This window comes from Candidatus Scalindua japonica (assembly GCF_002443295.1).
GTDB lineage: Bacteria > Planctomycetota > Brocadiia > Brocadiales > Scalinduaceae > Scalindua > Scalindua japonica.
This window is the reverse complement of record NZ_BAOS01000003.1, coordinates 1-57671: the sequence shown is the minus strand read 5'-3', so window position 1 is coordinate 57671 and position 57671 is coordinate 1. Positions and strand designations below refer to the sequence as shown.

57 protein-coding genes and 1 pseudogene (1 of these 58 running past the window's edge) are annotated in these 57671 nt (G+C 38.8%); 17 read left to right on the top strand and 41 right to left on the bottom strand.

What is annotated here, in order from left to right; translation table 11 throughout:
• The 17 genes and pseudogenes from nuoL to hpt all read right to left on the bottom strand — a co-directional run.
• On the bottom strand, positions 1-335 hold the 5' end (the start) of the coding sequence (nuoL, locus tag SCALIN_RS01670) for an NADH-quinone oxidoreductase subunit L (protein ID WP_096892530.1). The gene continues 1609 nt to the left of window position 1, outside the view; only the first 335 of its 1944 coding nucleotides appear in the window; it begins with the start codon at positions 333-335; its stop codon lies beyond the left edge, outside the window.
• 15 nt (positions 336-350) lie between these two features.
• Positions 351-656 carry an NADH-quinone oxidoreductase subunit NuoK gene (gene nuoK / locus SCALIN_RS01665; RefSeq protein ID WP_096892529.1) on the bottom strand — a complete coding sequence of 102 codons (306 nt, stop codon included), beginning with the start codon at positions 654-656 and terminating at the stop codon, positions 351-353.
• Positions 653-1162, bottom strand: coding sequence for an NADH-quinone oxidoreductase subunit J (locus SCALIN_RS01660; RefSeq protein ID WP_162532103.1), 510 nt, complete (start codon positions 1160-1162; stop codon positions 653-655). The genes nuoK and SCALIN_RS01660 overlap by 4 nt, the downstream gene beginning before the upstream one ends.
• 19 nt (positions 1163-1181) lie before the next feature.
• Positions 1182-1667, bottom strand: a pseudogene (gene nuoI, locus SCALIN_RS01655) (NADH-quinone oxidoreductase subunit NuoI); the annotation flags it as partial.
• A gap of 231 nt (positions 1668-1898) precedes the next feature.
• Positions 1899-2888 (bottom strand): NADH-quinone oxidoreductase subunit NuoH, encoded by a 990-nt coding sequence (nuoH, locus tag SCALIN_RS01650; protein ID WP_096892526.1) that lies wholly within the window; start codon positions 2886-2888, stop codon positions 1899-1901.
• A gap of 156 nt (positions 2889-3044) precedes the next feature.
• Complete coding sequence (gene nuoG, locus SCALIN_RS01645; protein ID WP_096892525.1) at positions 3045-5693, bottom strand: NADH-quinone oxidoreductase subunit NuoG; 2649 nt, start codon at positions 5691-5693, stop codon at positions 3045-3047.
• Between the two features lie 2 nt (positions 5694-5695).
• Positions 5696-7543, bottom strand: coding sequence for an NADH-quinone oxidoreductase subunit NuoF (locus SCALIN_RS01640; RefSeq protein WP_304518428.1), 1848 nt, complete (start codon positions 7541-7543; stop codon positions 5696-5698).
• Positions 7544-7545: 2 nt separating this feature from the next.
• Positions 7546-8055 carry an NADH-quinone oxidoreductase subunit NuoE gene (gene nuoE / locus SCALIN_RS01635; protein ID WP_096892524.1) on the bottom strand — a complete coding sequence of 170 codons (510 nt, stop codon included), beginning with the start codon at positions 8053-8055 and terminating at the stop codon, positions 7546-7548.
• 21 nt (positions 8056-8076) lie between these two features.
• On the bottom strand, positions 8077-9258 hold the full coding sequence (nuoD, locus tag SCALIN_RS01630; protein ID WP_096892523.1) for an NADH dehydrogenase (quinone) subunit D: 1182 nt from the start codon (positions 9256-9258) through the stop codon (positions 8077-8079).
• Entirely contained in the window at positions 9258-9794 is a 537-nt protein-coding gene (locus SCALIN_RS01625; protein ID WP_304518427.1) for an NADH-quinone oxidoreductase subunit C, read from the bottom strand. The genes nuoD and SCALIN_RS01625 overlap by 1 nt, the downstream gene beginning before the upstream one ends.
• A 70-nt stretch (positions 9795-9864) precedes the next feature.
• A complete protein-coding gene (locus SCALIN_RS01620; protein WP_096892521.1) occupies positions 9865-10350 on the bottom strand; it encodes an NADH-quinone oxidoreductase subunit B in 486 nt (161 codons plus the stop codon).
• The gene (locus SCALIN_RS01615; protein ID WP_096892520.1) at positions 10341-10697 is read right to left on the bottom strand and encodes an NADH-quinone oxidoreductase subunit A; all 357 of its coding nucleotides are present in this window, start codon (positions 10695-10697) and stop codon (positions 10341-10343) included. Before SCALIN_RS01615 ends, SCALIN_RS01620 begins: the two co-directional genes overlap by 10 nt.
• A gap of 193 nt (positions 10698-10890) precedes the next feature.
• Complete coding sequence (locus SCALIN_RS01610; protein WP_203415300.1) at positions 10891-11463, bottom strand: threonine aldolase family protein; 573 nt, start codon at positions 11461-11463, stop codon at positions 10891-10893.
• Complete coding sequence (locus SCALIN_RS01605; protein WP_096892518.1) at positions 11448-12314, bottom strand: ParA family protein; 867 nt, start codon at positions 12312-12314, stop codon at positions 11448-11450. Before SCALIN_RS01605 ends, SCALIN_RS01610 begins: the two co-directional genes overlap by 16 nt.
• A 14-nt stretch (positions 12315-12328) precedes the next feature.
• Positions 12329-13021: a potassium channel family protein gene (locus SCALIN_RS01600; RefSeq protein WP_096892517.1), complete on the bottom strand. Its 693-nt coding sequence runs from the start codon at positions 13019-13021 to the stop codon at positions 12329-12331.
• Between the two features lie 9 nt (positions 13022-13030).
• Positions 13031-14377, bottom strand: a complete 1347-nt coding sequence (locus SCALIN_RS01595) for a TrkH family potassium uptake protein (RefSeq protein WP_096892516.1) — start codon at positions 14375-14377, stop codon at positions 13031-13033.
• An 11-nt stretch (positions 14378-14388) separates the two neighbouring features.
• Positions 14389-14937 carry a hypoxanthine phosphoribosyltransferase gene (gene hpt, locus SCALIN_RS01590; protein WP_096892515.1) on the bottom strand — a complete coding sequence of 183 codons (549 nt, stop codon included), beginning with the start codon at positions 14935-14937 and terminating at the stop codon, positions 14389-14391.
• A gap of 283 nt (positions 14938-15220) precedes the next feature.
• Between hpt and SCALIN_RS01585 the strand changes: the two genes are divergently transcribed.
• The 3 genes from SCALIN_RS01585 to SCALIN_RS01575 are packed head-to-tail and all read left to right on the top strand — an operon-like array spanning position 15221 to position 17687.
• Positions 15221-15733, top strand: a complete 513-nt coding sequence (locus tag SCALIN_RS01585) for a ferritin-like domain-containing protein (protein ID WP_096892514.1) — start codon at positions 15221-15223, stop codon at positions 15731-15733.
• A 54-nt stretch (positions 15734-15787) separates the two neighbouring features.
• Positions 15788-16720: a cysteine synthase A gene (cysK, locus tag SCALIN_RS01580; RefSeq protein ID WP_096892513.1), complete on the top strand. Its 933-nt coding sequence runs from the start codon at positions 15788-15790 to the stop codon at positions 16718-16720.
• Between the two features lies 1 nt (position 16721).
• Positions 16722-17687 carry a serine O-acetyltransferase gene (locus SCALIN_RS01575; protein ID WP_096892512.1) on the top strand — a complete coding sequence of 322 codons (966 nt, stop codon included), beginning with the start codon at positions 16722-16724 and terminating at the stop codon, positions 17685-17687.
• A gap of 208 nt (positions 17688-17895) precedes the next feature.
• Here the strand turns inward: SCALIN_RS01575 and SCALIN_RS01570 are convergent, their stop codons facing one another.
• The 6 genes from SCALIN_RS01570 to SCALIN_RS01545 form a co-directional block, all read right to left on the bottom strand.
• The gene (locus SCALIN_RS01570; protein ID WP_096892511.1) at positions 17896-18576 is read right to left on the bottom strand and encodes a hypothetical protein; all 681 of its coding nucleotides are present in this window, start codon (positions 18574-18576) and stop codon (positions 17896-17898) included.
• Between the two features lie 375 nt (positions 18577-18951).
• The gene (locus tag SCALIN_RS01565; RefSeq protein WP_096892510.1) at positions 18952-19164 is read right to left on the bottom strand and encodes a DUF3820 family protein; all 213 of its coding nucleotides are present in this window, start codon (positions 19162-19164) and stop codon (positions 18952-18954) included.
• A 131-nt stretch (positions 19165-19295) separates the two neighbouring features.
• Positions 19296-19493: a hypothetical protein gene (locus SCALIN_RS01560; protein ID WP_203415299.1), complete on the bottom strand. Its 198-nt coding sequence runs from the start codon at positions 19491-19493 to the stop codon at positions 19296-19298.
• Between the two features lie 10 nt (positions 19494-19503).
• Entirely contained in the window at positions 19504-20082 is a 579-nt protein-coding gene (locus SCALIN_RS01555; RefSeq protein WP_096892509.1) for a DUF3109 family protein, read from the bottom strand.
• Between the two features lie 40 nt (positions 20083-20122).
• Positions 20123-21172 carry an SPL family radical SAM protein gene (locus tag SCALIN_RS01550; RefSeq protein ID WP_096892508.1) on the bottom strand — a complete coding sequence of 350 codons (1050 nt, stop codon included), beginning with the start codon at positions 21170-21172 and terminating at the stop codon, positions 20123-20125.
• An 82-nt stretch (positions 21173-21254) separates the two neighbouring features.
• Complete coding sequence (locus SCALIN_RS01545; protein ID WP_096892507.1) at positions 21255-22835, bottom strand: hydantoinase B/oxoprolinase family protein; 1581 nt, start codon at positions 22833-22835, stop codon at positions 21255-21257.
• A 304-nt stretch (positions 22836-23139) separates the two neighbouring features.
• Here SCALIN_RS01545 and SCALIN_RS01540 point away from each other — a divergent pair, with 304 nt between their 5' ends.
• A complete protein-coding gene (locus tag SCALIN_RS01540; RefSeq protein WP_304518426.1) occupies positions 23140-23733 on the top strand; it encodes a peptidylprolyl isomerase in 594 nt (197 codons plus the stop codon).
• A gap of 212 nt (positions 23734-23945) precedes the next feature.
• Here the strand turns inward: SCALIN_RS01540 and SCALIN_RS01535 are convergent, their stop codons facing one another.
• The 4 genes from SCALIN_RS01535 to aroA all read right to left on the bottom strand — a co-directional run bounded on the left by SCALIN_RS01535 (position 23946) and on the right by aroA (position 28067).
• Entirely contained in the window at positions 23946-24146 is a 201-nt protein-coding gene (locus SCALIN_RS01535) for a cold-shock protein (RefSeq protein WP_096892506.1), read from the bottom strand.
• A gap of 268 nt (positions 24147-24414) precedes the next feature.
• Positions 24415-25128: a CAAX prenyl protease-related protein gene (locus tag SCALIN_RS01530; RefSeq protein WP_096892505.1), complete on the bottom strand. Its 714-nt coding sequence runs from the start codon at positions 25126-25128 to the stop codon at positions 24415-24417.
• 14 nt (positions 25129-25142) lie between these two features.
• Positions 25143-26681 (bottom strand): TIGR03790 family protein, encoded by a 1539-nt coding sequence (locus SCALIN_RS01525; protein WP_133111603.1) that lies wholly within the window; start codon positions 26679-26681, stop codon positions 25143-25145.
• A gap of 120 nt (positions 26682-26801) precedes the next feature.
• Positions 26802-28067 carry a 3-phosphoshikimate 1-carboxyvinyltransferase gene (gene aroA / locus SCALIN_RS01520; RefSeq protein ID WP_096892639.1) on the bottom strand — a complete coding sequence of 422 codons (1266 nt, stop codon included), beginning with the start codon at positions 28065-28067 and terminating at the stop codon, positions 26802-26804.
• A 228-nt stretch (positions 28068-28295) separates the two neighbouring features.
• Between aroA and hemC the strand changes: the two genes are divergently transcribed.
• Positions 28296-29243, top strand: coding sequence for a hydroxymethylbilane synthase (hemC, locus tag SCALIN_RS01515; RefSeq protein WP_230406536.1), 948 nt, complete (start codon positions 28296-28298; stop codon positions 29241-29243).
• Between the two features lie 152 nt (positions 29244-29395).
• Here hemC and SCALIN_RS01510 read toward each other — a convergent pair whose 3' ends face one another.
• A complete protein-coding gene (locus tag SCALIN_RS01510) occupies positions 29396-29845 on the bottom strand; it encodes an N-acetyltransferase (protein WP_096892503.1) in 450 nt (149 codons plus the stop codon).
• A gap of 63 nt (positions 29846-29908) precedes the next feature.
• Here SCALIN_RS01510 and SCALIN_RS01505 point away from each other — a divergent pair, with 63 nt between their 5' ends.
• A complete protein-coding gene (locus SCALIN_RS01505) occupies positions 29909-30760 on the top strand; it encodes a tetratricopeptide repeat protein (protein WP_096892502.1) in 852 nt (283 codons plus the stop codon).
• A gap of 394 nt (positions 30761-31154) precedes the next feature.
• Here the strand turns inward: SCALIN_RS01505 and SCALIN_RS01500 are convergent, their stop codons facing one another.
• Positions 31155-31784, bottom strand: coding sequence for a hypothetical protein (locus SCALIN_RS01500; protein ID WP_096892501.1), 630 nt, complete (start codon positions 31782-31784; stop codon positions 31155-31157).
• A 1182-nt stretch (positions 31785-32966) separates the two neighbouring features.
• On the opposite strand from SCALIN_RS01500, the gene SCALIN_RS01495 reads away from it, so the two are divergent.
• Complete coding sequence (locus SCALIN_RS01495) at positions 32967-33620, top strand: hypothetical protein (RefSeq protein ID WP_096892500.1); 654 nt, start codon at positions 32967-32969, stop codon at positions 33618-33620.
• Positions 33621-33764: 144 nt separating this feature from the next.
• Here the strand turns inward: SCALIN_RS01495 and SCALIN_RS01490 are convergent, their stop codons facing one another.
• The 5 genes from SCALIN_RS01490 to SCALIN_RS23710 all read right to left on the bottom strand — a co-directional run bounded on the left by SCALIN_RS01490 (position 33765) and on the right by SCALIN_RS23710 (position 36643).
• Positions 33765-34700, bottom strand: coding sequence for a hypothetical protein (locus SCALIN_RS01490; RefSeq protein WP_096892499.1), 936 nt, complete (start codon positions 34698-34700; stop codon positions 33765-33767).
• A 228-nt stretch (positions 34701-34928) separates the two neighbouring features.
• A complete protein-coding gene (locus SCALIN_RS01485; protein WP_096892498.1) occupies positions 34929-35363 on the bottom strand; it encodes a hypothetical protein in 435 nt (144 codons plus the stop codon).
• Between the two features lie 369 nt (positions 35364-35732).
• Entirely contained in the window at positions 35733-36023 is a 291-nt protein-coding gene (locus SCALIN_RS01480) for a HigA family addiction module antitoxin (RefSeq protein WP_096892497.1), read from the bottom strand.
• Entirely contained in the window at positions 36023-36301 is a 279-nt protein-coding gene (locus tag SCALIN_RS01475) for a type II toxin-antitoxin system RelE/ParE family toxin (protein ID WP_096892496.1), read from the bottom strand. The genes SCALIN_RS01480 and SCALIN_RS01475 overlap by 1 nt, the downstream gene beginning before the upstream one ends.
• Positions 36302-36469: 168 nt before the next feature.
• Entirely contained in the window at positions 36470-36643 is a 174-nt protein-coding gene (locus SCALIN_RS23710; protein WP_133111601.1) for a PEP-CTERM sorting domain-containing protein, read from the bottom strand.
• Positions 36644-36964: 321 nt separating this feature from the next.
• Here SCALIN_RS23710 and SCALIN_RS01465 point away from each other — a divergent pair, with 321 nt between their 5' ends.
• Together SCALIN_RS01465 and SCALIN_RS01460 are read left to right on the top strand one after the other, a co-directional pair.
• The gene (locus tag SCALIN_RS01465; RefSeq protein ID WP_133111599.1) at positions 36965-37258 is read left to right on the top strand and encodes a sll1863 family stress response protein; all 294 of its coding nucleotides are present in this window, start codon (positions 36965-36967) and stop codon (positions 37256-37258) included.
• A 64-nt stretch (positions 37259-37322) separates the two neighbouring features.
• Positions 37323-37673: a hypothetical protein gene (locus SCALIN_RS01460; protein ID WP_096892493.1), complete on the top strand. Its 351-nt coding sequence runs from the start codon at positions 37323-37325 to the stop codon at positions 37671-37673.
• On the opposite strand, the gene SCALIN_RS01455 is transcribed toward SCALIN_RS01460, so the two are convergent.
• Positions 37662-38018 carry a hypothetical protein gene (locus tag SCALIN_RS01455; RefSeq protein WP_096892492.1) on the bottom strand — a complete coding sequence of 119 codons (357 nt, stop codon included), beginning with the start codon at positions 38016-38018 and terminating at the stop codon, positions 37662-37664. The genes SCALIN_RS01460 and SCALIN_RS01455 overlap by 12 nt on opposite strands.
• Before the next feature lie 520 nt (positions 38019-38538).
• Here SCALIN_RS01455 and typA point away from each other — a divergent pair.
• From typA to SCALIN_RS01430, 5 genes are all read left to right on the top strand, one after another.
• Complete coding sequence (typA, locus tag SCALIN_RS01450; protein WP_096892491.1) at positions 38539-40368, top strand: translational GTPase TypA; 1830 nt, start codon at positions 38539-38541, stop codon at positions 40366-40368.
• Positions 40369-40408: 40 nt separating this feature from the next.
• Positions 40409-41206: a biotin--[acetyl-CoA-carboxylase] ligase gene (locus SCALIN_RS01445; protein ID WP_096892490.1), complete on the top strand. Its 798-nt coding sequence runs from the start codon at positions 40409-40411 to the stop codon at positions 41204-41206.
• Positions 41206-41457: an OadG family protein gene (locus SCALIN_RS01440; RefSeq protein WP_096892489.1), complete on the top strand. Its 252-nt coding sequence runs from the start codon at positions 41206-41208 to the stop codon at positions 41455-41457. The genes SCALIN_RS01445 and SCALIN_RS01440 overlap by 1 nt, the downstream gene beginning before the upstream one ends.
• Before the next feature lie 184 nt (positions 41458-41641).
• Positions 41642-43420: a biotin/lipoyl-containing protein gene (locus tag SCALIN_RS01435; protein ID WP_203415298.1), complete on the top strand. Its 1779-nt coding sequence runs from the start codon at positions 41642-41644 to the stop codon at positions 43418-43420.
• 596 nt (positions 43421-44016) lie between these two features.
• Entirely contained in the window at positions 44017-45138 is a 1122-nt protein-coding gene (locus tag SCALIN_RS01430) for a sodium ion-translocating decarboxylase subunit beta (protein WP_420885409.1), read from the top strand.
• A 2-nt stretch (positions 45139-45140) separates the two neighbouring features.
• On the opposite strand, the gene SCALIN_RS01425 is transcribed toward SCALIN_RS01430, so the two are convergent.
• Entirely contained in the window at positions 45141-45635 is a 495-nt protein-coding gene (locus SCALIN_RS01425; protein ID WP_096892488.1) for a hypothetical protein, read from the bottom strand.
• 25 nt (positions 45636-45660) lie between these two features.
• Positions 45661-47214, bottom strand: coding sequence for a cache domain-containing protein (locus tag SCALIN_RS01420; protein WP_096892487.1), 1554 nt, complete (start codon positions 47212-47214; stop codon positions 45661-45663).
• 222 nt (positions 47215-47436) lie between these two features.
• On the opposite strand from SCALIN_RS01420, the gene SCALIN_RS21555 reads away from it, so the two are divergent.
• Complete coding sequence (locus tag SCALIN_RS21555) at positions 47437-47811, top strand: hypothetical protein (protein ID WP_133111597.1); 375 nt, start codon at positions 47437-47439, stop codon at positions 47809-47811.
• Positions 47812-47946: 135 nt separating this feature from the next.
• Here the strand turns inward: SCALIN_RS21555 and SCALIN_RS01415 are convergent, their stop codons facing one another.
• Entirely contained in the window at positions 47947-48486 is a 540-nt protein-coding gene (locus SCALIN_RS01415) for a VOC family protein (protein WP_096892486.1), read from the bottom strand.
• 196 nt (positions 48487-48682) lie between these two features.
• Here SCALIN_RS01415 and SCALIN_RS01410 point away from each other — a divergent pair, with 196 nt between their 5' ends.
• Together SCALIN_RS01410 and SCALIN_RS01405 are read left to right on the top strand one after the other, a co-directional pair.
• On the top strand, positions 48683-49084 hold the full coding sequence (locus SCALIN_RS01410; RefSeq protein ID WP_096892485.1) for a peptide chain release factor family protein: 402 nt from the start codon (positions 48683-48685) through the stop codon (positions 49082-49084).
• 154 nt (positions 49085-49238) lie between these two features.
• Positions 49239-51725 carry a DEAD/DEAH box helicase gene (locus SCALIN_RS01405; protein ID WP_096892484.1) on the top strand — a complete coding sequence of 829 codons (2487 nt, stop codon included), beginning with the start codon at positions 49239-49241 and terminating at the stop codon, positions 51723-51725.
• Positions 51726-51926: 201 nt separating this feature from the next.
• Here SCALIN_RS01405 and SCALIN_RS01400 read toward each other — a convergent pair whose 3' ends face one another.
• The 3 genes from SCALIN_RS01400 to SCALIN_RS21895 form a co-directional block, all read right to left on the bottom strand.
• Positions 51927-54557 carry a hypothetical protein gene (locus SCALIN_RS01400; RefSeq protein ID WP_096892483.1) on the bottom strand — a complete coding sequence of 877 codons (2631 nt, stop codon included), beginning with the start codon at positions 54555-54557 and terminating at the stop codon, positions 51927-51929.
• Between the two features lie 134 nt (positions 54558-54691).
• A complete protein-coding gene (locus tag SCALIN_RS01395) occupies positions 54692-56179 on the bottom strand; it encodes a hypothetical protein (protein WP_096892482.1) in 1488 nt (495 codons plus the stop codon).
• Between the two features lie 499 nt (positions 56180-56678).
• Positions 56679-57671: hypothetical protein (locus SCALIN_RS21895; RefSeq protein WP_162532102.1), on the bottom strand; the 993-nt coding region annotated here is incomplete at its 5' end.

The window sequence follows — 57671 nt, the reverse complement described above, 5'->3', positions numbered from 1 at the left end:
ACATGGATAAGAAATCCTACACCGGTAACTACAAGTATCATTACAACTGAAAGCGGATCTACCTGTAAGCCGGCAAGTGCCTCAAAAGTACCGGAACCGATCCAGGTAAAATAATCCTTCTCAAACACCCTGTGTTCAGGTGCAAGCTTCAGCAGGTCAAGAAGCACCAGTACCGCAACAATAAACGATAAGCCGATCGCGGCGCATCCTATAAAGCCTACTATAGACTTATTAAGTCTCTTTCCCAGAAAACCGTTTATGATCGCTCCCACAAGCGGAAACAAAAGCACAAAACAGATTAAATCTAAAAAAGAAATTCCACTGATAATTGACATTATTATTCTATCCTTTTACCACTTCATTATGTTTATATCATCTACGTTAACAGTAGCTTTGTTCCTGAATAAAGCAATTATTATTGCAAGGCCGACTACCGCCTCTGCCGCTGCTACTGTCATTACAAAAAAAACAAAGATCTGCCCATCCATCGAATCCTGTTGACGGGAAAATGTTACAAACGCGAGATTTACCGCATTTAACATCAATTCAATACACATGAAAATAACCAACGCGTTTCTTTTGATCAATACGCCCACTGCCCCTATTGAAAACAGAATACCGGAAAGTATTAAATACCAGGTCAACGGAACCGTCATAAATCCTCATCCTTTATAATTTGTTTTTTTGCTAAAACTATGGCCCCTACAATAGCAGCAAATAAGATTATAGACGCGATTTCAAAGGGTAATACGTATTTCGTAAATAACATTTTACCGATCAGCTGCGTGTTCCCAATCTGATCTACAACCTCCGGTGAATACTCCCCTGCTTTTACTTTAAAGATTGTCCTTGTCATAATAATACCTATCATCACAATAAGGACCGATCCAAGCATAATGGCAGGTTTTTTTTGCATTGGCAGCTTATCCCTGCTACTCTCCACTTCATCTTTATTCAAATTGAGCAACATGATAACAAAAACAAAAATCACCATTATTGCACCCGCGTATACCATGACTTGAACCGCGGCAACAAACTCAGCATGCAACAGTACATACAGTACTGCAAGAGAAACCATTGTCTGAATTAAAAAAACTGCACTGTATATCGGATTCTTCTGGAAGACCACGCAAAGTGCACAGACAATCGTTATTAAACTCATTATTATGAACAACAAACTTTCAACCATATGAATAGACCTTATTTATTTTTTTCTTTACTTTCTTACTGGATTTTTTCATTGCTTTTTTCTTAATTGGCACTAATAGTTTTTCTTTAGTATAAATATTGTCTTTCGGGTTTCCTGTAGCCAGCTCATAGTTCTGCCTTAAGAATATAGCCTCCTCCGGGCAGACTTCTTCACAGTAACCACAGAAAATACAACGGAACATATCGATTTCATAAGTCTCGGCGTATCTCTCGCCATACGCGTTTTCGGCGCCTTCAAGACTGATACATTCAGAAGGACAGACCTCCGCACAGAGCCCGCAAGCAACACACTTCTCTTTCCCATCTTCATCTCTCTGTAATTCATGAAGGCCCCTGAAGCGTGGATAAGGCTTCCATTTCTCATCAGGGTACTGCATGGTAACAATCTTAGACGGGCTAAGAAAATACTTTATCGTAAGCGCTAAACCTTGTATCAATGGTTTTATCATATTTAACGTCTTAAAAAAATCATATTTAACTGTTTTGACAGTTTAAACTGTTTAAGCGGTTTAAGCCGTTTAAGCTGTTTAAGCCGTTTAAGCCGTTTAAGCTGTTTAAGCTGTTTAAGCTGTTTAAGCCGTTTAAGCCGTTTAAGCTGTTTAAGCTGTTTAAGCCGTTTAAGCTGTTTAAGCTGTTTAAGCTGTTTAAGCTGTTTAAGCTGTTTAAGCCGTTTAAACTATTTGAGCAGTTTATAAAAATGTCATCACAATCGCTGTGATCAAAACATTTACTATTGCCGCCGGAAGTAAAATTTTCCATGCAAACTTCATTAGCTGGTCAATCCTGAACCTTGGAAAGGTTGATCTCAACCATACAAAAAAGAATATACACAGAGCCATCTTTATTAAGAACCAGACGACAGGAGGCAGAAACGGGCCTCTCCAGCCACCGAAAAAGAATGTAACAGCAACGGCAGATACGGTAATAATATTTGCATATTCTGCCATGAAAAACAACGCGAACTTCATACTGCTGTACTCCGTATGGAAACCGGAAACCAACTCTGTCTCCGCTTCAGGTAAATCAAAAGGGCACCTGTTCGTCTCCGCTATAGCGCTTATCGCATACACGACAAAAGCTAATGGCTGCAGCACAACAAACCACAATCCTGCCTGAGCATCAATAATATCTACGAGGCTTAATGATTCTGTCATCATAATAACCCCAATCAACGACAATCCCATTGACAATTCATAACTAATCATCTGCGCAGAGGATCTCAATCCACCCAGCAATGAATATTTATTGTTAGATGACCAACCACCTAATAGAATCCCATATACACCTACAGAAGTAACGGCAAGGATGAATAGTATACCAATGTTCACGTCTGTTATCACCATATCGATACTTATACCCATGATACTTATTGTATCCCCAAAGGGGATGACAGCGATTGTCAACAGAGCAGGAACCATGGCAATTGCAGGTGACACGATAAACAGAATTTTGCTGGCGTTCTGCGGAATTATATCTTCCTTTAATAATAATTTAAGTCCATCCGCAATCGGCTGAAGCAAGCCATGCCATCCCACTCTCATAGGGCCAAGCCTTACCTGCATATGGGCCATAACTTTCCTTTCAACCCAGATAAGATATGCTATTACCAGCAGTAACACACCGATTACCACTCCTATCTTAATTGTAGAAAGTATTGCGTAAGCAATTGCATTTGACATTTATTTTTTATTCTTTCGTCTAATTGTAATTTTTTAATTAGCGTTTTCTGCTGACCTTAAAGATATTCATGTATGGTGAGCAATACCCATGCTACTCATTAGTTAAATCCACCTCACATTCGTGAAGGCTCCGGAATACAATCAAAGCACACTTCTCTATTTCGTTTTGGTTATTTTTACATTTGTATATCCATCACCACGTAGACTATTAACCGGGACCCACTCGTAATCCTCAGATACAAAAACGGTTCCTTCAGGCACCCTGCCGGTAATCTTTGCTTTGAGTTTTAACTTACCTCTTGCTGATTCGATTTTTACCATGTCACCGTCTATGATATCCGCTTTCCTCGCGTCAAGCCTGTTAATCTCGACAAAACATTCGGATGCAAGAGATACAAGTGACTCTGAATTTCTTGAATATGTTCCCAGATGTCTTAAGCTGGAGCCAGTTAACATAATGAACGGATAATTCCTGTTTTTCTTTACTGCTGAACCGGCCTTCTTTGACGTAATTTCAAATCTGTATATTTCTGCTTTTGTCTTATAGTATAAAGAGAGTATCCAGTGAAACCCTTTCCTGCGTAATCTGTTAATTTCAATTCCTTCATATATTGGGACACTGGTACCTATCTCATCTACAATGTCCTTGGATGTTGTATACGGAAATGTATGACCCATCTTTTCCGCAAGCGCGCATACTATCTGCCAATCCGGTTTAGAGTCACCCACCTGTGGTATAGCCTTGTGCAGCCGCTGCACTGTCATCCCCATATTTGTGAATGTACCTCCCTTTTCAACATATGTTGATGATGGTAGTACCACATCAGCTAATTCTGCAGTTTCTGTAAGAAAGCTATCCTGTACAACGACAAATTCAGCTTTTTTAAAAGCGTCTTTCACCTTCTTACCATTCGGATAGTTAACGACAGGGTTCTCTCCCATTACATAGAGAGCTCTCACCTTTTTCTTAACGGCAAGATCAAAAATATCACCTGAATCTTTGCCAAAATCTTTGCCAAGAAGATCATCAGGTAGTTTCATCCCCCATGACTCTTCAACTGCATCTCTGTACCCCTGATCAGTTATATCTATGTATCCAGGCAGATAATCCGGCACGACACCCATATCATTCACCCCTTGAGAATTATTATTTACCCTTGAAAAAACAATTGAAACTTTATCGGTATCGCCCTTATTTATTAACGCGCAAAGGTTCATTAATGCCTCTATCGTCTGCTCACCTGACGGATCTTCCTGGATATCCTTCCCACAGATAACATAGCAATTTTCTGCTTTTGCTATCAAAACAGAGGCCTCCCTTATAGCATCCTCAGAAATATTTGTTGCCTTCGAAACTTTCTTGAGCCCTGTTTCCGGGTCATTCAATGATGCTCGTAATTCATTGAAATTTTCTGTCTTAGCAGCAGCCTTTTTCAAATCAATAAGCTTTTCGTCAACAACAACCTTAATCATTGCATTGATTAATGCGGTTTGCGTCCCAAGCTTGTAATTTATACGAAAAAGATTTCTTGTCTCACAGCCAAATTCAACATTTCTCGCGTTGGCTATTATAACTTTAGTCTTATTTTTTCTAATGGCCTTTCTCACCATACTCCCGACAACAGGATGCGCTTCACTCACGTCCGCGCCTACAAAGAATACCGTGTCCGCGTTTTCTATTCCTTCAAGTGATGTTGAAGCCATCCCATATGCAACAGAATTATTAATCAAGCGATTAAGCGAAGGAGATTTCATATTAGATATATTGTCTATGTTATTTGTTCCTAATACCGCCCTGCAGAACTTCTGAAACAGGTAATTATCCTCATTAGTACATTTCTCGGAACCAATACCACCAATGGCATTTCCTCCACGGTCGGATATTATTTCACTGAATTTTTTTGATATGTACTCAAGAGCAGCGTCCCATGAGACCGAACGCAATTTACCACCCTTTTTTATCAAAGGGGTTTTAATCCGCTTGTCTGAATTGATAAACTCGTGGCCAAACTTCCCCTTTACACACAGATTACCTTCATTTACCCCCAGTTCGAGGTTTTTATCCGGAGTAATCCTCATTACTTCATTTTTTTTGGTATTTATTACCAGGCTACAACCAACCGCGCAATATGTGCAAATCGTTGGGGTTTTTTTCAATTCCCACGGCCTGGCCCTGAATTTAAGAGTCCTGTCCTGCCACGAACCTGTTGGACATACCGATACACAACCACCGCAAAAACTGCAATCTAATGGTTTATTAAACGCCGTACCGACAATCGTCTTAAACCCCCTGTTTTGATAATCAATTGCGCCGACACCCGCAATCTCCTTACATACTTTAACGCACCTGCTACAGAGAATACATCTGTTTGAATTATACTCCAGGAGCGGATTATCCCGTCTCATCGGTTCGTCCAACCTCGCGCTCTTAAATCTACCCGCTTTTAAATTTAGATCATGCGTGACCTCCTGTAAACCACACTCTCCTGACTTGTCACATGTTGGACAATCAAGAGGATGGTGTGCCAACAGGTATTCCATAACAGACCTGGTATACTTCTCAGTCTGAGGGGTTTTAGTTTTTACCGTCATACCTTCCGCGACAGGCTGAGCACAGGAAAATCTATGCCTTGTTCTTCCCCGCTCGGTTATTTCAACCATGCATAGCCTACAGCCTCCATATTGAGTCAACTTCGGATGATAGCATAAGCCTGGAATATATATGCCGTTGTCCTTAGCGGCCTTAAATACATTTGTACCCTGGGGGACGCTGATATCCTTATTATCAATCTTAAGATTTATCATAATTACTTAATTGCCATAAAATTACATTTGTCATAACACAAATTGCATTCAATACATTTCTCTTTATCAATAAACGCAACTTCATCACGTGATCCTGATATTGCATCCACCGGACAATTTCTTATGCAAAGCGTACACTTTGTGCATTTATCCGGAATAACGGTGTATTTATGAAGCGCGACACATGTTGCCGTTGGACACTCCTTGTCACGAATATGCGCCAGATATTCATCACGAAAATATCTTAGAGTAGATTTCACAGGATTAGGCGCAGACTGACCCAGACCGCAAAGTGACATCGTCCTTACCTCATCACACATTTTCTCCAATGTCTCAATGTCCTCCTCAACACCTTCTCCCTGAGTAATCCTGTTAAGGATATCCAGCATAAGGACAGTACCAACCCTGCATGGAGGACATTTACCACATGATTCGTGTGTACAGAAATCGAGAAAAAACCTTGCCATATCCACCATGCATGTTGTTTCATCCACCACAACAAGGCTCCCTGAGCCCATCATGGCGCCCGCACTTTTAAGCGACTCATAGTCTATGGGAGAATCCAGGTAAGTTTCCGGCAAACAACCACCTGAAGGCCCTCCAATCTGTACCGCTTTAAATTTTTTCTTCTTTGGCACCCCTCCACCAATATCAAAAACAATTTCTCTTACCGTTATACCCATCGGTACCTCAATCAGTCCGGCATATTTAACATTTCCCGTAAGTGCAAAAATTTTTGTACCTTTACTCTTTTCCGTACCAATTTTGGAATACCAGGCAGCACCACGATTAATAATAATTGGCACATTAGCAAATGTTTCAACATTATTCAGGCATGTAGGTTTGTCCCATAGGCCCGCTTCCACCGATTGAGGCGGCCTTGTCCTTGGCATACCACGTTTGCCCTCTATTGAGAACTGTAACGCGGTTGACTCCCCACAGACAAACGCACCCGCACCCTGTTTAATAATCATATCAAGGCTGTATCCACTGTTCAGGATATTTTCCCCCAGATACCCTCTTTCCTTTGCCTGACGGATCGCAATATTTAACCGTTCAATAGCCAGTGGGTATTCCGCGCGTATATAAATATATCCACTTGAAGAGCCGGTCGCGTATCCTCCAATAACCATACCTTCGAGCAGAGCATGGGGATCACCCTCCATCAGACTTCTATCCATAAATGCTCCGGGATCACCTTCATCAGCATTACAAATTATATATTTTTCGTCTGCTTCATATTTAGCGGTAGACTCCCATTTCCAACCCGTATCAAAACCACCACCTCCACGGCCTCTAAGACCAGACCTGCCTACCTCGGCAATGACTTCTTTCGGTGTCATCGTGGTTAATATTGTTTCTAACGCTTTATATCCACCAGTCATTATATATTCATCTATGTCTTCAGGGTCAATAATCCCACAGTTTTTGGTTACGAGTTTCACCTGGTTCTTATTTTGATCAAGATCATCAAAAAACGGCAAATCGCTATATTGCTGAACACCGTCACCTTCAAGACACATTTGTGACATTGCAAGTTTCTGTACCACGTTACCTTTACCCACATGCTCTTCTATTATCTTCGGAACAGTGTCTGGCTTCACTTTTGAATAGGTGACACGTGGATATCCGGGCACAATCACGTCTAAAAGAACCTCGTAAGAACATAGTCCTATACAACCTGTACTCACTACATCAGCAGAAATATTCTGCTTTTTGAGCTCTTTTTCTACACTCTCCAATACATTTCTAGCGCCAGCTCCCAGACCACAGGTACCCATACCCACAATAATTTTCGGCCGTTTTAGCGTTATATTTTTCTTTGCTATTGATGTTTTTTTCTTAGCCATCTCTATTTAGTTTTTCCGTGTTTCCCGATCCCCTGGATTATATTGCCGACATTATCAGGAACAAGGTTACCATGAACATCTCCATCTAACGTTATAATAGGCGCAAGAGAGCATGCTCCCAGACAAGCGACTTCTTCAAGGGTAAACATCCTGTCCTTAGTAGTAGAACCCACCGCAACATCCAGTTTTTTTGAAAATTCACTCGTCAATTTATTAGCCCCTTTGACATGGCAAGCAGTCCCACAACAGACCTTAATCATATGTACACCTATAGGCTCCAGACGGAATTGCGAATAAAATGTAGCAACCCCTATAATTTCACTGGCACTGATATTCATCCTTTCAGAGACAAGATTGACAGTCTCTTCCTGTATGTAGCCATATTCATTCTGTATTTTTTGCAAAACAGGGATTAATGCGCCATCCATACCTTCATAAATATCTAATATTTCTTCTGCCTTAGTCAGGTCTAAAGCTTTTTTTTCTATAGATTGTTTTTTTCTTTTACCCATTCTGTTATCATTCCCAAAGCACTAACGGTCAATTTCTCCTAAGACAATATCCAGGCTTCCAATTACAGCAACCACATCAGCAAGCAGGCGACCCAGTATCATCTGTTGTAGAGACTCTAAATTAACAAATGACGGAGGTCTGATTTTTACTCTATATGGGTTCTTAGTCCCGTCACTGATTATATAATATCCAAGTTCACCCTTAGGAGCTTCTACACACGCATATACTTCACCAGCCGGCGGACAAATACCTCCGGTTACGATCTTGAAATGGTGAATGAGAGTCTCCATACTCTGTTTGAGTTCCTCCTTTTTCGGTAAAGTAACATCAGGAATATCCGCAATGTATTCACCTCCCGGGAGATTATCCATGGCCTGGCGTATAATCTCATTACTCTGACGCATCTCTTCTAACCTTACAAGATAGCGATCGTATACATCACCGTTTGTACCAACAGGCACAAGGAAATCCATCTCATCATATGCCGCATACGGTTCAGTTTTTCTAACGTCCCACCTTACCCCGGAACCCCTTAAACTCGGCCCGCTCAAACCATAATTAATCGCATCGTCCGCTGAAATAACTCCAACACCCTTAGTCCTCATCATCCATATCTTATTTTTTGTAAGAAGTGTTTCATAATCTTTTAACCTGCCCGGAAATGCGTTAATAAATTCTTTTGTCTTTTCAATAAAGCCCTCAGGTAAATCTCTGGCTACACCTCCTATCCTGATATATGAAAGGTTCATTCGCGCTCCGGCAACCATTTCAAAAATATCATTAAGTGTTTCTCTCTCACGAAAACAGTAGAAAAAAACTGTCATTGCACCAATATCAAGCGCATGTGTTGCCAGCCATAGAAGATGTGATGAAATCCTTGTAAGTTCACACATAATGACTCTTATATAATGTGATCTTTCAGGCAGTTCTATATCCAGCAACTTCTCTACCGCAAGGGCATAGCCCATATTGTTAGACATTGGCGCCAGATAATCAAGACGGTCCGTAAGTGGAATAAATTGATGGTATGTTTTATGCTCCGCAAGCTTTTCTATACCACGATGAAGATATCCGATATCAGGGGTGACTTTGACTATCGTCTCACCGTCCAGCTCAAGTAATAGTCTCAAAACACCATGCGTACTGGGGTGCTGTGGGCCCATATTTATAGTCATCACCTGTTCTGTTGTCGTTGCGGTCATTATCTTCCTTCTCTGTAAACACTCTTAAGAGATTTCGGCTGTCTGCCTTTAAGCGGATAATCTTTTCTCAATGGATACCCTTCAAAACCTTCCGGTGTTAAAATTCTTTCTAAATTCGGATGTCCTTTAAAGATAATGCCAAACATATCGTAGGTTTCTCTCTCATGCCAGTCAGCAGTCTTCCAGACATTAGTGACCGTATCGATTCTTGGATTTGAAGCGGGTATTTTCACTTTAAGACGTAGCCTGTGATTTAACTTTATAGAATATAAATGATAAACTACTTCAAAGTTATTGCTACCGTCTAAACGAGACAAATCAACACCACACAAATCCGAAAGATAATCAAAGGCTGATTCATTATCATTATGGAGGAATTCAGCAGCCCTTTGTATAAAGGCCTTTTTGATATTTATGGTGAGTTCACCCCGGAATGTTTTTCCGTCAATTACGGCTTCCGGATACGCTGCTTTTAACCTTTTCCCTATCGTAATATCTTCAGTCATGGTTTTAAAAATTATAGGATAATTTAACAAATCCCTCTCTTCACCCACTACACTTATGAGAGTGCAAAGAGGGATTTGTTAATTTTGTTTGTACGATTACTTACTTATCTCCGCTATCCAGTACAGATTCTTTCTTTATTTTTTCCTGTAATTCCATTACTGCATGTATCAATGCCTCAGGACGGGGAGGACATCCCGGTATGTAGATATCCACAGGAAGAATCTCTTCCACTCCCTGAACAGTAGCATAAGTATCAAAAATTCCACCGGAAGACGCACATGCACCCATCGCGATTACCCATTTGGGTTCCGGCATCTGATCGTAAATTTTTCTTGTTACAGCAGCCATTTTATATGTAACTGTACCTGCAACAATCATCAGGTCAGACTGACGAGGTGAAAACCTGAAAACTTCAGCCCCAAACCTGGCAAGGTCGTATCTTGGCGCCACTGTTGACATCATTTCTATGGCACAACATGCCAGACCAAAAGGCATAGGCCACAGTGAGTTCTTTCTGGCCCAATTAACCACCTTGTCAATGTTTGTAGTGAGTATATTGTCCCCAAAGACAGTCTCTATTCCCATTCGAGAGCACCTCGTTTCCAGATATACACATAGCAAAACAGTAAAATCAGTATGAATATCCCCATTTCAATTAAGCCAAAGAGTTTTAATGACTTAAACGCAACCGCCCAGGGATAGAGAAAAACTACCTCGATATCAAACACAACAAACATCATTGCTATTAAATAAAACTTTACTGAAAACCTCTCCCTGGCTGTGCCTGTCGGCTCTATACCACATTCATACGTAGAAAGCTTTTCAGCAGACGGTTTCTGACGGCCGACCGCTGCAGAAATGATGATGTTAGAAATGGCAAAACCCATTACTACCAGAAGTAGAATCAGAATTGGAATGTAACTTACTAACATAGGTATTTATTATTCAATTATTTATATTAAACTGTACGGCTTTTATTTCTGTTAATACAAGGATTTACAGAATTTAACATCTTATCATAAATCATAAATTAGTAAACAAAATATTTTATCTGCTTATAATATGATTAAAGTGAATTATTACTACAGTTGTATGGCCCCCCCACCACCCAGGCCACTTTAACTTTCAGTATTCTGACACTGTATCCTTAAAAACTTCCAGTACATAAGCAATGTCGGATTCGTTCAGGTCCTTATGAGTAACCATTCTTCCACAATTCCCATATAGATGGACAGCGCGAACACCCTTTCCGGCAACACTATCCACAAAATCCTTACAATTCAGTTCTGGTAATTCAAATTTGTAACATATAATATTTGTCTGTACTGTTCTCAGGTTAAGGTTAAAATGGCCTGATTCATTCACATCTAAAGGGCATATTGTTGTTCCCGTCAGAGCCGCAGTACTCCCGGCAACCATCGTATTTATGTGCGCAAGCCGGTCACATATCACACCGTCACCCGGCTTTGTAAGCACCATTATTGATATCAAATTCCCCATTATACCACTGGGAACAAAAATAGCGTCTTCCTTTCCAGCACGGTCAGACGCTATTTTTTCAAGCCTGTTTGTGGTGGGATCGTCACCGAACCCATCATCACCCACCTCCGCGTCCTTCATGGCCTGACGCATCTTTAATGTTGGAGTAGTAACCGTATCACTTCGTAAGTCGACAATCCTCATTATGTATTTATACAATCTTCGCCATCGTGATAATGTCGAGCAACCTCTCTCTCCCCCTCGGTTGTATAGTTACTGAGATGAATCTCTCCTGTACTGCTGATAACTTCTCTGGCCAGATCCATATAGTCCTGTGTGCCGCGACTCTCCGGAGCGTACAGGGTAATAGGCTGTCCGGAGATAGGGCACTCCGCCAGTTGAGTGTTTTCCCTGATAATAGACTTGAACAGCTTGTCATGAAACTTGTCCTTAATCGTCTCTACCACCTTATTGCTCAAGTTTGTTCTTTTATCAAACATACAGGCAATAATCCCTGTGACTTCGAGGAGAGGATTGAGCGTATCCTTGACAAGATTTACCGTATTAATCAAAGTAACCAGGCCATTGAGCGCCATCACCTTTGTTTCCAGAGGAATAAACACTTCCCTGACGGCTGACAACGCGTTAACAGTAAGTAACCCAAGCGATGGAGGGCAGTCCAGAATGACATATTCTGAACGGCAATTACCATATAAATAGTGATCTTTCAAAAGATCAATGCTTTTTTTCAATATAGTATCATTTTCAAGTTTGTTTGCTAACGTTCGTTCAACAGATGCCAATGTAACGTTTGACGGGGCAATCCACATATCTTTCACACATGTATCGTGTAAGATTTCACTTATCGGCAGCTCATCTTGAAATACATTAACCATCGATTTATTCAGATGATTAATATCTATTCCCAGCCATGAACTTGAATTACCCTGTGGATCAAGATCTATCAACACTACCCTTTTGCCCAGTGATGCGAGACAGGCGCTTAAATTAACAGCCGTAGTTGTTTTACCCACACCGCCCTTTTGATTTATTAATGCTATAGTTCTCAATAGAACTCCTTTAACTATTTTATATGTTTTTCCAGAACTTCTATATCCTTACTATCGCCAACAACAACCAGAATATCTTTAGCGCCTAACACGTATTCTGGAGTTGGCAGCTCCTTAATATGTTTCTCGGTAGATTCGCCGTCTTCACCAGCCTCCCCTTCTATGTTTTTCATGATCATAATTACATTAACACCGTATCTCGATTTAAGACCGAGCTCCCCAAAAGACTTTCCTATAAAACCACCCTTTATCTCTATCTCGGCAAGATTATAGTCAGCGCCTAATTCAACATAATCCAGGACCCCAGGTGCAAAAATACTGTTAGCAACCCGAAGCCCCATGTCTTCTTCGGGAAAAACCACTCTTGTCGCGCCCACCTCCTTCAGTATTTGCGCATGTAACCTTGTACCCGCTCTCGCAACAATCTCTTTAATACCAAGATTTTTTAAGATTGCGGTGGTTAATATACTGGATTCAACATCTTCTCCAATACTCACAACGGCAACATCAACACCCTGAACACCACTCTGCATTAACGCTTGTTCATCAGTGCACTCTAATTGCACCGCCTCGGCAACAACATCCCTGGCCTTATCAATCAAACAAATATCTTTGTCTAAAGCCATGACCTGTGCCCCCTTGGCAGCCAGAACTTCGGCAATCTTGAAACCAAACCTTCCTAAACCGATTACTGCAAACTGTCTCATGATTAATTATCAACCCACTATTATTCTCTCTTCCGGGAAACGGATTTTCCTTTCAGCAATCTCTTGACCAAGAATAAACGCGAGAGTCAACGGCCCTATTCTTCCGATAAATATTAATAAGCTCACTAAAACCTTTCCAATTACTGATAAATCAGCGCTTAGTCCGGTACTGAGACCAACAGTCCCAAATGCTGAAAATGCTTCAAAGACAACTGCATGGAAAGGAGCATCCTCTGTGTATAGTAACATCAGGCAAAACAGTAATATTGTTAATAAAGAGAGTGTTGCGATAGAAACAGCTTTTTGTACTGTTCGTCGGTGAATTGTTCGATCAAAAACTTCTACCTCTTCCCTTCCTCGGAACATATTGTAAACCACTGCTATAATAAGAAAAAAAGTACCTACTTTGATGCCTCCCGCAGCAGAACCGGACGCACCACCAATAAACATAAAAAAAATAAAGTATAAAAAAGTAGGTGTTGCAAGGCTGCCTATATCAACCATCGTAAATCCTGCGGTCCTGGTCGTTATAGATTGGAAAAAAGAGACAGATATTTTGTCCCTGACTGAAAATAGTTCTAGTGAGTTATTATACTCAAATATGTAGTAAAGTATTGCCCCCACTATAATTAAAATCACCGTCATCGTCAACACTATCTTCGTATGTAAATTTACCCTCTTTTTTTTATCTTTTTTATTAAAAAATGAAAAATAGTCTAGAAGGTTGGATAATACAACAAAACCCAGACCCCCTGATACGACAAGAAACCCAATAGTTATGTTTACAACTAAATCATTACTGTAGCCGATCAAGCTATTACTGAAAAGCGAAAACCCCGCATTGCAGAATGCACTGATTGAATGAAATATAGATATAAATATATAATCATCGACTGTTTGGTGAGACCAATGAGCAACTAATACAACAGCCCCAATAGCCTCAAAAACAAATGTCGAAATTATTATAAAGATAATTATTTTCTTAATTTCTCCATTTTCTGCATTAAGTACGCCCTTCATTTTAACCTGTTGAGACATAAGGAGTTTTTTACCAATTACAATACTGAAAAAAGCATATGATGTCATTAACCCAAGTCCACCAAGTTGTATAAGGATTATGATAACAATATGGCCAAAACGTGAAAAAAAGAGAGAAGTATCATGGACGGTAAGTCCGGTGACACAGAGCGCAGATGTGGAAGTAAACAAGGCGTCTACTAATGACGTACCTTTACCATTGACAGTTGCCACCGGCAGCATTAGTAAAATAGTGCCAATAACAATAAAGGTAAAAAAACTCAGACCAAGTGTTACTCCCGGTTTTGCGCTGAAATTTTTAAATGCTCTTCTAAACATTTATTTTCATTTTATAAACAGGAATGATAGATATCTTCTCTCAAAACAGCAATAAAAGGCAAGTTCCTGTACCTGTTATCAAAATCCAGGCCGTAACCAACTACAAATTTATCCTCAATCTCAAAACAACAATAATCAGGAACAATATCTATCGCCCTCCTTGCCGTTTTATTAAGGAGCACACACACCTTTATTGATAAGGGATTATGTTTAGTAATAACCCGGACAATTTCAGAAAGAGTCTTCCCTGTATCCAGTATGTCATCCACGACAAGTACATGTTCCCCCTTAATATTTACATTAACATTGTTAATAATTTCTGTCTCCGGATTGGGGAAAGTTGAAGCACCTGTATAAGTGTTTGCCCTGACAGTATCTATCTTGAGGGAAAAAGGCATCTGCCGGATTAAGTCGGAAAGAAAAATGAGACTGCCATTTAAAACACCGATGATGGTAAGATTTTTATGCCAGTAATCTGTAATAAGTTTTTGTGCGAGCGCACTAACCCTGTTTTTTAATTCAGTTTCAGAGATTAAGACCTCGTCAATATCGTTTTTCATGAATAGATTCAGAAAGATCCAACAAAAAGGACAACTACGGATAAACAGTAATCTGAGTCTCTTAATGCCTGATACATCTCATCAATTTTCAAAATATAACAGTGAAAAGTGCTGTCTGTCAAACGTTTAATAGAAAGTAACGATAAGCCACCTTCAGATTTTGCTAAATAAAAGGTTGATAGGAAGGAAATAATTAATATGATATACTACGTGTTGGTTTTAAATATAATATTAAATGACAGGTGTATTCAATAAATTGATAAATTCTCCATAGGAGGTTCCCATGTATGAAAAAAGTATAAAACCGCTAAACCAGGCTTTAGCTGAAGAGTTAAGCGGGGTTCATCAATATATGTATTTCCACTTTCATTGTAGTGATCAGGGATTTGACCTGCTGGCTAACCTTTTCAGAAAAATAGCAATAGAAGAGATGATGCATATTGAACGGCTTGCTGAAAGAATTTTATTTCTGAAAGGTGATGTAGAAATGCAGCCATCAACCAGCACAGAAAAGATCCACATAGTAAAAGATATGCTGACAGGGGCGAAATCGATGGAAGAAAACAGCGCCATACTCTACAATAAGCTTGCAATGGAATGTGGCTCAAATGCGGATTCTGTTTCACGAAAACTTTTTGAAGAGCTTGTCATAGACGAAGAGAACCACTATGGACAATTTGACACAGAGCTACAGAATATAAACAAATTTGGTGAGCAATACCTTGCATTACAATCTATTGAGAGAAGTAAAGTGCTGTCAAAGCAAGCAGGTGTCAACCCGGCAACTCCACCCTGAACACCCGCTTTTCTTATTAAATAAACCTTGAATTAATTATTACAGGAGAAACAAATGCCTATTTATGATGATATCCTAGCGACTATCGGAAGGACACCCATAGTTAAAATAAACAACCTGACCGATGAGAATTGCGCTAATCTCTTTGGAAAACTGGAGATGTTTAACCCAGGCGGCAGCGTCAAAGACCGTATCGGCTTGGTAATGATAGAGGATGCCGAAAAAAAAGGTTTACTGAAGCCCGGAGACACAATAGTAGAACCTACATCAGGTAATACGGGAATAGCACTGGCAATGGTCGCTACAGTTAAGGGGTACAAGGCCGTTTTTACTATGCCTGAGACCATGAGTCTGGAGAGGCGTGCTCTTCTCAGATACTTTGGAGCCGAAATTGTCCTTACAGAAGGTCCTAAAGGCATGAAAGGTGCTATTGAAAAGGCAGCAGAGCTTGTGAAAGAAAAAGGTTATTTTCAGCCTCAACAATTTGACAATCCTGCTAATCCAAAAATACATCGTGAAACAACCGGCCCTGAAATAATCAAAGACTTCGAGGGAAAAGAGCTCCACTATTTTGTAGCAGGTGTGGGTACCGGAGGAACAATAACCGGGGCAGGTGAGGCGCTGAAGAAACATTTCACAAATATAAAAAATGTAGCAGTAGAACCGGTAGAATCACCTGTACTTTCAGGAGGGGAACCCGGGCCGCATAAAATTCAGGGAATAGGTGCAGGGTTTGTACCCGGCATTTATAATAAAGATGTTGTAGATGAAGTTCGACAGGTTATAAGTAATGATGCATTTATCATGGCAAGACGTATCGCGAAGGAAGAAGGGATCTGTTGTGGAATTTCTTCCGGAGCAAATATGCATGTCGGCTTACAGATTGCCAGAGAAGCCGGGCCCGGTAAGAATGTTCTTGTGGTAATACCAAGTCTGGGAGAACGCTATATATCTACGGATTTATTTAAGGATGTAGAAAAAGACTAAAATGAACAATTCCATAAACAGCGATAAAAACGCACCTCGTTTAAGCTATATTACTAAGGCACTGGCCAGCTCATATGAGAAACATGGTGGGATTAACCATCTGGAAGGGCCCAATCTCCCATCAAAACATGAAGTGCAAAAACTGGTAAAACTACTGTTGACAATCATGTTTCCCGGCTTTTATGAGGAAGCAACCGGTAATAAAGATCATCTGGATACGTATCTTATGGCACAATGCTCCAGTGCACTGGAATGCCTCTCTGATTTAATACAGAAGAGCTTAATGCATGAATGTAAGGAGGGTGCTAACTGCAAACGTACCGAAGGAGAGTGCTGGGACTGTTCAGTCGAGATTGCATACCTTTTGCTTGAAAACATTCCTGAGATTAGAGAAATTGTAAACAAGGATATTAATGCCGCATACAAAGGAGATCCTGCAGCGTCAAGTTATTTTGAGGTTGTACTCAGCTATCCATCAGTACGGTCAATATCGGTTCATCGTCTCGCCCATTTTCTGGAACTGCAGAATGTGCCTTATATACCCAGGATGATGAGTGAATATATTCACGAAAAAACAGGAATAGATATCAATCCCGGGGCAAAGATAGGACCGGGGTTTTTTATTGATCATGGGACCGGTGTCGTAATTGGAAGCACGGCTGTTATTGGTAAAAATGTGAAGTTCTATCAGCATGTCACGCTGGGAGCATTCAGCCTGACTAACGTAGACAAGATCAGGCAGGAAAACAAAAAGAGACACCCTACAATCGAGGATGATGTTACCATATACGCCGGGTCAACAATCCTTGGCGGTAATACGGTAATACAGAAAGGTTCAATCATAGGTGGAAATGTCTGGTTGACACGATCAGTTCCACCCTATACAACAGTAACCGTTGATTCACCATACCTTATTTTCAAACAGAAAAATACCGTGAAAAAATATGAAGTAGACTATCAGATTTAATACTTCATTCATTCATCTTTTTTTCTAAGAAGTGTCCGTTTAAATTTGAAAGCGGGAATTTGCTTTGCGAAGGATAGAAGAGAGATTAATGGTGTGTTTGGTTTAGTCAAAAAAATCCCCATAATCATCCCCCTCCCCCCCCAACTGTTCATGAAATATAAAGGTGTTTGTATCGTAAATTATATTATTTATTTAGCGACTTCCTGGTTTAATTAACTGTTTTCTTTTTCCACCTGCATCTTAATCCTGCTCCTGCCAGTCCTAAGAAACCCATGATGCTAAAAAGAATTTTAGCCGATGGCTCTGGAACCACGTTTGCTGTTGGCCCGACAGTTAAGTCGTCAATGTAGATACTTCCATTTGTAGGATTTATTCCAACCACTTCGCCTCTGGCGATACCAACGTTAGATATAAATCCACCAAAATTCACAACTAAGTCTGGCAATTCAATAGAGGCTAACAGGTTATCACTCTCATCGAATATATCAAAACGTTCACGATCAACAAGACTGGTATTAAACAAACCAACAGCAAGCACCGGAGTGTCAAATGTAAATACAATGGGGCTGTCTAAAGACAAATCAGCATTCAAAACAACATTTGGAGCAGAATTAGATGTTCCACCGGAACCTCCCGGAAAAACAACAGCGTTGTCAAAGTCTATACCTGAAATTTGCTGGTCAAGATTCTCATACGGTTGCCCAAATAAAGTACCATCATTTAGGGTGAAGGAATCAAAATTGTGTGTCGTGAAGGAGCTGAGCGCATTCTTAAAAACAGTCTCGTTTGTGTAAGTTGTTATTAATACAGGGTCTGCACTTGTTTTAACCATCATACCAAAAAAAACTACCACTATTGTCAAAAACACGGATACCTTTGTTGATACCATAGCTTTATATCCTCCCCTTATAAATTTTTTAATTTAATTAGTAAAACACTAAGCCAGCAATCAAGAAATCGTAGATAGATATATCCCCTATTTGATCCTGACTTGTCAAAAATAAGGTTGTTTGTAAAATAAGTAAAATAGTTACGAAAGTCAAACGTTTTTTTAGAATAAACCAGAAATGTTCGGTATGGTTTTTGTTAATTTACTCATGCCAGAATTCCATTATTGAGTATCCACGCGGCTCGTTCAATCTGAATCGTCCGTTTTCCTCTTTTCATTAAACTGCTTTAATAAGTAGCCACAATCCCTTAATCTCACATAAAGAGCTAAGCAATCTGTTGATTAGTGATCAAATATTGTTGACTTTCCAACTGATTAACGTAACGGTTTAAACAAGTACTCCAATCCATTCAATTTGATTTCATATACACATTTTATCATATCACCAAGTTCGCCTTCCGGAACTCCATTCTGTACAGACCATACGATATACCACTCAGGCAAATCAACCAGTAACATATTCTTATATTTACCAAAAGGCATACGTGCTTTTGCTAGCTTTGAGAGATACTCTTTATCGGATAACATATACTAAATAAGTGTTAAGTTAAAAGTGCCTGAAATACCTGAAGTTTAAGAACACGGACAAACTCGTTTTTACATACCGCCCATTTGTTAATCTATGATAAAAATGTAAAGGATATATTTTTAAGCGACCCTTATACTACATCATCAACTGCACTGTTCAAATTAAACGGAAAACCTGACACACGCCCCACACCAAGTCTACGGTCGATATAGAAGCAGCGAGGACATTCCAGGAAAAGATCAATCTTTGAACGGCTCAGTTTGAAAGGCTTTTCATCCTCTGGATCAAAAATATTTCTACTGCGTTTCGGGTTATAGAATTTAGACATGAAATAGTTATTACATTATAGAAATTGCATGATTAATACCGGTTAACATCTTTGTTCCATACACGTTATTAATAATTGAAGAGATTTCCGGATCAAGTCTGGCTTTTTCCGATTTATGTCTCTTATTACAATCAAAATTGAATGCATCGTCCTGGACTGTCAGGATTTTCGGACTCCCATCATAAATAGCCAGAGGCCAGAGGCAGCACGATTCAGGTTTTGTATCATAAAATGAAAGATTGTTTTTTAATGCATGGCTGTGCAGTGAACATAAAGCCTCTCCCTTGCCATTACGCCAGGCAAAGAGACATTGATTCTCTTCATCTGTATCTATGGAAACAAGATTATCATCTGTTTCTTCAAAAATATTCCTATAGGTTCCATTTGCTATTAATTGAGGTGCAAATTTTGCCGCTTCAGGTATGTGAGTAACTATTTTATCAACTTCCCGCTTCTCCATACATACTTCATACTCAGAACAACAAGATCCCTTCTCACTGCAAATCTCAGGGTCACATGTATGTTTGATTGAAATAAGTGACTTTAAATCCACTTTTATATTTTCAATTATTGGGAATAACCTGCTCATATACTTTCTCGTCAAATTCCCTACCAGTTAGATATTTCTTTTATTTCAAAACGTCTTTTACTGAGTTCCAAACCTCAGGTGTTTCCATGCAGAGTGAAATCTTAACACCTTTAGACAGGTCCCTTATAACCTGCCCTATTTCCTTATATGCTTCTACTCTAATGGGTCTGAAGTACCGATGTTTCCCATCAACACACGGCACAAATTCACCCAGCAGAAGATTCGTCTGCGGATTTCTTTCTCTTATTATCCTGGTCAAAGACGGAAGATATCTGAAACCGCCAAGACTTATGAACTTAACCCTCTCCATATCCACTCTTTCAAAGAGTATCTCAAGCATTGCTTTGTAATGCTCAAACCAATTGTCACACAGTATAATCGGATCAAGACATACTCCCACATTATAGCCTGCTTGCTGGATATCTACTGCCGCACATATTCTTTCCTCTAACGAAGGCGCTTTATGCTCATGATTGTCTACAATTATCCTGGGACTGAAAGTCCATGAAACAACAACGTTATCCACCGCCTCTATTTTTAATAAATTCTCTATGGTAGTTGTTTTTGTCCTCAGTTCCAACCGCGCATCGGGATACTCTGAAAACAGTGGAATAAGTTTATATGACAGACCTGTCAGATCGTCAAAGGCCAGGGCATCGCACAATTCACCGGCATGGAATACTATCTTTTTATCGCTTTCTGCAAGTAAAACGTCTCTTATTTCATCCAGCATCTCATCGTGATTTACAAATACAGTAGGCACAGCGTTATCAAAGTAGCATTGAAGAAAACAATAGTCACAATCTAAACTGCAATTATTGCCATGCCCAATAAAATATTCCGTATTCCCCACTATGCCGTCCCTGCACCTGAACTGCTTTACCGTTTCACCCCTTTTACATGCCAGCGCCAGGTACTCCTTACTTTTTTTGTATATATGATCAACACTGTCTCCATCGATCCTGATCCTTCGATAATCATCAATATATTCAATTGTTATACCCGGCAATTTGTCGAGTATCTCCCGGGTAACAGGAGAATTAATTATCTCTTTTTCTATAAAAATCTTTTTTGGCTGAGTTTTGTTCATAGGTATTTTATGTTGATAACACTTCGACTTGCCGTCCGTACCGGTAGGGGCGGGGAGTCGAAGGATGTTTTCTCGCTCAATTTTAACTCACTTTTAAATTTTTCTTCCTTCCAAATCCACCACCTCCGGGAGTGTGTATACTGATAATGTCTCCCTTATCCACATTAATAGTTGTCTTAGACGGTAGTTTACGTTTCCTGTTTTTTGAAATCAGAATATTTTGTCCAACCTGGCCATTTTTACCACCCATTAAACCGTACGGTGCGTGTATTCTTCTATCAGACAAGATACTAACGGTTGCAGCTTGAAAGAATTCGTAATCTCTGATTATTCCATGCCCCCCCTTATATCTCCCCATACCACCTGATGCAGGGCGTATTTTGTATTGCCTGATCCTGAAAGGATAGTTGTGTTCAATAGCTTCAACAGGAGTATTCAGTGTATTTGTCATATGGGTGTGAATGGCGTTAATACCATCTGAATCTGGCCTTGCACCCATACCGCCCGCGATAGTCTCATAATAGGTAAAATGATTACCTTTTAAAGCATCGTATCCACCAATGGCAATATTGTTCATCGTCCCGCTGCTTGCCGCGGGAATATTTCCACATATAGCTTTTGACAGTGCCCCGAAAACTACATCAACTATCCTCTGAGAGGTCTCAACATTACCACCGGATACAGCACTCGGCACTCTGGCATTTACTACTGAACCTTCCGGCGCGGTTATACTGATTGATCTCATACAACCGGAATTTGATGGTATATCACCGTCAACCAGACATCGAAATACATAAAAGACACAGGAAACAGTAACCGCGTATACCGCGTTAACAGAACCTCCAACCTGCCTGCTGCTACCGGAAAAGTCAACACTCACCGAGTTTCCTTTTATTTTGATACACACCTTAATCCTGACGGGTTTCTCCGCCACACCATCATCATCAAGATAATCACTAAACGAATACTCTCCATCAGGTATTCCTTTAATTACGGATTTCATTATTCTGGCAGAATAGTCCTGAAGCTCAGATGAATATTTTACCGCTTCGTTTTTCCCATATTTTTCACACAATTCACGTAACCTCTGCTTGCCAACTCTATTGGCTGAAATCTGCGCGATTATATCCCATTCACGCTCCTCAGGTGTTCTTACATTAGAAGTTATGATATTCATGATTTCACTGTTGATCACGTTGCCCATCACTATCTTGACAGGTGGAATTCGAATCCCTTCCTGATATATTTCAGTAGCATTACACATGGAACCCGGCACCATCCCTCCTACATCTGAATGATGAGCCCTGTTAGCCACATAAAAAACAGGTTTTTTTCTGCCTTTATAAAAGAAAGGAGTCACTAACGTAATATCCGGAAGATGCGTCCCTCCTTGAAAGGGATCATTTAATATCACAGCATCACCATCACTCATTTCCAGAGCCGTTATTGCCTCTTTAACTGACATGGACATGGATGCCAGATGCACAGGAAGGTGTTCTGCCTGGGCAACCATTTCACCCCTGCTATCAAACAATGCGCATGAAAAATCCTTACGCTCTTTTATATTCGTGGAAAAAGAAGATTTGCACAATACAACACCCATCTCTTCACAAATCGTAGAAAACAGGTTGTTGAATATTTCCAGGTTAATGGGATTGAACATTTGATGAATTTTGACCAATATCTAAAATTAAAGCCTTGAGGCAGTCTATTATCTTACCAGCAATTACCGTTAAATCAAATTGGAAATAAATCCCCGATCAATAGGAATATCATGGCATGTGCCTGTAGTGCCCGTTTCCCGAACAGGCTTATAATGATTTCCATTTATGATAATAAACACAGCCGTTTTGATCAAAGTAACGTATTCACCATTGCAATATCTATAAAGTGATTGAATAATTACTATTTCTATGATTAAATTGATGAAATTAAAATTTTTTTAAGATTATTTACCAGGAGATAAAATGCTTAAACACTACATAAACAAGGGAGCAATATCATTTATCGCTTTTGTCTTGTTCAGCCTGATTTGTATGAAACTTAATCCTGCATACGCTAATCCTAAGGTTTTAATGGAAACATCAAAGGGCAATATTACTATTGAATTGTACGAACAGGAAGCGCCAATTACTGTTAAGAACTTTTTGTCATATGTATCTGAAGGTTTCTACAACAACCTTATTTTCCATAGAGTCATACCGAATTTTATGATCCAGGGCGGTGGTTTTGATAAAAAAATGAATCAAAAACCTGTTAAGGATCCCATTAAAAATGAAGCACGGAGAGGGTTAAATAACAAGAGAGGTACACTCGCCATGGCGAGGACAAATGTTATTAATAGCGCCACGGCACAGTTCTTCATCAATTTAGTGAACAATGATTTTCTCAACCATAAGGACAACACCTCAAGCGGTTTTGGATATGCTGTTTTTGGTGAAGTTATAGAGGGTATGGATGTGGTTGATACTATTGGCAGGACAAGGACACATGCCTTTGGTATGTTCAGAGATGTGCCAATAAAGGACATAACCATCAAGAATATGAGTGTAATAGAATAAATGGTTAATCTGTTTTTACTACACTCAACCAGAGAGACATATCACATTACTAATTAAATAAAATACCCCCAATATCTTTTAGAAGATATTGGGGGGGGTACGAGATAAGGTCATCCCATAAGCTCAAGAAGCAATTCCATACTTCAATCAACAACAGTAATTGTGTATACCGGGATTTAAAATATGTGGGAGTGCGTTAAAAATAATAATAACTATATTTTTTTAACCTTTTCAGCTTTACTGCCTTTTTCGCCCTGCACAATTTCAAAATCGACGTTGTCTCCTTCTTCTAATGTTCTGAATCCATCACTCTCAATAGAAGTGTGATGAACAAAAACATCCTCTCCGCCTTCAATAGAAATAAAACCAAATCCCTTTTTGTCGTTAAACCACTTAACTGTACCTGTTGGCATACTGCTACACCCCCTTCTTCAAAGCAAAAATAAAAAAAGCCACAAGGTTGTTACCTTGTAGCCATAATATTACAACTTATTATAATACTATATTACAATACAACCTTGAGTTCTAAAGGAGGTCTTATAACAAAAATTAAACATGAAATCAAGAAAAAATATATTAATTATTATAAGAAAAATTATTAACTTAAGTCCTCTCTGTTTGTGTTGATAATAGACGGAGAATTGGTATTACATACCCTCAATTTCGAAGGCAGACATTTCCTTACCAGAATTGCCAGTTGTCTGTTTTTATCACGTAAATGCCAAGAAACAGATTTGTTATTCCATGAGAGAACATAGCTACGAACAGGTTTCTTGTGAAATACAGGATCAGGCTATAGGATACACCTGCCATAATCCCCGCGAGCCAGAGATTATGCTCGAAACCAAAGAAGACAGATGCTATCACAAACGAAACCCAGGTAAACTTCCCTATCGGTACATTCTCAAACTTCGGGTTGATAATATACCGCAGTACAAAAGACCTCCAGAACAACTCCTCGAAGACCGGAACTACCACAGAAGACCCAAAAAGCCTGAATGATATTATCAGATAAAAGAGGAAAGAATTGTTAAAAATGAATGGGTTATACGCCTCTGGTTCTTTCAGAGTCGCAAACTTCATATCCATGTTAATCCATAGAACAAAAACTGCAACACCTGAGAAAAACCCTATTAAAAGGTTCTTTCCAGAAAGCCCCTTCTTAATATCAATCTCAGAGTATCTATTCCATAAAAGCAGGAGGGAAACTGCTACCAGTACCGTCTTAACCGGATAAAAAATGTAGCCGTCATACTCAGCAACTTTCACCAGTGGAGCATAGTATTGAGAAAGAAAGTCTATGAGGCTCTCCAGGGCAATAAAGGCGATAAAAAGGAGAAAGGGGAAAACTCTTGGGAACCAGGCTTTTTGTAGTATACTGGATTTATTTAGCATTGTTTTATAATTATCTACATTTTCCCCAGAGAATCAAGGTCTATTACAGGGTTTTTTCTAAACGGTGTATATAATGGGTCACCTATCAAAATTTGTCGCCAGGAAATATGAGGTGTACTTCTAAAATAAGTCTCGAGCAATGTTAGTTTACCCGTCATCAGCAGAGGAAAAAACAGATCAGGTAAAGGGAAAGAAGAGAGATATGGTTCACTGACCGGCCCTATTGTTGCTGCAACTCCCTCTTCTATCATCCGTTTACACCACACCTGACTCCCCTTTTTCTTAAGCGTACTTGCCTCGGAACTTGCTATGTGGAAACCCACAGCCCCCTTTTTCCATTCAAATGAATCTACATAATTAGCAAGTGAGTACCAACCAACATATAAAGCCGCATCGGTACAAGATTTCTCGGGAAACAACCCTGGCTTGTCATTAAGTACTACGGGAAACGAACTCTTAGATTGAACAATTTTATGTAGACGTAGCAGATGCGCGTCGTAGAGACCGTAGCTGTCCTTTGCAACAGCTTCACTAAGACCCCGAGCATCTATATACATAGTCCCGGTAAGGCCACTCTTCTCAGCTTGCATGGCATCATCAACCAGACGTTTAGCCATATCAGGCGAGGGTGCATCCAGACGTCCCACCATAACGGTCTTTCTTCTGATAAATTCAATCCCCGGCATCTTCGCATAATTTATCATAAATGGATTTAACAACCATTTGGAACGTTGAAAGTTTTCAGCAAGAACTAATGTTAATTCACTATCTACCGAAGCTGATGTCATCTCTATCTTACCATTCCTGTACTGCGCTTCCCAGAACAGCAATTCACCAATCACGCCATTGACCATTCGGATAATGGTAGACACTTCAAGGGCTTTTTCAGGGGTAAAACCTCTGAATTGAATCTCTGCAAGCTGACTGTTAAGAATCGTGTTAAATTTAAGGAAATTATTGTTACGTAGAAAAACAGTCCTATCCTTCTCGTCCATAGAAGAGACCTGGTTTTTAACGTCTTTAACAATAGGCGCCATTCCCGCCATCCTGAACAGGAGCGAAACAACCTTCGAATAATCTTCCATTTCAGCCACCGATACATATTGCCTGATATACTCAGATGCCTTCAAAATAGTCTTACTGACACTTTTAATTACCTCCTGTGTCTGTAGAGCTTCTAAACTCTGTTTTTCATAGGTAAGTGTCGTTATCTTCCCTTTATCAAGTATCTTTTCAAGCTCTCTTCCCTGTTGCTGCAGCAGTCTCTTGTACTCTTTCACTTTATTGGATGTTAATTCACCATATTCTTTACGTACAGCCGGCTTAGTAGTTTCTTCTATACGAAGCGGGATTCCGTATACAAGAAGAATGGCAGGGTTAAGGCCTGAAAGTTTAAGTTTATTAACCGCACTGCGTACCGGTGGGACCAGGTTTGCATCATAGTAAACTCCGTGGATAATCTCAGAATCTGGCACATCTACCCCCACAAGATTAGAGACGGGAACACCTCTTTTAGAAGCATAATAAGTAGCGACGTTCTTACTCTCCGGCATATTCTTATTATAAACAACAATAAGATCTGTAGATAGCAGTGCATGCGCCGGACTAACCGCTATGACCAACAGCAAGATAGTTAATATGGGAATAGAATAGAAATTTCTGATGAATAACTCCTAATGATATAATTTCTGCAATCTTTCAAAGAAATCCGGAAACGTTTTTTCAACACATTCCGGGTTCTTTATCTTTATCCCTTTGGTCCTTAAACCGAGAAGGGCAAAACTCATTGCCATACGATGGTCATTATAGGTTGATATCTCAGCGGAATGTGGTGGTGACGGAACTATTTCAATACCGTCTTCAAACTCTCTTGTCTCTACGCCTGCCTTTTTCAGCTCGTTAACAATTGCCGTAATACGATCTGTCTCTTTGAATCTGAGATTTCTCACATTTCTAATGCGTGTCTTCCCCTTCGCGAAAACCGCAACAGGTGCAAGGGTCTGCACTACATCGGGAGTATCATTCATATCTATGTCTATTCCGCTTAATTCACCACCCTCAACTTCCAACCAGTCTCGAGACTTCTTCATACTGCATCCCATTTTACTCAGAATATCAACAAATTTCGTATCACCCTGCAGTGATCTATCACCCAGGCCCTCAACCCTTACCTTACCTCCGGTAATAGCTGCGGCAGCAAAGAAATATGAAGCACCAGATGCATCCGGCTCCACCATAAACTCACAACCTTTATACCCCCCGCCTGACTTAATAATAAATTCTTTGTATGAATCCCTCTCTACCACAACGCCAAATCTGTTCATAACATCTATTGTCATATCGACATAATTCTTTGATGCAAGTTCATCAATCACAACTATACGTACATCACTATCTGCATAAGGCGCGGCCAAAAGAATGGCGCTGATATATTGACTACTTATATTACCCGGAATCTCTACTGTTCCTCCCCTTAAACCGGCAGCATTAATTAAGACGGGCGGACAACCGTTACCGTCCCTGGATACAACATTTGCACCAAGTTTATTTAATGCGTCAATTAACTGCTGTATGGGCCTCTGTCTCATACGTTCGATACCATCTATCTCATACTGCCCGTTACCGAGAGTCAGCGCTGCGGTCATAAATCGCACAACAGTCCCGGCGTTACGTGCAAATAAACCTGCCCTCTCTACCGGTATCTTCCCCCCACACCCTTTTACTATCAATCTGTTTTCTTCCGCTATTACCTCTATCTGTATACCAAGCTCACCCAGGCATGAGATCATGACCCTGGTGTCTTCGCTTAACAAAGCATTCTTTACCACAGACTCACCATTTGCAAGTAAAGCGGTTATTAACGCCCTGTTCGTATAGCTCTTAGAACCTGGGACCCTGACAGTTGCATTTATCTTATCAACAGGTTTTATTTCTATCATCGTCTGTTTCCTTTCAAAAAAGAAATTATAGACTGACATCCACCTTTCATCAAGGAGAAACGCGTAAGTCATAAACAGTTTATATATAATACCTCTTTTACATCGAGTCTCATTTGACAGAAAACAACTAAAAAGTATTGACAAAAAAATTGATTTATGAGACAAATAGTATCTTTGATATTTTGTGTATTTATGATTTGTATTAATATGACAGATAGGAGCGGTTTTTTGGAAAATAGAGATAAAATAGTTATTGGTTCAAGGGGAAGCACATTGGCCTTAATCCAGGCAAATTGGGTGAAATCTGAACTGGAAAAAAAGTATAAAGAGACAGAATTTGTTATTGAAGTCATAAAGACAACCGGTGACAAAATACTGGATACACCGCTTGCCAAAATTGGAGATGTCGGTCTCTTTACAAAAGAGCTTGAGGAGGCCCTGCTTGACAAGAGGGTTGACCTGGTGGTCCACAGCGCAAAGGACATGCCTACAGCAATCCCTGACGGCCTTGAGATTGGCGCGGTAACGAAACGCGAAGACCCTCATGACGCATTAATAAGCAGGGACAACCTTCCTCTGAAAGAACTTCCTCAGGGCGCGACACTTGGAACCAGCAGCTTGAGGCGAAGAGCACAGGTCATTGCAGTCAGGCAGGACCTTAACATAGTTGACCTCAGAGGAAACCTGGACACGAGAATAGGCAAACTGGAGTCAGGTGAACTCGACGCAATTATTGTCGCGCAAGCCGGTCTTAACAGGCTGGGACGCGGTGATGTGTCCAGTGAGATAATCCCATTTGACATAATGCTCCATGCCGTTGGACAGGGAGCGCTCTGTATAGAAAACCGAGTGAATGATGAACAGATAATAAATATGATTAAAATCTTAATAGACTATGATACCAGGCATGCGGTAAGGGCTGAAAGAGTGCTTTTACACAGGCTTCAGGGAGGATGCCAGGTCCCGATTGGCGCTCACGCGGAAGTAGTGTTCCCGGTCAATATGAAAATGGAAGCGGTTGTGTGTTCACTCGACGGGTCTACCATTATCAGAGACTCTGTTGAAGGCAAAGTTGACGATTACTATACAATGGGTATCGAACTTGCAAACAAGCTGATCGGAAGAGGAGGGCGGAAAATCCTTGATGACATAAAGGCAAATGTGGCTGAAGAGTGAGTTAACCGGACTTTTCTCAAAACCGCAAAATACTAAAGATGATTAACCATGGGACACAAAATGAATAATTCAGTTTGCGTCCCTGTTTTTTTACTGTCTATAGTCTACAAACATCTCTTTTGCCGCCTGTCCATGAAGTATTCCATGATTAATCAAATCTCAATCATCAGAGGGACTTCTCCACAGTCAGGAAATTTATAGCACTTTACACATTCTGTCCATATCTTGTGAGGCAGAAGCTCTTTATCAACACGCTTGAAACCCATATGTTCAAAAAACTCTGGAATATATGTCAATACAAATAACCTGTTAATACCGAGCACCTTCCCCTCATCTAAACATTTTTGAACCAGTTCTTTTCCAATTCCCTTTTTCTGGGAATCTTCTTCAACTGCTACCGACTTGATCTCTGCCAGGTCCTTCCAGAAGACATGTAACGCCGCGCACCCTTTTATGTTCCCGTTCTCTATATAAACATAATAATCGCGTATATTCTCATATAAATCGCTCAAAGGCCTTGGTAACATCAGATCTTTTTTCGCGAATTGATTTACCAACCTGTTCATCTCTTCTACGTCATCTACATGAGCATTTCTTAGCATTATGTATGCATCTTAATATTTTGTTTAATAATTATCAAATTATTTATATATTATACTATTAAGATGATTAAACCAATTACAACACCTTCAGAACACACAGTACTCCCCGCCATTAAAACAGCGCCTTTGGTAATGCTGATAGTAGCTGTTCTTGTGTTTTCATTTCCGGTTTTTTCATTTCTGGCTTTCTCATTTCCGGCTTACTCTCAAGATATGTCTTTAACTGAACTGCAGACAAAAGCACTTGTGCTTAACAAAAAAGGACAATATCACGAAGCAGTGAAAGCTGCTGAGAAAGCATTAGAAATTACTGAAGAGAAATTTGGATCAGATCATCCTGAGACTGCCGCATCCATGACTATCCTGGGGCTACTCTATTTTTCACATGGCAAATACTCCAATACAGAGCCTCTCTACGTACAGGCACTTAAAATTAATGAAGCTGCTTTAGGAAAGGACCACGTCAATGTTGCTGCTGATCTTGATAATCTGGCGCTGCTTTATCAGGCCCAGGGCAGATTATCGGAAAGCATTCCTCTCTATAAACGTGCGCTACAGATTAAGGAAAAAACACTGGAACCTGGCCATCAGGATATAGCAACACTGCTGAACAACCTGATAACACTATACACCGCTCAAGGCAGGCACTCTATGGCAAAACACTATCACGACCATTTACAGTCTACCTGGGACAGTGCCCTCAAGCAGGAACCAGGTACCAGACCAGGAAAACAAGGAACAACACAAACGCTGAACAGATGGAAAGGCCACGTATACTCTTCCAAATTTTCCCGTAACTTTCACCTGCCCGATTGCGAAGAGTTACCAAGCAGCCCTGATGATACTATCGATTTCCAGTCCAGAGAACACGCTATACGAGACGGAGCAGTACCATGTTCCGTATGTAACCCTTGATAATGTTTAAAGAAAAGACATTAGTTCTAAACGTGGAGATACCTTAGTATTAGCTACTAATGTTTTGCAAGCATCGGGCAACGATTCAGAGAACGAAGTTAACAATATATAACAATTTATTGTTTTTTAATGTTGATATCAGCACATTAAAAATAGTAACAACTTTTCTCCATAAAAAAGGGCTTGAACCATTTTGGCAAAAAAGTTTTGAATACAAAAACACATAAATCCATCTATTTATGATGAAAGTAGGTGTATATTTAAGGAAATATTACTACAAAGAAATATTACTACAAAGACTACGCATAAACTCGGCTCGCATACATACGATATATAGTAAATTAATAATTTTCAAGCACTATATGAAGTTTATGCGTCTGCTCTAAATAGTTATCTAACAGCTAGCTACCTTCTTCTGTTTAATCTTTCTCACTGCCCCTACTCCAACTAACCCTATTAAACTAAGGCCTAGTAGTAACTCTAGGGATGGTTCAGGGACACTTACACTTCCAAAAATTTCTACGTGTGAGATGGCTCCTCCTGCCGGCCAGAAATCTTCGAAACTAAGACTTTCCGTTCCATTCCAATTTAAACCGCTTGAACTGAGATCAAAGCCATACCATGCCGGTGTGTGATTCCCATCTTTGACTAAGGCAAATGCATCACTTATAAATGCTCCTGTACCTACATATTCGATCAATGCGTCTTCTGGATCACCAGAAGTATTAGAGAAGGTTGTCTCGTACGAACCTGCTGCCACTCCACTTTCCGAGCCGCCCACATCCTGTTTGTATACGCTATCAGCGGCACTTGATATATATCCATCTGTTATCAGTTTGTCGATGATAGCCCTATTTGAAGTTTGATTCCCAGAAGTGACTTCGTCACCTGGTGTTATTATAAGGTCCCCCTGTGCCTGCGTAGCTAATACCATAGAAATAGCTAAGACTAAACATATAAATACGACCTTATGCACAAATAAGATTGTCTCTGGTTTTGTAATACTTAAAATTTTTCTACTCATTGTCTGCCTCCTTGAGTGATTTAAACTTACAAAAAAAAAATTAACTTCTATACGGCTCAATTATCAAAGCCTATAGCTTCTCTTTATGCAATTATTTAATATATCATCTTCAATACACTAAAATGGCATGTTTAGTACCAAAAAATGGAATTATATAATATAGTATCTAAGTGCTTGATATATTTGGTCTTAAAATAATTATAAATAAATTAGTTATTAAACATTTCGTTAGTTTTTTAACACAACCAATTTATCCGAACTACAGATTATACACTCTGTAATTATGCAAGCACTAATAATTTAGACACTTACGAAAGCGTTAAAAAACTAACAGCAAATGTAAGTTTTTTAACGCTTTTCATTGCACTATGCCCTACCTATAAAACCGAAACGTGATATCGTGTGACGTATTGAACAGGCTGTCCGAGAATGCAAAATTGCAAAAATTTAGTATTGATACTAAAGAGCTTATGACTCACAAATTGGTAAAAATACCTATTCTCGGACAGCCTGTTCAATAGTGAATTAACCTTATTACTTTTAGCAATAAAGATATTCTATGGTCAGACATTGTAACTGATACGCAACCACATTTTGAAACAAAGCCCTTAACCATTCACAAATCACTTCAAAAAAATTCAGATTACTATTTAATGGGGAAGCAAAGAAAAGTCCATTTATTTACTTCCCTGTTTTAATAAACCTAATTTATGAAATGCATATACATCTAATGATGGTATATCATTTTGGTAGTTCGTCGAGTTAATAGTGGTATAGTAGCGAGGAGAGTACCCAACATCAAGACTATAAATAAGGTCTTACGACAAATTTGCTTGACTTTTTAAATATCCAATAAACAAAGGCTTACAAAAGATGGTGTCAATTGTTTCCTAGTATTACATGAGTGAGTTAAGGTTTAACTGCCCGGCTATGGCATGTGACAAGCAAGCAACAAAAAAGGTAATTTATTAAAGAGTTTGGAAAAAGTTTATAATAAAATAGAGAAGCAGTCATTTGTGCGGTATATCTAATTTACATCATACGGAACCCGACATTACTAAAAAGTCGAGGAGGAGAAAAAATATGCTTGAGATCATAAACAACTATTATTGACAATTAATGGTTATTTTGCAATAATTGTTACAGTTTAACTTTTAAAATCTTTAGGTATGAGAATAAGATATGAAGAAACTGCTAGCAGGGTCAAAAAAATTTGGTTACGCAAGTATATTTATTATTTCATTATTCACTTTTTCTGGTTTACGATTCGCGAGTGCAGATCTTTTGAAAGACATTAGTTCTGACAGTTTATATAATAATGCATTAGCTACTGCTGTTTTGCAAGAATCGGGCAACGACAAAGATGACAATGACAGTGGATCAAATACTAATGTTAACAATATCGGGGGAACTAGCGCATTTGGGTTTAATGACTGGGATTTTTTACAAAAAGTAAATACCAATCAGAATGGAAACCAGACCACGAACACGGACACGGATATAGGACTATCTGTTACTGGAGGAGGCAATGTAAATAATGGTACTTTTTCGATGACCCCAAGCCTAGTGACCGGCTATTCTGATCTAATGATAGCGCTCAAACAAGCAACATCTTTTAATCTTTACCTCATACCAACGTCAGCAACGAGTGGATTCTGGACATCGTCAATGGTTGGCAATGGAAACGGCCTTTCCCATTTTTCTGTGTACGGGAGAGGAAGCTCACAAGTCCCAGAGCCTTCACTCAGTCTACTCATTGGTATCAGCCTATCAGGGATAGTAGGAGCAGGGGCAGTGAGAAAGATTAAACAGAAGAAGGTTGTTAATAGCTGTTAATAATATGCACATATAGTCTCATTATACAAGCACCTACATTTATCATTACTATGTGGATGTAGGTGTTTGTTATGCCGATCTTCATCTTTCTACACGTCCAGAAGCAAGGTTATGAAGTATTTAATTGATACAACAGAACAAACCTTATCTCTTCATAAAACCACTCATCAAGAGTTCCGTGCCGCCTACTTGAAAACCGTCTTCACTGCCAGGTACGTAATAAGCCTTTTCAGGAGGATTACCTCTTCTGATCTCTTTAGTCATGCGTAAACCAACTTTCGGACCTCTATAACCGCCATCATTAACTTCTACTGTTTCCAGGGGATACTTTCCCGGAAGAAGTTCCCACTCTTTTTTCTTCTCTTTTTTCATTGGGGTCATAGCATCAAAACTCTTTCCGACCTCCTCGTATTTATCGGCAAGTCTTTTGTCAACATCTGAAGCCCATATACCCTTCGTAGTATTGCCATCTTTAATCAAGTACAATGTTGCCGGCATACCTGTAATAGTCCTTGTTTTATCGGTTGCTTTAACAGCCGATTCAGGTTCTGGCACATTTTTATTATTGAACATACCAGGCATTGCCTGCATGGCTGCTGCTTTCTGTTCCGGCGTCAGGTTTGCGCCATCCAGTAATTTGCTGATATCCGGCATGTTTTTCTGCATTTGACCCATCATATTTTCAGCCTGTTTAGCCATGCCTTCAATCTCTGCCGGTGTCATTTGAATAACTTTCTTCATATCCCACATGATCATATTGAATTTACCATTAAATACCATGGTAATTTTGTTGTCCTGGCTTACCGTCTCGGCAGCGAAAAGACCTTTTATATCTACATTAATTGTTGTTTTGTCTATGCTGAGGTGTTCACCAAGCTTTTTTGCCGTATCAAGATATTCACTTCCCGTAATACTGGCAAAATCATCACTTGTTGAACAGTTTTTATCTTCAGCTACCTTTTGTACTACGTGCGGTGGAACATCGATTTCATCAATGACAATCGTGTATTGCGCAGAAACGGTACTTTCTAAAAACATCAATACTATAAAAATAGTTGCAACAAATAATTTCATTTTCATCACAAAGCCTCCTTATTAAAAATAATATGGTAGTATGCTACTTGTCAAAATCTGATCGTTTACAATATGTAACCAACACTTACTATCTCACAAAAATCTAAAGAGAAATTCACTCTTATGGCATTTGTGTGTTTTGCGTGTAATATGCAGAAAGGCCATATTTAATAAGCCGCACGCTTCTTTAAGTACATTTATCCCCCCCCTCCTTAACGCTATCATTTATTCAGTTTAACACCCCGCATGGTTCGCTTGTAAATCACAAATGTGGTTAAATATTGCAGAAGCGTTATCGGTACGCCAATAACAGGTTAAACTTCCAGTTGATGGTTCGAAGATCTTTTCAACCTCAAACTTCATTACTAATTTATCAGGCCCTTTAAGTTCTAACTCAAGATATTTAACAACATCCTCAACAGGTTTGTCACATAGAATCATATAGGGAAATTGAATGTAGAAAGAGCGCCGGGTTATCACAAGGCTACCAACAGCCAGACTTTCCCATCCTCGACCAGAATATTTATGCGAACACCGGAAATTTTTGTAATATAATGCACAACTTGTACCTTCTTCATCGAATACAATACCTTCATTTTCAAGTCGCTCTCTGGCTCTGGCTGGTACTTTACGAAGACCGAACAAACGATATAATAAGCTCTTACTCATTTAATCAGAACACTCCTGACAGAATAGATTCGGCACGTTTTCAGTGAGGTTTCACACCCCATCATCAGTAATGATTTTACGTTTGTAGTTTTCATCCGGTTTAACTTCTCACATTTTCATTGATATTCAGAGTGAATGTGTGACTTATCATGCTTATCGGCATCCTTATAAAACAAGCGTATCAGAATACAGAAAATAATCGAAATAGCTGGCATTTTAATTCCTCCTCATCCCAGGGATTGGCCGCCGCTTTTTGGCGGATACCCCCCCCTTTTTTTTAATCAACTAATGGATTTCAACACGCCAAGCGGCAGCCTCAATAAATATATTAAATCACACATACATCTGCAGGTTGGCTTCATGCGCTCGTCAGACAGGTATGGCCAATTTTTCTACTTCATCAATATTTAAATATTGTTTGGCCTGCCATAAATTATAATTGTCTTGCATAATTAACCAACTTTCTGGTGAGCGCCCTAATGTCTTGGATAGGCGTAAAGCCATTTCCGGTGTAATATTGCTTTGTTGTTTAATCAAACGCTGAAAGGTTGATGGAGACACCTTTAACTTTGCAGCAACAGTTCGATAACTAATACCATACGGTTCGAGAAAAACCTCTTTGATAAATGCACCTGGGTGGGGTGGATTAAACATGTTCATTAGTGATAGTCCTCATAATCGACAACATAAACGCTGCCTTCGTCAAATCTAAATACTATTCTCCAGTTTTTACTGATATCTATTGCCCAGAGCCCTTTTCTCTTACCCTTTAACGAGTGAAGTCTAAAACCTGGCAAGTCCACATCCTCAATAAAAATCGCTGTATTTAACGCGGTTAATTGTATTCGTAGTTTATTGTTATGGTTGTTCTTAATCCCTGCTTTATTGCCGGATTCATAGAATTTCTTAAGACCATTATGTTTCAATGATTTAATCATGTTTGATAGTAGCACATTGCGCTACACGCAACAAGCAAAATATAGAAGTGGTTCTGGTGCGTAAAACGCACCCTACGATTTTTGTTTCCGGATGTAGAATGTTTCTGGTGGGAAGTAGGGTGCATTCCATGCACCGCTAACAACTTACTTTCTTCTTTTTCCTCTTTTTTAATAACCCACTCCTTTCTTTTTAATTTTTCTCACTACACCAACTCCCACCAACCCTGCGAGAGCAAGACCTAAGAGTATCCCAGGGGAGGGTTCGGGTACAGACTGAATGGTAAAAGGATTTACATTGTATATTAATCTGCAATTAACACTCCAGTTATGATAATTAAGCATAAACTTATTTAATTCATTAATATTCAGAAACTTATGTAATAACACGAAAACTAACAAAAAAAGCCATTCGTCAGCTTTCTAACACCTTTTCCCTGAAATGCATAGTCATATTTTGTGTAACTTGCTTGGTATATATCAATTACACCAAATGCCAAAAAATATCTTCAAATGTCAGCTTTCTAACGCATGTATAACAAACTCTCAATATTAACACCTGAATAATTTATCTTGCCTTTCATTTTTATTACATTTATCATAACTGAAGGAGGTTTTAAAGTTTTACTTTATTTCCAGATAATAGATAAAGGGTGAAGGAGGTTTATGATGAGTGCAAGAAAAGATTATATTCGTAAATTAGATGAAGAATTAAGAGAATGGGACCGAAAAATAGAGGAATTGGAAGTCCAGGTTGAGAAGGCCACAATTGATGATAAAGTAGAAATTATTGACCATATTGAGCGACTGAAGACCAAACAGAAACTTGCCAGAAAAAAACATGAAGAGTTAGAGCAGGCTCATGAAAGTGTTTGGGAAGGCCTGAGAGATGGTGTAGATAGTATTTTTGATGATATGATCAGTTACACTGAAGCAGTTATGTCTAAATTCAAGGATTAGTAGCATATTATTCGATGATATTTATTTGCAATAATTTACGAAATCTACTCAGAAGAAAAATTTAATGAAGAATATTCTCACCATTTGTATTTTGTCAATTTTTATTATTTGTACCAGGAGTAATTCTGATGAACTAAACAAATCAGAAAATCCTGGAGCATCGTTAGAAACCTTGAAGGCGATGCTTCTCCACACGAACGAGACGATTTTAAATCTTGAAGATGAGTTAAAAACAGTACAGAAACAACAAGACAAATTTCACGCTGAATATGCCGATATAAAAACGGTAATGATCAGACAAACAGAGAGAATGAAGAAACTAGAAAAAATCGGATCATTTGTAAAGACAGAAAATATTTCAAAATCATTTGAAACAACTCTTGAAGTAACACAACAAAACCATTCAATGAGTTAGTGAGTGGAGTACTGCCGTCTCAGATATTCCGATATGAAATAAAATATAAATCAACAAAATAAACAAACTGAAATTTATTCTTTCTATTAAAACGGCAAACTTAATAATCCGGAAACATGGAATATAATATGAAATAGCCAGATCACCAATAATCTTTTCAAGCAAGTCTGATGGTAATTGAATCAAAAGAGTTGCTACAAGATTTGGTGGCAATGCAGAGATTACTTTTGCAGATAAAGCATTGGGTAGGACTTTCATTATTTCAAGCACTTCAGTTTCGTTCAATCCATCCACTATTCGCGCAAGTTTTTCATAATCTTCTTCAGTCAGTTTTTTAATAACCAATAATAAGTACTTTTTTATGCTAAATGTTTTTTAATTATATTATTTGCTTTGTTTATATCAATATAAAATATCAACTTATGACTTTTTAACAGGCACTCCAATGACGCATGTTTCCTCTACAATTCCGGCTTCTATAGATCTGCACATCCGGGATTTCCACAACTAAGGGAATACGGGAATGACAGATGATGTAAACACCATACAATGCACTAATGATATTTTTTACTGTTATATTAAGAAATTATCTATATAATAAGGAATTTAAATTCTGGAAATTCTTATTTCTCTTCTACTGCATACGGAAAGTGCAGTTTACGAGAAACAGTATCGTAATTATTTCACCGCAAAGAACGCAAAGTTGATATTGCAAGAGAAAAACAGATACGAATTATCACGAATTCATTTTTTGTCGGGATCTTTGCGCTGATAATATATGCACGCTTAACAGTGATATTTTACCTTTTATTAATTCAAGTGCTGCAAAAGTCAGCATTGAATCAACTCATACAAACAGGAAGTAATTGTGGAAATAAATAATATAAGAAACATAGCTATAATCGCCCATGTAGACCATGGCAAAACAACGTTAGTAGACCAGATGTTGAAGCAGACCGGTGTATTCCGCGCAAATCAGCAGGTTGCAGAACGTGTAATGGACTCTAACGATCAGGAGAAAGAGCGAGGGATAACTATTGTCGCGAAAAACTTCTCTGTCCAATACAAAAATATCAAATTAAACATAATAGACACTCCCGGCCATACGGATTTTGGAGGTGAAGTAGAGCGCACTTTAAAGATGGCTGAAGGTGTGTTGCTGCTGGTTGACGCGTATGAAGGCCCCATGCCTCAGACAAGATACGTATTGCAGAAGGCTTTGGGCTATCACCTCAAACCTATCGTTGTTATCAATAAGATAGACAGGCCTGAAGCGAGGCCAAACGACGTCCTGAACGAAGTATTCGACCTGTTTGTAGACTTGAATGCTGATGACGAGCAATTAGACTTTCCGGTAGTTTACGCAAGCGCCAGAGATGGATACGCGAAGCGCGAAGTGGATGAGGAGAGCAAAGTATTAACTCCACTCCTCGACGCCATAGTAGAACACATCCCCCCACCAACGACAAACCCTGATGAACGGTTTCAAATGCTTATACAGGCACAGGATTACAATGATTACGTTGGCAGGATTGGAATAGGAAAGATTGTAAACGGATGTGTGCGTGCAGGCAGCAATGTCGCTTGGCTCAAGAGAAATGGAGAGAAATGTAATGAAAGAATTTCGGAGATCTATTCATTTGCCGGTCTTGAACGCAAAAGCATAAAGGAGGCGATTGCCGGAGACATTGTAGCAATTACCGGAATAGAGAACATTGAGATCGGTGATACTCTGGCGGATGTCAGTAACCCAAAACCGCTTCCTGTTATAAATATTGACGAGCCTACATTGTCCATGTTGTTCTCTGTAAATGATTCACCTTTTGCGGGACAAGATGGAAAATATGTGACAAGCCGTAATTTGAGGGAGAGATTATACAGGGAATTACGTTCTAACGTTTCATTGAAAGTGCATGATGATAAATCGAGAGACTCGTTTCACGTATCAGGAAGAGGTTTGCTGCACCTGTCTGTATTGATTGAGAGTATGAGGAGAGAGGGCTACGAGCTTCAGGTCGCGAAACCTAAAGTTATTTACAAAGAAATTAATGGAAAAAAAGCGGAACCCATAGAGTTTCTTGTAATAGACGTCCCTAAAGAGTTTGACGGTCAGGTGATTTCTTTACTTGGGGCAAGAAAGGGAGAGATGTTGAATATGCGCGAGAGCAATGGAAGAATTCATTTTGAGTTCAAGCTTCCATCACGCGGTCTGGTAGGGTTAAGATTAAGACTGCTCAGCTCCACCCAGGGGACAGCAATCATGTACCATAATTTCCATGAATACGAGTATTTTAAAGGTGCCATTCCACACAGACCTGTAGGTGTTATAGCATCAATGTCAAACGGTGATGTGATGGCATATGCCCTTGATGGGTTACGCGACCGAGGTGTCATGTTTGTCAAACCGGGTGACAAAGTTTATGAAGGTATGGTAGTTGGTGAACATTGTGACCAGAAAGATATAGCGGTAAATGTATGCCGTGCAAAAAAAGCGACAAATATGAGGTCTGCAACAGCGGACAAGTCCATTAAGCTGTCTCCTCCAAGGGAGTTGACTCTTGAAATGGCACTTGAGTACATAGAAGATGATGAGCTGATAGAGATTACCCCCAAAACCTTTCGTATCAGGAAAAAGCTGTTGAAGGAAACTGACCGCAAACGTAATAGAATAGCTGCACATGGTGTATCAAAATAGAAACTACGTCTAATAGAAAAACAATAGTGACCATTTATTTATGAACACTGAATTAAAACCGAAAATAATCAAAACTGACAAAGAGGCATATACAATTTATAAATATGCTGAATTGAACTCAACCAATGCGTTTCTTAAACAGCATTACGCCGAATTGCCGGATTTCTCGGTAATCTGGGCAGACAAACAGACATGTGGGAGAGGCCGTTTTACCCGAATATGGAACTCTGAGCCGGGCCAGGACCTGACATTCTCGTTACTGTTGCCACTGACGACGCTGGAACAGGAACGAAGACAGAATTTAACACAGATTGCGGCCCTGTCTATTGCCCAGCTACTTGAAGGTTATGGACTGAAACCATCTGTAAAATGGCCAAATGATGTGCTTATAGAGGGGAAAAAAATATCCGGAATACTCTGTGAAATAACGGCAACTGAGAAAAGAGTATGTGGCGTGCTGGGAATAGGCATCAATATCAACAGTACGGATAAATCCCTTACCGGTATTGATATTCCAGCCACTTCACTGCGATCCGAGTTACGCCATAAAGTTGTACGCAAAATTTTATTGGAAAAACTTCTTGAAATTATAATAAATTGTTTTAATGTATTGTGCCAGACTGGTTTTTCGCAAAACCGGCAGGAGATAAAAAAAAGACTGGCATTTGTCAATGAACATATTATTTTTACAGACGTTAAACAGAATTCATACTCCGGAAAAATAATTGATCTGAACGATGACGGCACATTGCTTTTCAAATGTGAAAAGCGCGGCATTATCAGCCTGAATTCCGGAGAAATAGAGTTTCATAATTCTTATTTAATGAGGAAACAGTAATGATCGGCAACGCAATTATGTTGATGTTTATCGGTATGGGGATTGTGTTTGTTTTCCTTGTACTTCTGAATGCTGCCATATCACTACTTGAGTATTTCACCAGAGAACATACTCGCAATGAGGAATCTGCCATGGCGGAAGCAGATCTTGCGCGAAAAAATAAGAAAAAGAGAAAAAGTATGCCAGCAAGTGGTAGCCATGTACAGACGGCAGTCATCTCTGCCGCTATACATGCATACAGAAAAGTTTAATACGTTAGTACAAAAATGTAAATAAGACGTATGGTGGATTACGCGAAGCGAATCCATCAAAAGCTTATATTATAGAAAGATGTAAAAGCCAGGTGGGTTCGCTTCGCGTAATCCACCATTTCAAAACCTGTTATACTATCGCAGAAAACAATATACTTTTATATTATATGAAAGGGTGACTATTGTGAAAAAAGTCAGATTTATGGACACATCATTCAGAGATGGATTTCAGTCTGTTTATGGCGCGCGTGTGCTTACTCAGGATTTTATGCCGGCAGTAGAGGCGTCCGCGGAAGCTGGGATTAAGCATATGGAAGCCGGTGGCGGCGCCAGATTTCAATCTCTTTTCTTTTATTGTAACGAATCAGCATTTCACATGATGGATACTTTCAGGAAGTTTGCAGGTCCTGACGCGAATCTCCAGACTCTTGCCAGGGGTATAAATGTAGTAGCCCTGTCTCAGGCTCCCAAAGATATTATAAACCTTCATGCCGTCCTCTTTAAGAAGCACGGAATGACTACTATCCGCAATTTCGATGCACTCAACGATATTCAAAACCTCGAATATTCAGGTAAGTGTATAACTGACGCGGGACTCCATCATCAAGTGTGCATAACTCTGATGGACCTCCCGGAAGAGTGTGAAGAAGCGCACACATCCACGTTTTACCTTCAACGCCTGAGAGCGATTCTGGACTCAGGACTTCCTTTTGATTCGGTTTGTTTTAAAGATGCGAGCGGAACAGCCAACCCACAGAAGGTGTATGACACATTTAAAGGAGCACGGGAAATTCTCGGAGAAGACGCGTTAATATGGTTCCACACACATGACACTGCGGGTGTAAGTGTAGCGTGTAACCTGGCGGCAATTGAAGGAGCGGCGACTAAAGACAACAACCTTGGTATTGACCTCGCAAAGAGCCCCGTATGCGGAGGAACATGTCAACCTGACATCATTTCAATGTGGCATGCCCTTAAGGGTAAAGAGTGGACGATTGATGTAGACATTATGAAAATTGTGGAAGCAGAAAAGATTTTTGAAGAGTGTATGAAGGATTATTTTATACCAATTGAGGCAAAACAGGTATCTCCAATAATCCCTCTTTCTCCAATGCCGGGAGGTGCTTTAACAGCAAACACCATGATGATGCGTGATACGGGAACGCTTCATCTCTATCCGGAAGTAATAAGAGAGATGACTGAAGTCGTCAAAAAGGGTGGCTTTGCCACATCGGTTACTCCGGTATCACAGTTCTATTTCCAGCAGGCATATGCTAATGTAACGCAGGGCAAATGGAAAAAGATTACAGATGGTTATGGTAATATGATACTCGGTTATTTTGGACGCACACCTTCAAGCCCTGATCCTGAAATTGTTAAAATTGCGGAGGAACAGTTGGGTAAAAAGCCATTTGACGGTCATCCGCTTGAAATACTTGAACCTGGTATCCCGCAAGCCACAAAAACCCTTCAAGAAAACAGCCTTGAGGTAAATGACGAAAATATCTTTATAGCGTATGCATGCGGTGAAAAAGGGATAGAGTTCCTTAAGGGAAACATGAAGGAAAATATAAGAAAAATAACTCCTGAAGCGGAAGCCAAAGCACCTTCAACCGCAAAGACTAAAAGCACGGATAGTACCGGCAATTACACCGTTACCGTTGACGGCAAATCATTTAACGTTACTGTGGCTGAAGGTACCGGTGTTGTTCAGACAATCGTGCCAACTGGACCCGCGATTGCTATTAAAGGCGAGCCGATTGTTGCCAGTATGCCGGGTTCCGTTATGCGCGTTGAAACAAATGTGGGCGATACGGTAAAGGAAGGTGAAGAAATTCTCGTCCTTGAAGCGATGAAAATGGAATCTCCTGTTAAAGCTCCAAAAGATTGTAGGATTATTGCAATAGAAGTAGCAGTTGGTGACAATGTGAAGAATGGTGACACGCTTGCTATGATAGAATAGAGAGACGTGCAAAAGGGCCTTCATTTTGCTTCACCACATTCAGAATGACATCTCAACGTGTCACTCTGAGAGAGGAACGACCGAAGAACCTCGTCTTTTGAAAAAACTATATAATTTAACATTGATTTAAGAGTCATATATTTTACGAAATGAATATTTTACATAAACGAATAGCCTTCATTTTGCTTATCTCATTTTTTGCGTTTACCTGCACATTAAGCGCACAGGAGTATTCAGCTACTTCCCAAAATACGGTGACAGTAAAAATACCATCTAAATCGATGCTTCTGAAAGTATCAATAAAAAATGGTGCGGAGCTAAAAGTAGGTGACAATGTCAGAGAAGGTGATTTTCTTGCCCTCATTGTGGATAAAGGTCATAACAAGATTACTATTACTTCCGGTGTTTCGGGTAACGTTTCCTATATCAACAAAGATCTTTATAAGAAGTTTACCCCTTTAGATGCAGGAGCGTCTCTCCTTAAGATTAAAAAGCAGGATATCGTAGTCCACTCTACAGAAGTGAAGAAGATTGAAGATAAATTATCCTTTAAAACGGTATTCAGTAATTTGTTGAAAAGCACTGGTTTGTACGCTATGATCTCTGACAATTCCGCAAATTGGACTGAAGGTATCGGCAAGTTGCTGATGATCAGTGTAGGTTTGCTTCTGATTTATCTGGGAATTGCGAGAGGGTTTGAACCTCTGCTTCTTATACCTATTGGCATGGGCGCGGTGCTTTCAAATATCCCACTTGCCTTCATTAACGACGAAGGCGGGATCATTCGATATGTCTATGATTCCGGTATAAAGACGGGAATCTTTCCACTGATTATATTTATGGGTGTCGGAGCGATGACTGACTTTGGGCCACTACTTGCCAACCCTCGCACTACACTGCTTGGCGCGGCCGCGCAGTTCGGTATCTTTACAACCCTTATCGGGGCAATAATACTTACCAAACTTGTTCCCGGCATAGACTTCTCACTAAAAGATGCTTCATCCATTGCGATAATCGGAGGTGCTGACGGGCCTACGTCTATCTTCCTTGCCTCCAAGCTGAGCCCGAGACTGTTAGGTTCAATAGCGGTTGCCGCATACTCTTATATGGCCCTGGTGCCAATTATTCAACCGCCTATCATGAAGCTGTTAACTACTGAAGATGAACGCAAGATCAAGATGAAACAGCTTAGATATGTATCACATCGCGAGAAGATAATCTTCCCGATTGTTGTTATTGTACTCACAGCACTGCTTCTTCCATCCGCAGCGCCGCTTATAGGTTTCCTTATGTTTGGTAATCTTATGCGGGAGTCTCTGGTAGTCAAACGGTTGAGTGATACGACTCAGAACGCGCTGATCAATATTGTAACAATATTCCTGGGACTGGGTGTCGGAAGTAAGTTGTCTGCAGATAAATTTCTCAACATGGAAACTCTAGGTATTATTGTTCTGGGTTTGTTTGCTTTCTCATTCGGAACTGCTGCCGGTGTGATCATGGCAAAAATTATGAATATATTCTCATCGAAGAATAAAATCAATCCGCTGATTGGATCTGCAGGGGTTTCGGCAGTACCTATGGCAGCAAGAGTGTCTAATAAAATTGGACTGGATGAAGACCCTCACAATTTTCTTCTAATGCACGCAATGGGACCAAATGTGGCAGGCGTGATTGGCTCTGCAGTTGCGGCCGGTATACTTCTCGCAGTGTTCATGTAACGCTACTCTCTGTCCTTATATTTTTCATGACAATCATCACATGTTTTCTGTAATTTCTCATATTCAATATTCATCTTGACCATCTCTCTTGATTCACACGCCGCTACTACCGCAAGGGCTTGAAAATGGAAGGCGGTATCTAAAAGCACAAAATCCTTTGGCAAATCTACCTTCCTCATCCCTGTAAAGATCAATGGTGATGTGTTTTTCAACATCAATGCATATTTGGATATGTCGTCCCAGCTCTGAATTTCAATTGACTCTGTCAGTGCGTCGTAGTATTCATCAAGTGATTTCATATGCATCCTGAATTTGGTTACATTTTCATAAATATTATTCTCCTTCTCTTCCTCATGAATCAATACATTCATCTCTTGTTTATTTAAATCTAACCCCTCGTCCGAAATCTCACCCCTATACTCAAACTTGTCCCTGGATAAGATAAAAAGCGGTATCAATAATATTATTAACGGCACAATAAGCCAATGTGGTTTCATGATTTTCCCAACCTTAAAGCTAACATTATACTCGGTTATAATTACTCAATTTTTTAATTAGTTCACCAATATCAGGGGCATTTTCATATTCATCCGTATAGACCATTTTAAACCCTTTGCCCCCCCACAGGCTCCATACCTGATCATTTCTATAATCAAAAACAACATCTACTTTTTGATAATTTTTTTTATAAAGCACCTTTATTTGAGATAGTTCAACTCCATGTTCTGTAAGTTTGCGAATGATATTCTTAAAACTGTCATCATGAGTTGCCATAAGACCAATCCGCAACTGTGATTTCTCACATTGGAGAATATCATACCTACAGATACCGCTCATAACTCTTTCCACAAAGTCAGTATAGCTGTCTCTTAATAACAACCTGGTGAGAAACCCGACGTTCCTGTATGACCCATCTGTGGGGGTAATATGGAGCAGATATCCAAATTTGCCAGGATAGCCAATAGTCATTGCAGTACATGTCGCAATACCTTCGGTATAAAGCGATTGGCCGTTTTTACTCTTTTGAAACTCCTTAAAATCAACCTTAACAGAACTGTTTTTCTGTTTCCACTCCTTTCCAAATACCTTTTGTATATCATTCTGATAAGAATATTTTGACAGATAATCAGTAACTTTGTTAAAAAGCTCCTTTTCCCTGCTCAGATAGATTTCTGTAATAACTTCATCTTCATCTATTTCTGCTACGATAATCCATTCCGTCCCTTCATAATCAAACTGCTCATAAGAGCTGAAAACTCTTTTATCGCGATAATCTTTGATTATCTTGTTCCCTCTCTTCTCCAATATGGCGTTCCTTACGGCCTCAGTATCGATCTGTTTGGTTAATATTGTGTTATCTTCAACAAACCTGGATTGTGTTATCATTAACTGATTGTAATTTACTAAATACACTTCACCTGTTCTTCCCAGGCCCTGCCTTTCTGTTAATATGCAATTGATATCGTTAATCGGCAGTTGCAATACAATATAGCCTTGTATCTTGTCTGCTTTAAGCACAGGAGTGATAAAAAAAGAAGCCGGTTCATCCGAAATAGAGTAATACTCATAATCAACAAACTCTGTCTCTCTGGTTTGTATCTTTCGTATCTTTTCAAATAATGAAACGCCATTAAAGCGTTCTTCATGTATGTTACCCAGGAAGTCATCTTCCTTCTTGACAGAAAAGAAAACATCTCCCTCTGCATCTATAAAGAGAAGATCATAAAACTTATCTAATTCAATCACAAAAAGCTTGTTAACCACACTTTCTATTATGGCATATTCTATACCTCCATATCCATGATTACTGTATAGATAAAGAAGTTTCTTGAAATAATCTTTAATATCGCTGTTCTGACACACCTTGATCCCTCTCTCTTTCTGCTGGTCTAAATACCTTATTACTTTCGCTTTTTTTTTGTTTCTGATATTTTCTAATTTAGAGAAGGTAGCCTCCTTCGGATTGTAATTAAAATATATATGTTCAAAATAAAAGAAAAAGGATATGGCAACAATTAACAAGAGAGAAAGCACACCTATTATTACCATTCTCCAGTAAGAAAAATTACTATCCATAGACACTCCACTTCTAAAAATGGTTCTCAATATCAATTAATCATAACATTATACAAATTTTTACCTGGACATTTAACCTTAATATTTAGTCAGCATCATCCGGTTAGCTTTTTGCGTATTGCAAATTAATGCTCCAAAACTGTCATTCCCGCCCGGCTCCACCGTTCGCCAAAAAACAAGTAGGGTGCATTCTATGCACCACTAACAACGTTGGATACAGCAATGGTGTTATATATTAAACAAATACTTGATTATGCTGTCATGTTTTTGGTGCGTAAAACGCACCCTACGATTTTTTTTCCGGATGTAGAATGTTTTTGGTGGGCAGTGCCCACCCTACAGCGACTATCATTATCTTTTGTTTTATTTTTGGCAATTTTATTTTTCGTATTTTTTCTATCCGTCCTTCTTGCCCGGCCAGCCGTTCGCCAGCCCTACAACCAGCCCGACAATGTCATTCTGGCGGGTGTCATTCTGGCGGGTGTCATTCTGGTGGAGACAGGCACCTATTCGGGCAGGCATGCTCCCCGCTTAAAGCTTGCGAGGAAAAGCTTAAGCGGGAATCCAGATTGGACGCGTCACATAGATACCCGATAAATAAAGGAATTCCTGCCCAAATAGGTACAGGCGGGCGGGTATGACAAAAGCGGTATACGCAAAAACCTAACCGGATGTCGCTGATATTTAGTAAAAATCTATCCCCGGGTATTGTGTTTATTCTGTTATCTCAATCTAATCTAAAGAAAAACCAAGCTCATTCATTGCTTGTCGAACATGCTGATCCTCTATATTATAATCATTCTCTTTTTCACGAATTTTCTGAGCCCTGGCGATGACTTCTGCTTCATTTGATCCGGGAGGCAAAGCTGTTTTCCACGTCATCAATTCCAGCTTTATTCCGTTAGGATCGTAAAAATAGAGGGAGCACTCGTATCCCCGATCAATTGGCCCCTTAAATTTGATTCTGTTCCGGTCCAACACATCCATAGCTTCTTCAATTGGCATATCTAAATTAAATGCTAAATGCTGCATTGAACCGAGCCCTTCACTTCCTTTGCTCAGCTCAATTTCGGAGTCATCATTGGGTATGAAGAAAGCGACAAAAGCACCGTTACCAGCAGAAAAGAATAGATGAGTCAATTTCGGGTCCACAAGATTCGGCTGGCGCAGCACTAATTTCATCCCTAATACTTCAGTATAAAAATGGATCGTCTCATCAAGATTCCTCCCATAGAGAGCCGGATGGTTAATACCTTTTGTCCTGATTTGCATGTTTACCCCCTTTTGCTTATTTTACAATAATAAGTTCAGACACATAGTTTATTGAACATCTCTTTCCAGTCAGTATAATCAATTACATGATTTTTACCGTACTTAAATGCATACCTTTTCATGCAGGTTGTTACATAGCAAATTTCTATTTAATCTGATATACTCTTTTAAACAACAAATAGCAACGAAATATATTATGTCTATATTTAACATATCTGAAAAAAAGGAAAAAGCCCTCCTTGACAGAATGCGGGAACTGAATGTCAGTGAAAATGATCTTGAAGAACGATTTATTCGTTCCTCAGGGCCTGGAGGACAGAAAGTAAACAAAACATCGTCCTGTGTATGCCTTCGTCACATCCCAACAGATATTACTGTTAAATACCAGAGAGAGCGGTCTCAAGCTCTCAATAGATTTTTCGCGCGCCGTACACTCTTAGATCAGATAGAGCGTTTACAGAATGGATTTACCAGAGAAGAGAAAAAACGCATTGAGAAGATCAGGAGACAAAAGAGAAAAAACAGAAAACGTGCAAAAGAGAAATCTGCTCCAGTTAAACCTGATCAAGAAAAACAAGAAAAAGCAGATGAGATATAAGAAAGGCAACCCACCGTTAATCACCGTTACATTGACATTCACTGGTGTTTAATTATAATGCTATTAGTAGACAGCTAATTTGCAAAGCTTACAACAGATAAGTCAATTTCAAGAGACCATTCTAAACATTTAGAGGGAGTAGTTTTTTTTCATCATGAAAAGTACAATTGGAGACAAATCCGCCAAAAAGAGACGAAGCACAAAAATCAAAAAAAACCAGAAAAAGAGACCTATTAAATTAAAGGTGTCAAAGACACATAAACCAGAGGATATTGGACTGGAAGAGTGGCAACGGCTTCTCAGAAAACAGTTTGCAGAACAGCAGAAATTCAAACTGAAAAATGCAGGCAACCATTCCATATTTTCTGAGTTTCTAGTAACAAATCCGGAAACTGAAAAAACATATAAGATTTCAATTCGTGGAGACAAGCCAAGTGATAATTTCTGCTCATGCCCTGATTATAGTATTAACAACCTTGGCACATGTAAACACATCGAATTTACCCTATTTAAGCTAAAGAAAAAAAGAGGCGCTAAAAAAGCTTTTGCAGAAACACATGCTCTCCCATTTTCTGAAATATACCTGCATTATGGGCTCAAGCGTGAGATAAGGTTACGTCAAGGAAAAGATATTCCATCAAGCCTGTCGAAGTTAATGAAAAAATTTTTTAACACGTACAATGTGCTGAAAGATGAGCAAATTCTCAATTTTCCTCAACTGTTTAATGCTATTCCTAAAAACAATAAACATGAAGTACGATGCTATGATGATGTCATGTCTTTTGTGGCCGAACACCAGGATACCGCACACAGAGAAAACGTTATCAAAAAAAAGCTAAAGCAAGGGATTAAAAGCCCTTTATTCAAAAATATATTAAAAACAGAGTTATATCCATACCAGAAGGAAGGTGCTTTGTTTGCGGTTAAGGCAGGGAGATGCTTAATTGGCGACGATATGGGTTTGGGAAAGACAATCCAGGCGCTTACTGCAGCCGAGTTGATGGCAAAGCTCTTTAATATCAAAAAAGTATTAATAGTTTCTCCAACGTCATTAAAACATCAGTGGAATGGAGAGATAGAAAAATTCTGTAATAGGACTTCCTGTGTAATTGAAGGACTCAACCATCACAGACGACAGTTATATCTTAATGAGTCCTTCTACAAACTTGTTAATTATGAGCTTATCTTCAGAGATATTGAATATATAAGGAATTGGTCTCCGGACCTTATCATCCTCGATGAAGCCCAGAGAATAAAGAACTGGAAGACACGGACCGCAAAATATGTAAAACAGTTGGATTCAACATTTGCTATAGTACTTACCGGAACACCCATTGAAAACAAAATTGAAGAGCTGCACTCTATCATGGAGCTTATTGACAGACACCATCTTGGCCCACTATACCGGTTCGTCCAGATGCACAGGATAGTAGATGAGGGAGGCAAAGTTATTGGATATAAGGACCTTAAATCTATCAGGAATTCATTGGGTAATGTGCTGATAAGAAGAAAAAAAGATGAAGTATTAAAACAACTTCCGGAACGGATTGACAAGAACTTCTTTGTTCCAATGACAAAAGAGCAGTACGTTATCCATGATGAAAATTATGATATTGTGGTTAGATTGGTGGCAAAGTGGCGACGTTATAAATTTCTGTGTGAAGCAGACCAGAGACGGTTACTGATTGCTCTTAATTTTATGCGTATGGCAGCAGACAATACCTATCTGATTGATAAAAAGACTATTCATGGCCCAAAGATTGATGAACTTGAAGTCATTCTAAAAGAACTTATTATTGATGGCAATGAAAAAGCCGTTATCTTCAGCCAGTGGCTTAGAATGACTGAATTAGTTGAACATGTTCTTGCAAGAAACGGCATTAAATACGTGCATCTGAACGGGAATGTCCCCTCAAAGCAGAGAAAGGAACTGATGACCCAGTTTAAGGAAGACCCTGAGTGCATGGTTTTCTTGTCGACTGATGCTGGAGGGGTCGGTTTAAACCTGCAGAGTGGTTCTATTGTGATCAACATGGACATTCCCTGGAACCCCGCAATCCTGGAACAGAGAATTGGACGCGTACACAGACTGGGTCAGAAAAGAAGCGTACGTGTAATAAACTTCATCTCATCTGAGTCTATTGAAGCAAGGATATTGGAACTCTTAAAGTTTAAAAAGTCACTTTTTGCCGGAGTGCTCGATTCCGAAGGAGAAGACGTAGTAATGGTTGGAGAATCACAGGTAAGCAGATTTGTAAAAACAGTAGAAACCGTAACAGAAACATTGGAAAAATCTGACCCTGCTATTGAAAAACAGGAAAAACGGGAAGAAGAGAGTGATGAAATAGCCGCGGAGTTAAAAGAAAAAAATGAAGAACCTGCCAAAAAAACTGCCCCCCCTACCGAAACCGGAGTTGAAAAATCTGAACAGTTGAGTAACCTTCTGAAAGCTGGCGCTCAACTTTTAACTAATCTCAGTAATGCTATTGAGGTACCGGTAGATACTAAAAGCAAAAAGAGAGGTGCCTTGATTGAAAGTGATGAAAAGACGGGACAGAAATATCTGAAGATCCCTCTTCCAGAAAAAGACGTGCTACAAAATATTTTTTCCTCATTAGGAGAGTTAATCTCAAAGCAGTGATTTTAGAGGAAACAGAGATTGGCTCAACATAAGGTTATCACAAGTCATCAACGGTTTATAACGATCTGTTATAATATTACTATCAAAAATTGGCATTCTGGAGAGGCACGTTTATAAAACGGGCCATACAACATTTATACAAAATTGTATATTCTTGCAATATAAGCAGTTAAAATGTAATTTCCGATATAATTAAATTACCTATTTACCAAACAATTGTATCAAATGTGGTAGTATTGCAAGAGAGCCTATTCCACCCAAAGGTGTTAACACTGCAATGAGCAGATGGTTACGACCAAGCGGTGTAAACGCTCCATCTTTTAAATCCTTGATATCGTTAATCATGCATTCTATGTACTTTGTTTTTCGTTCGGTCAACTTCGATATATCGTCATTAATCAACCTTTGTTCGTTCCTCATTTTCTTACGATCATTCTTTTTTATAGATGGAATTTGAATACCCATTAATTGTAACCTAATTTGGTAAAGACGGGTTATTGTCTGTTTACGAATATTATTTGCAGAATAGAATAGTATAAATGAGTAGTAGATTCCTATGCAAATTGAAGTACCGATAACAAATATTAATGGAATTGGCCACGTCCAACAATCGAAAAACTGGTTTCGGGAAATCAAAAGGATCGCAAAAACAATAAAAGAATAAAGTATCATTTTCCCAATCGCTTCAGTTCTTTTAGCTATAACCCAGATTTTTGAATATTCTGCTTGAATTTTTTCAGTCAGATTCGTATCATATTTTTGCAGACATGAGCTAACTTCTTTCTGACAATCATTATCTTTCCTGACACATTTACCCTTACCAATAATTTTACGGATAGAACAACTTTTATCATTATTCGATACAAAATTGTCTTTATGTGAATCATCTATGTCAGAAAAGAAATTTCTACAATAATAGACTCTATTAAATACAAACCATGCGAGGAGACTCATAAGCAACAAACTGAACCCCAGTATAAAGCTATCCGTATAAAAGCTTAAGCTTCCACGAAAAGGGACAGGAGGCCATCCAAATATAATCAAGACTACAAGTACTACACATAAATAGACTAATGCAAAAAATACGGCATAGCCCATACATTTCTTAACACCACCCTCTTTAATTCTGTACTTATGCCATGCAACTGAGATGTCATCAGCATTTCTTTGGCTATAATGATTATCTATGACACCTTCACTGTGGATAAAATTATAATTGGATAATAAAATAAAGTATATTGCGAGAACCCCACAAAATAAACGAATCAATACAGCAGGCCAAATACTGATGCCATCTAAAAATGTCAGAGGTTCACCCTCTCCGCACCGGAAATCTAAATAAATAATAGACGATAGAGCTATAAAGGAAATCAAACATGGAATGGATAAAACAAATGACCAGAAAACTCTTTCTTTTTTAATTCCCTCGAATGTTAATTTGTTAAAGTTCTCGATAACTTTACTAAACATTTGCAAAACTCTTATTTGTTTATTTCCCTCGAATGTTAATTTGTTAAAGTTCTTGATAACCTTACTAAACATTTGCAATATTTTTATCTTTAAAGAATTATTATGGTTTAAAGCTGGTAACTGTTTCTTTTTTTTGTATAAATCGGATACTAAATATTTAATCTCCTTTAATTTTATAGAAATTAAAACCATAAACATGAGACATGGAAAAACAACCGTAAGAAAAATATACAACCAAAATCCCCTATTGAATACTTTACTTTGCCATTGTACATAATGTTTGGGATGCAAAGGAACAGCCTGATCCTCTTTCAGATTCGAAAATGGAGTTAAATCATAAGGCCCATTTCTTCCAATTTCAAATATTCTTGGAAGAATGTTATGTGGTTTCTCTCTCTCCAGGTTAATGTCTCTGATACCCAATACTTGCAAAGTTGCTGCAAACAGTGAACTCTGATAACTGTAGCGAAACGGAGGAATATCCTTTTGCAATTCCGGATGTAATTGAAGGCCGTAACTTGAAGCTACGATAAGATTTCGTGTCCACTTTAACTCGGTCTCGTGAAAAAGACGTGCATCCAGATCGTTAGTAAAGAATATAGCATTTGGATATTCAGGACGCAAAGCCCTAAAGATCAGAAGTTTATCATAAATATCACCACCCAACACACCGATTGCGCGAATTTCAGCATTATAATTCGACGTCATTGACTCAGTCTCTTCATAACCACTAAACGGTAATCGCCTAATCCTTTTTACCAGACGGCGTATATAGTCGTACTGGGCTTTACCCAAAGGTTGTTTAAACTCTGGTTTGTAATAACCTTTATGAGATCTGTTTTCTTTTTGTAATATTTTGTCTGGTTTATCCACAACAGGATTAATTGAATCCCCTTCATCACCAGGCAATATTCCATCTATTCCATACATATAAGCCAATCTATGAATCCGCTTCGGAAACAATCTTTTATCAATCAATTTTTTCTTTCTCTTTGAAGATTTCATACGGTATTTTTCAATGGACAGAGCAAATGACATTGGCAAAGCCCTGCCATAAAAGGAGTCCCACTCACCGATAAGCACTATATGATCAGTTCCCTCATTGGACATATCTACACCTCTTTTGCGTAACTCCACTACCAATGAATCCGTCAGACACCGATCTATATGGATCGTTCTATTAAAAGAGATATCTGCTGATGATAAAACATCTAAATAATTATTTTTAGACTTTAAACTCTTTGACAAAATATTAGGAAAAAGTTGATTCAAAGCAGCAATATTAAACCATACAATTTTCTTTTTTTCTAAATCTGTTAAATCAGACTCTGCTTTCTCTAAATTTCCAGCTTTATCAAACAATCCGATAATATCATCATACGCCTCTTTTATTTCAAGTATTTCAATACCATTTCCAGCAATTACTTCTTTATAAAATGCTAAATTATCCTTAATATTATTAAACGCTTTTACTATATTCTGTTTCGTTTCAAATCCTAATTCGTTTGTATTTTTTTCTTTTTAATATTTTCTAACTGATCGGCATTCAGTTTAGATTCCAATATTTTCATTCCTCTATTAAGAGTATTATTTTCTATTTTATTTGAACCTTTTTTAATCTTGTCTAATAATGACTCCCAGTCAATATTACCTTCTAAAATTAAAGAAGGATCTCTCATAATTTCCACGATCTCTTGAGATCCTCCCACTTTTTTTTCTCGAAAATCGCTATTAGACATAAAAAATGGTTCAGCAGTTGACCAGGGAGAGTACATATGCATAGTTTTACCCTTTTGTTCATAAAGTTGCTTTAAGATTGCCACATTGAATCGTTCAATATCCCATTTTTGAGGATTTGTCAAATCATCTTTTTCTATTAACAGTTTTCCCGATTTATCTAATATTTTATCAGCTTTAAGTTTTTTAAATTTATCTTGTATCGAAGACTTATGCATAATACTCGTATTATCAATTTCATCCTTGTTGTTCTTATAAAATGACAAGTCGTCCTTAATTTCATTAAATGCATCTAGGATATTATTCTTCATCTTATCGTCTAATTGATTTACATCATCAATGTTTTTTATCTTTTCATACGGGTAATAATTCAATTTAGATATAAGCAGTTCTCTCCTTAATACTTTTTTGTCATTCTTGATAAATTTCAATAAGTGTTTCCAATTTGAGATATCACAACTTGTCATGAACAATGAGCCTTTTTCCGCTTCAGATAACATTTTTTCAAGCAGTGTGGAATTGGTAGGGCCAATAATCTTAAAACATAGCTCATCATCTTCTTTGCATTTAAATAAATTAAATAAATAATCATGCAGATATTTTAATTGGCAGATTATTTCATCATTAAAATACCTCTCACTTAACCAGATAACTAATATGCTTTTGTATTCAGTTAATTTTTTATTCTGTTTTCCCACAAAACTTGTAACCATAAAAGGGTCTGGGACAAACCACTCAAAAGGAATAAAGGCATCCTGATCATAACGTGACCAATCATCCTTATATTTTTCCCTCAGATATAGTTCTCTGAACTCTTTGAGATTAAAGGCCCCAATATGAGATGCATTTTTTGACTTATACCCTGCTGTGTGAAGTGCTGAAAGCAGAGCGTACCGGCTACGCAACCTCACTTCAGAATCTTCAGCACTATTACCTGACCCGGTAAATACCGGTAAAATTAATAATGGACTTTCCTTGAAACCTAACGGTTGAGGGTTATTAACAGCTATTCTCTCTTCCTTTTTTTGTCTCTTTATATATTGATCAACCGTCTGCAAAGGATCTTGCCACATACGGGACAACACTCTTTCATCACCAAATTGTGTTTCCACATTTCTTCTATTATGTGAAGGACGCATTGAATCCATAGGCGCAATGTATTTGACCACACCTCCAGCTATGAAAACAGATATTAGCAGGAGGGCAGGAAGTGGAAGTGAAGATTTACTCTCTTTTTTCTCATCCATAATAATTTTTTAATGGTAAAGTTTACTTTAAGTTTAATGATTAACGTAAATTATCCTTTTGTTTATCATGTAAACAGATCAGTATCAACGGCATACGCGGGATCTTCTTCTACGGGTTTCTTCTTTTTAGGGAAATTCATTTTTTTCTTCAGTTAAAACAGCTTATTCCCTTTTCTCAGCCAGTTTTTCAGTGCCGTAACAAATGCATCGTCTTTCTTAACAGCAAAATCGATAGCTTTTACAGGATCATCCTCTTTCTATTCGATTAAGTCGAAAATATCACCAAGCATTATTAACACACTCCCTTTACCATAGGAAGAGGAGAGTTCATTTTAAACTTTTGTAAATACATCTTCCTTTGAGGGTGTAAAATCAGCAGCAGGTCATCCGTCTCCAACGTGTAAGTCTGACAGGAATATTTTCACTTTTTCTTTTATCATATTTGAATTCCTTAATTTTTTTGTACCTGGTAGTTTAAAATAATATCAACATGGATTTATTATCTTACCATTCCTTCTGTCAAACTTTTTTCAATTTTATTAACCAAATCAGCAAACTTTGTATCATCCGTTTTATCTACTTTATTGAGGTCCCAAATATGGACCGGATCGTCTGCAGTACCATTAACATATTTGTCTATTTCAGTTTCACGTTTAGTAAACGGTGGAAACTTGGCATTATTTCCTCCAATGATGTCTACCACATCACCACTGAATGCCAAAATACTGTTTTTTGAAGTGCTGGTAATAGAATCTAATTCTAAATCTGCTAATTTGTAAAAACTAACATCTTTACTTTCAAACACTTCTTCAAGTTTCCTCTTATTGTTCTCATAGCAAACCGGGATCAATCCTTTGCCCGCCCTTGCTGGTTCCGTCAATGATGGAAGCATCTTCCCCGGATCAACAACATAATTTCCCCATACCGGATATGGAGCATGAGATCCCAATGCGACGGCTACAACCGGATGGAACTTACCCATTTTCTCATTTTTAACAATTGCAACATCTTTCCACTTCAGTTTAACTCGTCCTGTAGACCATGCCTGCTCCTCACCGTTGTCCTTCCTTTTTAATGTTATTGTCTGACCCGGGAGATGTGCGCCATATAATACCGAATCTGGTTGAGGTTCGATTTTCGGATTATTCCTGTCCCAGTTAAAAACGATACTGATACTTTCACGGTCAAAAACATGAGACGCTATTTTAAACCGTTGTCCATCTTTTTCAGTCTTAGGATCATATGCATAAAGAAAGTGATAATTAATTACAACTTCATCCCTTTTTTGATTCGGGTTAAAGAAACATGAATAATAAACAGTTATGTTATCTGCATTTCCAACCCTCTTTTCTATTGCGTTTCTCATTTCATTATTAGCAGTTGCAACATCGCTAACTTTCAATGTATCCAGTTCACCGAGATTGTCACCATTAAACGGAAGTACTTTGCCAATATCATTAATAGGAATATCTTCAATGTTTTCCCTGACAAC

Coding starts and splice junctions, on each gene's coding strand:
- SCALIN_RS01530 (WP_096892505.1), bottom strand. CDS start 25,128: ATGCTAAATAAATCCAGTATACTACAAAAAGCCTGGTTCCCAAGAGTT.
- SCALIN_RS01490 (WP_096892499.1), bottom strand. CDS start 34,700: ATGAAAATGAAATTATTTGTTGCAACTATTTTTATAGTATTGATGTTT.
- SCALIN_RS01410 (WP_096892485.1), top strand. CDS start 48,683: ATGTCTATATTTAACATATCTGAAAAAAAGGAAAAAGCCCTCCTTGAC.
- SCALIN_RS01555 (WP_096892509.1), bottom strand. CDS start 20,082: ATGAGCAGGTTATTCCCAATAATTGAAAATATAAAAGTGGATTTAAAG.
- SCALIN_RS01500 (WP_096892501.1), bottom strand. CDS start 31,784: ATGAGTAGAAAAATTTTAAGTATTACAAAACCAGAGACAATCTTATTT.
- SCALIN_RS01430 (WP_420885409.1), top strand. CDS start 44,017: ATGATCTCTGACAATTCCGCAAATTGGACTGAAGGTATCGGCAAGTTG.
- SCALIN_RS01600 (WP_096892517.1), bottom strand. CDS start 13,021: ATGAGACAGTTTGCAGTAATCGGTTTAGGAAGGTTTGGTTTCAAGATT.
- SCALIN_RS01485 (WP_096892498.1), bottom strand. CDS start 35,363: ATGAGTAAGAGCTTATTATATCGTTTGTTCGGTCTTCGTAAAGTACCA.
- hpt (WP_096892515.1), bottom strand. CDS start 14,937: ATGAAAAACGATATTGACGAGGTCTTAATCTCTGAAACTGAATTAAAA.
- nuoE (WP_096892524.1), bottom strand. CDS start 8,055: ATGGGTAAAAGAAAAAAACAATCTATAGAAAAAAAAGCTTTAGACCTG.
- SCALIN_RS01510 (WP_096892503.1), bottom strand. CDS start 29,845: ATGCTAAGAAATGCTCATGTAGATGACGTAGAAGAGATGAACAGGTTG.
- aroA (WP_096892639.1), bottom strand. CDS start 28,067: ATGATAGAAATAAAACCTGTTGATAAGATAAATGCAACTGTCAGGGTC.
- SCALIN_RS01445 (WP_096892490.1), top strand. CDS start 40,409: ATGAACACTGAATTAAAACCGAAAATAATCAAAACTGACAAAGAGGCA.
- SCALIN_RS01505 (WP_096892502.1), top strand. CDS start 29,909: ATGATTAAACCAATTACAACACCTTCAGAACACACAGTACTCCCCGCC.
- SCALIN_RS01540 (WP_304518426.1), top strand. CDS start 23,140: ATGCTTAAACACTACATAAACAAGGGAGCAATATCATTTATCGCTTTT.
- SCALIN_RS01440 (WP_096892489.1), top strand. CDS start 41,206: ATGATCGGCAACGCAATTATGTTGATGTTTATCGGTATGGGGATTGTG.
- SCALIN_RS01495 (WP_096892500.1), top strand. CDS start 32,967: ATGAAGAAACTGCTAGCAGGGTCAAAAAAATTTGGTTACGCAAGTATA.
- SCALIN_RS01415 (WP_096892486.1), bottom strand. CDS start 48,486: ATGCAAATCAGGACAAAAGGTATTAACCATCCGGCTCTCTATGGGAGG.
- SCALIN_RS01405 (WP_096892484.1), top strand. CDS start 49,239: ATGAAAAGTACAATTGGAGACAAATCCGCCAAAAAGAGACGAAGCACA.
- SCALIN_RS01420 (WP_096892487.1), bottom strand. CDS start 47,214: ATGGATAGTAATTTTTCTTACTGGAGAATGGTAATAATAGGTGTGCTT.
- SCALIN_RS21555 (WP_133111597.1), top strand. CDS start 47,437: ATGGTGTTATATATTAAACAAATACTTGATTATGCTGTCATGTTTTTG.
- cysK (WP_096892513.1), top strand. CDS start 15,788: ATGCCTATTTATGATGATATCCTAGCGACTATCGGAAGGACACCCATA.
- SCALIN_RS01425 (WP_096892488.1), bottom strand. CDS start 45,635: ATGAAACCACATTGGCTTATTGTGCCGTTAATAATATTATTGATACCG.
- nuoH (WP_096892526.1), bottom strand. CDS start 2,888: ATGTCAAATGCAATTGCTTACGCAATACTTTCTACAATTAAGATAGGA.
- SCALIN_RS01550 (WP_096892508.1), bottom strand. CDS start 21,172: ATGAACAAAACTCAGCCAAAAAAGATTTTTATAGAAAAAGAGATAATT.
- SCALIN_RS01545 (WP_096892507.1), bottom strand. CDS start 22,835: ATGTTCAATCCCATTAACCTGGAAATATTCAACAACCTGTTTTCTACG.
- SCALIN_RS01660 (WP_162532103.1), bottom strand. CDS start 1,162: ATGAGTTTAATAACGATTGTCTGTGCACTTTGCGTGGTCTTCCAGAAG.
- SCALIN_RS01565 (WP_096892510.1), bottom strand. CDS start 19,164: ATGTTATCCGATAAAGAGTATCTCTCAAAGCTAGCAAAAGCACGTATG.
- nuoK (WP_096892529.1), bottom strand. CDS start 656: ATGACGGTTCCGTTGACCTGGTATTTAATACTTTCCGGTATTCTGTTT.
- nuoG (WP_096892525.1), bottom strand. CDS start 5,693: ATGATAAATCTTAAGATTGATAATAAGGATATCAGCGTCCCCCAGGGT.
- SCALIN_RS01585 (WP_096892514.1), top strand. CDS start 15,221: ATGTATGAAAAAAGTATAAAACCGCTAAACCAGGCTTTAGCTGAAGAG.
- SCALIN_RS01395 (WP_096892482.1), bottom strand. CDS start 56,179: ATGGATGAGAAAAAAGAGAGTAAATCTTCACTTCCACTTCCTGCCCTC.
- nuoD (WP_096892523.1), bottom strand. CDS start 9,258: ATGACCGCAACGACAACAGAACAGGTGATGACTATAAATATGGGCCCA.
- SCALIN_RS01480 (WP_096892497.1), bottom strand. CDS start 36,023: ATGAACATGTTTAATCCACCCCACCCAGGTGCATTTATCAAAGAGGTT.
- SCALIN_RS01475 (WP_096892496.1), bottom strand. CDS start 36,301: ATGATTAAATCATTGAAACATAATGGTCTTAAGAAATTCTATGAATCC.
- SCALIN_RS01615 (WP_096892520.1), bottom strand. CDS start 10,697: ATGTTAGTAAGTTACATTCCAATTCTGATTCTACTTCTGGTAGTAATG.
- SCALIN_RS01560 (WP_203415299.1), bottom strand. CDS start 19,493: ATGTCTAAATTCTATAACCCGAAACGCAGTAGAAATATTTTTGATCCA.
- SCALIN_RS01620 (WP_096892521.1), bottom strand. CDS start 10,350: ATGGGAATAGAGACTGTCTTTGGGGACAATATACTCACTACAAACATT.
- SCALIN_RS01595 (WP_096892516.1), bottom strand. CDS start 14,377: ATGTTTAGAAGAGCATTTAAAAATTTCAGCGCAAAACCGGGAGTAACA.
- SCALIN_RS01460 (WP_096892493.1), top strand. CDS start 37,323: ATGAAGAATATTCTCACCATTTGTATTTTGTCAATTTTTATTATTTGT.
- SCALIN_RS23710 (WP_133111601.1), bottom strand. CDS start 36,643: ATGCTTAATTATCATAACTGGAGTGTTAATTGCAGATTAATATACAAT.
- SCALIN_RS01525 (WP_133111603.1), bottom strand. CDS start 26,681: ATGCCGGAGAGTAAGAACGTCGCTACTTATTATGCTTCTAAAAGAGGT.
- SCALIN_RS01575 (WP_096892512.1), top strand. CDS start 16,722: ATGAACAATTCCATAAACAGCGATAAAAACGCACCTCGTTTAAGCTAT.
- SCALIN_RS01535 (WP_096892506.1), bottom strand. CDS start 24,146: ATGCCAACAGGTACAGTTAAGTGGTTTAACGACAAAAAGGGATTTGGT.
- SCALIN_RS01570 (WP_096892511.1), bottom strand. CDS start 18,576: ATGGTATCAACAAAGGTATCCGTGTTTTTGACAATAGTGGTAGTTTTT.
- SCALIN_RS01640 (WP_304518428.1), bottom strand. CDS start 7,543: ATGGCTAAGAAAAAAACATCAATAGCAAAGAAAAATATAACGCTAAAA.
- SCALIN_RS01465 (WP_133111599.1), top strand. CDS start 36,965: ATGATGAGTGCAAGAAAAGATTATATTCGTAAATTAGATGAAGAATTA.